This is a genomic window from Devosia subaequoris, from assembly GCF_014197055.1.
Lineage (GTDB): Bacteria > Pseudomonadota > Alphaproteobacteria > Rhizobiales > Devosiaceae > Devosia > Devosia subaequoris.
Window position 1 is genome coordinate 57,672 of sequence record NZ_JACIEW010000004.1, and the last position, 55,219, is coordinate 112,890.

The window sequence follows — 55,219 nt, forward strand, 5'->3', positions numbered from 1 at the left end:
CCTTGCCGTCGTCGATGATCGCGACGGTGATGGTGTTTTGATCCCAGCCACTTTCAATTCGCACAGTTTGAGCGGCAAAATCGGTGGCGTTCTCGATCAAATTGCCCAGCCCGTAGAGCAACCCCACGCTGCGCGGGAACACCGGTGGCGGGCCGGCCGTCTCGGCGGCATCGAACAGAATGACCTTGCCGCGCCCCTCATGGGGCCGGGCGACCTCATCGAGAATATCGGGCAGCGGCGCCTCGGCGAAGAGATCAGCCGGTTCACTGCCAAGATTGCGCAGTTTGGCAAGGATGGCCCGGCAGCGTGCCGCCTGGGCGATGATCAGCTCCACGTCCTCTGCCAATTGCCCGTTCTTGTCGACCTCGGCGCGCATTTCCTTGGCGGCCAGCGCAATGGTAGAGAGCGGTGTGCCCAGTTCGTGCGCGGCAGCGGCCGCCAATCCATCCAGCGCGGACAATTGCTCGCGTCGCGACAAAGCCAGTTCGGTGGCCGCCAGCGCATCGGCGATCTGCCGGGCATCATGAGCGACCCGATTGGTATAGGCGGAAATGAACACCACGCCGCAGATGATCGAAACCCAGATGCCGATCACATAGATGCGGTTGAAAACGATGTGCTGGCCCGGCTCCCAAGGCAGGGGCAGGTGCATGACGGCCAGCACCGACGCGATCACGGCGGCCAGCAGCGCCACCAGAAAGGCCTGGCGTTTTGGCAGAGAGGTGGCCGAAACCGAGACCGGGGCGAGCAGCAACAAGGCGAAGGGATTCTCCAACCCACCGGTCAAGGCCAGCAGCCCGCCGAGTTGGCAGAGGTCGAATGCCAGTTGCAACGCGGCGATGCGCGAGGGGAGACGATAGTGGGGCCCCAGCCTAAAAGTGAGGCCGATATTGAACGCGGCGGACAGCCCGATCAGCGCCAGACACTCAAACAATGGCAGCGGAAATCCGAGGCCCCAATTGACGAAGAGCACACCAATGGTTTGCCCGATTACCGCGAGCCAGCGCAGGATCACCAGGGTCTGCAGGCGCAGCGGGCGCCAGCTCGAGGGCAGTGGCAGTTGGGGCAGGGTCTGATCGGTCATGCTGCTCGCTCCGAAGCTCTCAATTGTGGCGCATAGGGAGCGATTTCGTCGATTTCAAGCGCAAAAATCGACAGGCACATGCTTGATCCCGCCCCGTAATGGGCCATTTGAGACTCATCGTGACTGGGAGACATATGAATATGAACACTGCAATCATCAAACCGCAATGGTCCCCGTTGACCATAGGCCTCATGGTCCTTGGCTTCATCATCTTCTGGCCGCTCGGCCTGGCGATGCTGGCCTATATCATCTGGGGCGAAAAATTCGGCGGCTCTGCCGAAAAGGCCCAGGCTTATTGGAACAAGGGGTGTGGCTACATGCGCAACAATCACAAGCATCAGGGCTTTGGCCGCAACGAGTTCAGCTCGTCGGGCAATGCCGCTTTTGACGAGTACCGTGCCGAGCAATTGAAGCGCCTCGAAGAAGAGCGCGCCCGACTCGATGCCGAGATCGACGCGTTCCATGAATACATGGCCAATCTGCGCAAGGCCAAGGACCGCGAGGAGTTCGACCGCTTCATGGGCGAACATCGCGGTCAGCGCCAGGGTTATGGCGAGAATGACCAGAATAACAACAATTGGAGCAACAATAACGGCCATTAAGCCGTTACCCCTTCCGACTTCCCTGTCCTCCAATGACGTCTGGCGCCCCGCAAGGGGCGCCTTTTTTGCTATCTCTCTCTCATGCCGCCACGAATCCGGGTACATTGGCCGGAACTGATGCCGATCCGGTCGCCATGTTCTCCTTCCTGCGCCAACGCACCCCGCCGCCACGGACCACGCAACTCACGCTCGATGGCGTCGCGGTCGACGTGGCCGTCAAGGTCTCCAGGCGGGCGCGAAGCTTCCGCCTCTCCCTGCCCGCCGCCGGCCCGTTGCTGACCCTGCCCGAAGGGGCACGCTGGGCCGATGCCGAGGCATTCTTACACCGCCATCGCCACTGGCTGGCGGCGCGGCTGCCGCGGACGGCGCTCGCGCAGAGACTGGAGGCGGGGGCGTGGCTGCCACTGCGCGGCGTGCCGCATCTGGTGGTCGCCACGGGGGCGTTGCGTGGCCGGGTGGAGACTGACCAGAGCGACGCCGGCCCGGTGCTGCGCGTGCCAGGTGATGTCGCCCACCAGCCGCGTCGTCTGTATGATTGGCTCAAGGCCGAGGCGTTGGCCGATCTGACAGCACAAAGCGCCTTTCACGCCGCGCGACTGGGTGTTGATGTCAAGCAGGTACGGCTGCGCAGCCAATCGAGCCGCTGGGGGTCCTGCTCCTCGAGCGGCAATATCAACTATAATTGGCGGCTGATCCTGTCTCCGCCGCATGTGCTGGATTATGTCGCCGCCCATGAGGTGGCGCATCTGGTCGAAATGAACCACTCGCCCGCCTTCTGGGCCACCGTGGAGCGCACGCTGCCGGATATGGAGCGGGGCCGGGCGTGGCTAAAAGCACACGGTCGCGAGCTCATGGCCTGGCAGGCACCCGCCGCCGGATGATAATCAGCGCCCCTGCCCCGATGCTGCCGCAATCTGCCGCCTATCACCGTTCCATGCGTCATTTCGTGATTTTCATCGCGGTTCTATTGGGTCTGGCTTCCGTTCTGGGCGCCACGACGGCCAATGCGCATCGCTATGTTGCCACCCCGATCGTGGTACTCAACCATGTCGATGCCGACAACAAACCGATCCCCGTCGTGGTACAGGTCCAGCGCGGGCAGATCGATCTGGGCGCAGGCCTGCTGCTGCCCTGCGGCTCGCATCCCGCCATCGAAGTCTCGGCGCCCGAGTTGACGGCGCCCCCGCCGGCCCGTTCGCCGAGTTTGGCGCCGTGCCGGGTCGCGCCGGACTGGCCGGCCATTTTGCCGTTGCGCCCGCCCAAATCCGCCTGAGCGTTTCTTCCAACCATTCATTCACGCTCAGCGTCCGCTCTTGCGGGCCAAGGATTACTTCATGTCTCATATTTCCGACGCGACCCCGTCGCGCCGCGCCGTCTTGGCTGGCCTGGCCAGCCTCGGCGCCCTGACCCTTGCCGGCTGTTCAACCAGCGGCACCACACGGCTGGCCACGACCGCCGCAACGCCCGTTCGTCCGACGATCCCGCTGGACGTGCTGGCCATGTATGCCGCCCGACCGGACGAAGAACATCCCGTGCCGGCGGCGGACATTTCTCTCATCGACCCGGTCTATTGGCGCCAGGAAGTCGCAAACCCGACTGGCGAACCAGCCGGGCGCGTGGTGGTCGATACCGCCAACTACTTTCTTTATTTCACCATGCCCGAGGGCCGGGCCATGCGCTATGGCGTGGGACTGGGGCGCGCCGGCTTTGAATGGAGCGGAGAGGGTCACATTGCCTACAAGCGCAAGTGGCCGGTCTGGACCCCGCCGGCCGAAATGATCGAGCGGCAACCTGAACTGGAAATCTACCGCAATGGCCAGCCACCGGGCCTGCTCAATGCGCTGGGTGCCCGCGCGCTCTATATCCATCAGGGCAATCGGGACACGCTTTATCGCATTCACGGCACCATGGACGTGACCTCGATAGGCAAGGCGGTATCGTCCGGCTGCGTGCGCCTGTTATTTCACGACGTGATGGACCTATATGAGCGCGTCCCCAATGGCGCGCCGATTGTCGTGATCTAGTCCCGGCCCGTTTGCAGCCTTCTCCCGCCGACACTTACAAAAAAGCCCCGGGTCGCCCCGGGGCTTTTTCCTGTTCTGGCCGGCGATCCTAGTTGCCGAAGATCAGATCCATCAGCGTGCGCTGGGAGCGCTCTTCCTGGTAGACCGGCTGCTGCTGCACCGGGCCCGGCGGGACAATCTGGCCCTGCGGCTGTGCAAAGCCCTGCGGTTGCTGCGAGGTCGGTGCCGAGGGCACCCAGACCTGCTCTCCGGTCGCCGGATCAACCACCAGCGTCATCGGCAGGCCGGTTTCCGGATCAATTGGCGCCTCGCCAAAACCATTGCCCTGCTGCTGCAGCGGGAAGCCGGTGACCGGATCAATCGCCTGGCCATTGGCGTCATATTGCACCAGCTGCCCCTGATCGATAGGCATGCCCGTATTGGGGTCCAATTGCTGCACTGGCTGTCCGGTCGCCGGGTCGATCATCGTGCCGGTCTGGACTGGTGCACTGGCGACCTGACCATCCACTGGCGCCAGACCCTCGATTGGCGCGCCCGTGGCGGGGTCGATTGCAATCACCTGTCCCGTGGCCGGATCGGTCGTGGTCTGCACCGGTTCGCCCGTGCCGCCATCGACATATTGCACCATGGGCTGGCCAGTTGCCGGATCGATGGCGGGCATGCCCGTATTGGGATCGATCAACTGCTGCGCGATGAGTTGGCCGGCATAGGAGCCACCGGGGATCGGGGCAGGCGAGCGATCGGCAAGAGCCTTGGTCATGAAGTTGGACCAGATATTGGCCGGCACATTGCCGCCGGACAGGCTGGTGCCGGTGTCGTTGTCATTGCCCAGCCACACCCCTGTAACCATGGCAGAGGTGTAGCCGACAAACAGGGCGTCACGCGATTCTTGAGAGGTGCCGGTCTTGCCACCGACTTCCCACCCGCCAATATTGGCGCCCCGGCCCGTACCCACCTCGACGGCGGTCTTGAGCATGTCGTTCATAGCTGCCAGCACATTGGGATCAACCACGCGCCCTGGCCCGGCATTAGAGGCCTCGTAGAGCACATTGTCCTCAACGTCTGAAATCTTGGTGATGACATTGGGAATTACCCCCATGCCACCATTGGCAAAGGGCGCATAGGCACTGGTCAACTCGAGCAGGTTCACTTCCTGAGCACCCAGAGCAATGGAGGGCACTGCCGACAGGTTCGAGGAAATGCCCATACGCATCGCCACTTCAATGACTTTTTCAGGGGTGACATCGATGGCCAGGCGGGCGGCGATGGTGTTGAGCGAATAGGCCAGCCCCTGGCGCAACGTCACCGTCCCGGCATATTTGCCGTTCGAATTGCGCGGGCTCCAGCCATTGTAGTCGAACTGGGCGTCTTCGGCCAAAGTATCGGGCGTATAGCCCTTCTCCATTGCCGCCATATAGACAAACGGCTTGAAGGCAGAACCAGGCTGGCGCCGCGCAGTGACGGCACGGTTATACTGGCTGGCCTGGTAATCGACCCCGCCCACCATGGCACGCACGGTGCCGTCGACATCCATGGCCACCAGAGCAGCCTGCGAGAAGCCGCGCTTCTCGCCTTCGTTGGCCACCGCTTCCTTGACGATGAATTCGGCGTCCTTTTGCATCTTGTAGTCGATGGTGGTCTGCACCACCACGTCACCCTCGATCTCGCCGATATAGGCGGTCATCAGGCTTTCAACCCAATCGGCGACATAGGATTCGGAGCCGGCCACCACGGTGCGGATGGTCTGGTCGGGGTTGATGCGAGCCGCATCAGCTTCTTCACGCGTGATATAGCCTTCCTGCGCCATGGCGTTGAGCACCAGGCGCTGACGGTCGCGGGCGGTATCAGGGTTGGCCTTGGGGTTATAGGCCGACGGCGCTGGCAGGATGCCTACCAGCATGGCAGCCTCGCCAAGCGAGAGATTGCGCGCCGAAACGCCGAAATAGGTCTGCGCCGCCGCCTCGATGCCATAGGCGCCCGAGCCGAAATAGACCCGGTTCATGTAAAGCTCGAGGATTTCTTCCTTGGAAAAATTCTGTTCGAGCCAGATGGCCAGGATCGCTTCCTGCACCTTGCGGCCCAGGGTCTGGTCGGGGGTGAGAAACAGGTTCTTGGCGACCTGCTGGGTGATGGTCGAGGCGCCGCGGGTGACGCCGCGCGCTTCCACCATTTCCACGGCCACCGAGAGCAGACCGATCGGGTCGACGCCGAAATGGCTCATGAAGCGCCGGTCTTCCGAGGCAATGAAGGCCGCGGGCACATATTGGGGCAGTTCGCGGAAGGTAATGGCCTCACCGCCGGTCTGGCCGCGATTGGAGATCAAGCTGCCATCGGCCGCCAGGATGCGGATATTGGGCGGACGCTCGGGAATCGCCCAGGTCTCGGACGAGGGAAGTTGCGCGCCGTAATAGACAATGACACCGATGACGGCGAGGCCGCCCCACAGGGAGGCCACAAAGCCCCACCAGAGCAGGCCCATGAGAAAGCCGCCGCCGCGTTTCTTCCTGCGATTGCGGGCTGGCTCCGCCTTGCCCTTGCGTGGTTGTTTTCGGAGCGATTTGGGCGGCTTGCCGCCACCACCATTGCCGCCACCACCATTGCCGCCGGGGCGGGTTTCATCGACGGAAAAAGCCATGGACTGGCCCATGGTCGGCTCGACACGCGCGCCCCTGGCCGCAGAAGAGGGCTGGGTCTTGTTCCGGCGGCCCTTGGGGGCGCCAACGCGGTCATCGGCCGAAATGCGGAAATCCATCAGGCAAACCTAGTGAAGAAAAGGATCACGCTGCTTCTACCCTGTTCGTCCATCAAGGGAAACAAATGGTAAGCGGGAGGTTAAGATCGGTGAGTTATGACCGGCCATGCGCTCTCTGCCGCCCAGCAGCACAGGAATACGCTTGTCCGCGCCAAATGTGGCCGGTTTAAGGGCCAGCCTTCCCCACTTCCCCGAGTGTGGCCGTGGTGTCACAGCTCTTGCCTATGCCGCAATTGCCCGGCACGAGAAGCAGATGCGTAAACTTTTCGCCCTTCTTGCCGGTCTCCTGCTGCCGCTCACCGTCGCTCCGGCGCGGGCAGAGGAAGTGCAATCCGCGTTTAATGATGCCATTACCATGTTCGAGCAGGCGCGGCCGCAACTCGGGACGACGCGCTTCGGGGTGGACATTGCCGCCTATCGCGATGCTCTGACGCTCGGGCAGTTCGCCTCGGCGCATTGGGGGAGCGATATGGTTGTCGCGCTGGAGGCCGGGGGGACTGGTGGCGGATGCGCCCACTACGCGGCCTATGTGCCCCTACCGCCCCGGGACGGCGTGGTGCCACTGGTGATCTGCCCGCAGTTTTCCCGGGAGGGAACACCGGCGCTGCGCCGCCTCACCCTCCTGCACGAAATGGTGCATGTGGTGGCCGGCGCGGATGAATGCCGCGCCATGGCCTTTGCTGCGGAGGTAGAGAAGCTGGCCACCGGACGTTTCACGCCGGTCGAGCAGTATTGGCGGGCGAATGGCTGCGCGGGGTCAGCCTATCGCCTGCCTTAGCGCCAGCCCAGCCCCGGCGCGACATGCTTGAGAATGCTCTCGATGACATGGGCGTTGTAGGCGACGCCGAGCTGGTTGGGCACGGTGAGCAGCAGCGTATCGGCTTCGGCGATGGCCTCGTCCTGCTTGAGATCCTCGATCAGTTGGTCCGGCTCGGCGGTGTAGCCCCGCCCGAAAACGGCGCGCTTTTCCGGCTCGATATAGCCGAACTGGTCTTCTTCCGGGCGTCCTGCGCCGAAATACATGCGGTCCTGATCGTTGACCAGGGCAAATATCGAGCGGCTGACCGACACGCGGGGCTCGCGGGTATGGCCGGCTTCCTTCCACGCCGCGCGGTAGGCGCGTATCTGTTCGGCCTGCTGGATATGGAAGGGCTTGCCGCTCTCATCGAATTTCAGCGTCGAGGACTGCAGGTTCATGCCCATCTTGGCGGCCCAGATCGCCGTCGCATCGCTGGCCGCGCCCCACCAGATGCGCTCAAGCAACCCCTCGGAATAGGGCTCAAGCCGCAGCATGCCGGGCGGGTTGGGAAACATGGGTCGTGGATTGGGTTGGGCAAAACCCTGACCGGTCAGGGTTCTGAGGATAATTTCCGCATTGAGCCGCGCCATGTCGGCGTCAGTCTGGCCCTCGGCGGGCTCATAGCCGAAATAGCGCCAGCCATCGATGACCTGTTCGGGCGAGCCGCGCGAAATGCCCAATTGCAGGCGGCCCTCGGAGATCAGATCCGCGGCTCCGGCATCCTCGGCCATGTAGAGCGGGTTTTCATAGCGCATGTCGATCACGGCGGTGCCGATCTCGATCTTTTGCGTCCTCGCGCCGACAGCGGCCAGCAGCGGGAAGGGCGAGGCGAGTTGGCGGGCAAAGTGATGCACGCGGAAATAAGCGCCATCGGCACCCAACTCCTCGGCTGCCACGGCCAGCTCGATGGATTGCAGCAGCGCATCGCCTGCCGTCCGGGTGCCCGAATTGGGCGACGGGCTCCAATGGCCAAAAGAGAGAAAGCCGATCTTTTTCATGAGAGCCTCACTTTGCTGTGCCGCAAGCTATGTGGTTTGCCGCACATGAAAAAGCCAGTCCGCCGGAACGGACTGGCTGCAACTGTTGAACGATGACCATGGGTCTCTTCGCCCCCCAGCCATTCGAGCGTAGCTCTCATGGCCTGCTCACCTATAATCTCCCCAATGGGGAGATTTTGCCTTCGGCACGGTTCTCAGACGTCGAGATTGCTCACATTGAGCGCGTTGTCCTGGATGAAGTCGCGGCGCGGCTCCACCAGATCGCCCATCAACGCGGTAAAGATCTGGTCGGCTTCGTCGGTCTGGTCGATCTCGACGCGCAGCAGGGTGCGGGCATTGGGGTCGAGCGTGGTTTCCCAGAGCTGCTCGGCATTCATTTCACCCAGGCCTTTATAGCGCTGCATGCTGACGCCCTTGCGGCCGGCATCGGTGACCGCCTTGAACAGGCTGGCCGGACCATAGATGTTGGTCGTGTCGCCCTTGCGGCTCAGCGTTGGCACACCGCCAAACAGTTCGTCCAGCCGGTCGGCAAGCTGACGCAATTTCCGCGCGTCCGCACTTTGCAGCAGGGCGCGGTCGATCTGGTGGGTTTCGGTGACGCCGCGCACGGTACGCGAGAAGGCCAGTGCCTCATCCTCGGTCACCTCACCGGTCCAGCCGCGCTCCAACTCGTCGGAGATACGGTCAAGCCGGTTGGCAACGCGCTTGAGCGTTTCACCGCTCTTTTCGGGATTGGCAATTCCTTCGGGATCGAGCCCGCCAACAATGGCGGCCTGTTCCACCAGGTTGCGGTTATAGCGCGTGTTGAGATTGTTGATCGCGTTCACGATTTCGCGCGACTGGTGCAGAATGGCCAACAGGTCCTGGCCGGCATGGGTGCTGCCGTTCTGGGTGGTGAAGACCGCATCCTCGATGCCGCCATCGAGCAGATAGTCTTCCAGTGCCCGCTCGTCCTTGAGATAGAGCTCCGAGCGCCCGCGCGTGGCCTTGTAGAGCGGCGGCTGGGCAATGTAGATATGTCCGCGCTCGATCAGCTCGCGCGTCTGGCGGTAGAAGAAGGTCAGGAGCAGAGTGCGGATATGGGCGCCGTCCACATCCGCGTCGGTCATGATGATGATCTTGTGGTAGCGCAGCTTGTCCGGGTTGAATTCTTCCCGGCCAATACCGGTGCCGAGCGCCGTGATCAGCGTGCCGACCTGGTCGGATGAGATCATGCGGTCAAAACGGGCACGCTCGACATTGAGAATCTTGCCGCGCAGGGGCAGCACGGCCTGGTTGGAGCGATCGCGCCCCTGTTTGGCCGAGCCACCGGCCGAGTCACCCTCGACGATGAAGATTTCGCTCTTTGCCGGATCGCGTTCCTGGCAATCGGCCAGCTTGCCGGGCAGCGAGGAGATTTCCAGGGCGCCCTTGCGGCGCGTGAGCTCGCGCGCCTTGCGCGCTGCCTCGCGGGCGGCGGCGGCTTCCACCACCTTGCCCACAATGGTGCGGGCCTCGTTGGGATGCTCCTCGAACCACTGGCCGAGCTTTTCGTTGACGATGTTCTCGACCACGGGCCTGACTTCGGAGGAGACCAGCTTGTCCTTGGTCTGGGACGAGAACTTGGGGTCCGGCACCTTGACCGAAAGCACGCAGGTCAGGCCCTCGCGGGTATCATCGCCGCTCAGCTCGACCTTTTCTTTTTTTGCGATGCCGGAACTGTTGGCATAGCCGGTCACCTGGCGCGTCAGCGCTCCGCGCAGGCCGGCGAGATGGGTTCCGCCATCGCGCTGCGGGATGTTGTTGGTGAAGCACAGCACATTTTCGTGGTAGCTGTCGTTCCACTGCAGCGCCACCTCGACAGTGATGCCGTCCTTTTCCGAGCGCATGGTGATCGGGCTTTCGAGCACCGGCGCCTTGGACTTGTCGAGATATTTGACGAAGGCCTCCAGGCCACCCTCATAGAACAGGTCCACTTCGACCGGCTCGGGATGACGATGGTCGGCCAGAAGAATGTGCACACCAGAATTGAGGAAGGCCAGTTCGCGCAGACGATGTTCGAGCGTCTTGTAGTCGAACTCCACCATGGTGAAGGTTTCAGAGCTGGGCATGAAGGTGATCTCGGAGCCCGAGCGACCCTCGTAATCCCCCACCACTTCCAGCGGCCCGTCGGCAACGCCGTGGGTGAAGCTCATCTCGTGAACCTTCCCCTTCTGCCGAATGCGCAGCTTGAGCCAGACCGAAAGGGCATTGACCACCGACACGCCCACGCCGTGCAGGCCACCGGACACCTTGTAGGAATTCTGGTCAAACTTCCCGCCGGCATGAAGCTGGGTCATGATGACCTCGGCGGCCGAGACGCCTTCCTCCTTGTGGATGCCGGTCGGGATGCCACGGCCATTGTCGGTCACGCTGACCGAGCCATCGGCATTGAGGGTGACGGTCACCAGGTCGGCATGGCCGGCCAGTGCCTCGTCGATGGCGTTGTCCACCACCTCGTAGACCATGTGGTGCAGGCCTGATCCGTCATCGGTGTCACCGATATACATGCCCGGGCGCTTGCGCACGGCATCGAGGCCCTTGAGCACCTTGATGCTGTCGGCGCCATATTCGGTCGGGATCGGGTTTTCGCTGTCGCTCATGGGGTCCGAATCAGTCGATTTCATGTAATTTCTGTTCTAGCCGAACGGGGCTCAAACCCCAAGGATATTGGCCGTTTGAGGCTTATTTGCGGGGGATTTTCAGCCCCTATGTGCAAGCCGCCCCTCGCGTACCCCAATCTGCTGCGCCCGTCCCTCCAGCGCCTCAAACAGCACCGGGTCGGTGCCGGTGAGAAAACACTGCGTTTCGAGGCCGTCCAGGGCCGCAAACAGGGCCCGGCGCCGGTCCGGATCGAGATGGGCGGCAATCTCGTCCAGCAGCAGGAACGGTACGATGCCGGTGCGCAGCCGCACCAGCCGGGCATGAGCCAGAATCAGCCCGATCAGCAGGGCCTTTTGTTCGCCGGTTGACCCCAGCGCCGCGGGCATGGATTTTTGCGCATGGATCACGTCGAGATCCACACGGTGTGGTCCTGATGTGGTGCGTCCGGCGGCCCGATCAAGAGGCCGAAGCCCGTGCCAGCGCTGCGCCAGCACCGCTTCGAGTTCGGCGGAAGTCGCCGGCTCGACCAGATCTTCGAAGAGTGGGGTGAGCGAGAGCCGGGCCGCCGGGAAACTGGTGTCATCCAGGCTCTGGGCGATCAACGCCTGCAGATGGGTCAGGCTGTCGGTACGGTTGAGATGGATCGAGGCGCCAAGCTCGGCCATTTGCGCCTCGATGGCGGCGAGCCAGCGCGGGTCGCCATCTTCTTCGAGCAGCTTGTTGCGTTGCCGCATGGCTTTTTCGAAGTCGGACACGGTCGCGGAATGACCCGGGATGAGTGTCGTCACCAACCGGTCGAGAAAGCGGCGTCTATCCCCGGCCGGGCCGGAGAACAGGCCGTCCATGGCGGGGGTCAACCAGAGCACGCGCAGATAATCGCTCATCGCCTCGATTGAGCGGGCATTGGCGCCGTTGATGCGGACCCGGCGCCCGCCATCGGGCAGAGCGCCCGTGCCGATATCGGCAGGCCCGTCATCGGTCTCGATGGTTGCCGCAACAGCCCAGGGAAGGTCGGACCCCTGCGCCTGCAAGGTGTCGAAGCTGGCGCCACGCAGGCCGCGTCCTGGCGAGAGCACGGAAATGGCTTCCAGCAGATTGGTTTTGCCCGAGCCGTTGGGGCCGGTCAGCACGACATGGCGCGCATCGAGATCGAGCGCAGCGGAAGCGTAATTACGGAAGGCCGTCAGGCGCAGGCGGGAGATGTGACGGATCATCACGCGGCCCTCTCCGCCTGCCCCTTACTCAAGAGGATGATTGGACCGAACGGCCAAACTCTGCCCCGGCCCTCGCCTCGCCCCTCCGGGGTGAAGGCAGCATGCCAGCACCGGATGAGAGGATGGGATTTCAAGGTGAGCAATGAACTCGACCAGGGGGCTCGAGCGAGTGGCTCGAAGCCACTCACACCCGCATCGGCATCAGCACATAGAGCGCGCTGGATTCGCCTTGTTCCTTGACCAGGGTCGGGGAATTGGCATCGTTGAACAGGAAGACGGCGCTCTCCGAGCGTATCTGGGTAATGATGTCGAGCAGATAGCGGGCATTGAAGCCAATCTCGAAGCCATCGGTATCGAATTCGACCGCCACTTCCTCGCTGGCTGTGCCGTGATCAGGATTGGTGACGGACAATTCGAGCAGGCCGTCCTTGGCCGAAAGCTTGACCGCCTTGCCGCCGCGATCCGAGGCAATGGTCGAGACGCGATCCACGGCAATGGCAAAGCCGGACTTGTCGACCAGCATCTGTTTGTCATTATTCTTGGGCGTCACCCGGTCATAGTCGGGGAAGGTGCCCTCGATGAGCTTGGACAGCAGCACCACGGGACCCACGGTGAAGCGAATCTTGGTGTCGGACACCTCGACATGCACGTCACCATCGACGCCATCGAGCAGCTTTTGCACTTCGCCCACGGTCTTCTTTGGCACGATGATCCCACTCATGCCACTGGCGCCCTCTGGCGAGGCCATTTCAGCGCGGGCCATGCGGTGACCATCGGTCGCCACGGCGCGGAACAGCGAACCGGCCGCCGAACTCTCCACGGCATGGAAATAGATACCGTTGAGATAGTATCGCGTCTCTTCGTTGGAGATGGCGAACTGGGTGCGCTCGATCAGTTCGCGCAGGGAGGCTGCAGCGATGTCGAATTCATGCGCGAAGGCGCCGGATTTGAGATCGGGGAAGCTGTCGGGTGACAGGCAGGCGAGGTTAAAGCGCGAGCGGCCGGAGGTGAGAACCATGTTCTCGCCACCATCGGTTTCAAGCCGCACCTCGGCACCGTCAGACAGTTTGCGCACGATCTCGTAAAGCGTATGGGCGGGCACGGTGGTGGTACCGGGCGTCGAGACCATGGCCGGCACGCTCTCGGTCACTTCGATATCGAGGTCGGTGGCGCGCAATTCGACCCGGTCGTCCGATGCCTTGAACAGCACATTGGCCAGGATCGGATAGGTGTTGCGGCGCTCGACCACCCGATGCACATGGCTCAGCGACTTGAGCAGATGATTGCGTTCGAGCGTGACTTTCATGGAGTTCTTCTTCCCGGACATACGCGACAGCTAAACCCGGCGCGAGCCGGGGTTGGGACGTTTACAGTTTCACAGGAAATTGGCAAGGCCGAGGGGGTGTTTGGCCGCATGCTAGCTGTGGACTTCAGGAACTGAAATGCACGGTGATGTCGAACCGCTCGCCCGGCCCGGCCCCCAGCTCCGCCAGCCCTTCAAAAGGCAGGCAGTTGGCGATGGCGTCGCCAATCGAGTTGATCAACTCGGGATATTTCCCGGCGGTCCGCAGGCTCTCGGGCACGATATGGGGGTCACCGTCCAGCGTACCATCGCCCAGAAACGCCAGGCGGATCGAGATGGAGCGATCCTCATAGCCCGATGGCAGGACCCAGCAGGACAGAAGCTGGTCCTGAACGGAGGTGGCGATAGCCAGGTTCTGCGCCGCCCGCTCCTCGGGGGTCAGGACGGGTAACTTGTCCTCGGCCAAAACGGGGGAAAGGGCGACAATGGATAGAGCAATGAGGCGGGCAAGGATTTGAAACATTTCCGATCCTTGCCCGGCCAATCCGGCGGGATAAAGGCTATTCCTCGAGCATGCGCTTGAGCAATTCGATTTCCTGGCCCAGCTCCAGATCGTCCTTGATCATCTGCTCGACCTTGCGCACCGAATGGAGCACCGTGGTATGGTCACGACCGCCGAAACGCCGGCCAATTTCGGGCAGGGAGCGGCTGGTCAGGGCCTTGGCCAGATACATGGCGATCTGGCGCGGGCGCACCACGTCGCGGCTGCGGCGGGCCGAGAGCAATTCGTTGCGCGGCACCTTGTAGTGGCGCGAGACGATCTTGAGAATATCTTCGATGCGGACCCGCTTGGCGTCGCGGGCGCGGATCAGATCGGCCAGGGTCTTTTCGGCCAGCGGCACGGTGATCAGCTCACCGGTGAGCTGATTGGCGGCGACAAGGCGGTTAACAGCGCCGTCGAGATCGCGGCCATGGCTCACCACGGCGCGGGCAATATAGTCGATCACCGCGACCGGAAACTGCATGCCGAAGCGGGAATTGACCTGGTCTGCGCGGCGCTGGACGATATCGCGGCGCAATTCATGATCAAAGGTGGAGATAGGCACGACCAGCCCGCCGGAGAGACGCGAACGGACGCGTTCGTCGAGCATTTCGAGATCGCGCGGGGGCGCATCACCAGCCACCACGACCTGCTTGGCGCCGGTCAGCAGGGCCCCCAGTGTGTGACCGAATTCGGTCGCCGACTTGCCCTGCAGAAACTGCATGTCGTCGATCAGCAGCAGATCCACCCGGCGCAGCCATTCCTTGAAGCCGAGCGCGCTCTGGCGCTGCACGGCGGTAATGAAATGGTACATGAAGTGGTCGGCTGTCAGATAGACGATGTTCTTGGACGGATCGGCCTGGCCAACGGCGTGGGCGATGGCATTGAGCAGGTGCGACTTGCCCAGGCCCACGGTGGAATGAATATAGACCGGGTTGAAGGTCACGGCATTATTGATGGCAGCATTGGCGATCTGCTTGGCGACGCCCAGCGCCATCTCATTGGCCGAGCCGGCCACGAAACTGTCAAAGGTCATGCGCGGGTCAATGGCGCTGCCCGAAAGGGCGTCGCCGGACTTGGCATTGTCGCGCACCAGGCGCGGGGTCGCAGGCACCGCAGCGACCGGCGCGGTCTGCTGGGCGGCCGGGGCTTCGGGGACGACTTCGGCGACCGGGGCAAGGCGCGGACGGGCCTGACCATTGACCCGCATGGTCACCTGCAGGCGCGCGGCTTCGGGGACATCATGGCGGAAGGCTTCAACGATGCCGTCGGCGTAGTTGGACTGCACCCAGGAACAGAGGAACCGCGTTGGCGCACTCAAATGCACCAGATCGTCCACCAGTTCCTCAAGTTCGAGGCGTGCAAACCAGGAGGCAAAAACGTCCTCGCCCACGCTCGCTTTCAGCCTAGCCCGCACCCGGGTCCAGAGTTCGCGCTGATCATCGGAGGAAACGTCGGGGGTGGCCATGACAGGAGTGCCGCCTTTGCTGGAAGTGGAAGGAGAAGAGGAGTTGGCCGCAGCCCAATCGTCTCTTCCCGCAGTCGCCTGTCGCATCATCGCTTCTTGCCCCATTCTGTGTTGCTGCCTTTCCGGTCCGCAAAGCCCTGGAAAAGCCCTGATCTGTTCGATGTGTCCGCCCGCCGCTTTATGGCCTGCAACTGGACACAGCTTCGCCCCTGCGCCCGCTCATGCGGGCACAACATTATTGTTCGGCAGCTTGAAGCCACCGTTTGCCACTTGACCTTTCACTTGAACCCGGCCTGCCCGGCCTGTGGTCGAATGAACGCTGCCAACTCAAATTCGACGGACCACAGCAATTGCGGCCGACACAAAAATCACTGGCTGAAATGACCGGCATCGCTGCCGACCCTGCCCCAAACCTGCCCTCCTGGCGGAAGACGACCGATGGGTCAGGAGGGTCGTTCCACCCCTCTTTTTCCCCGTCGGCAGAAGTACATTAGAGGCACGAAATGGGACCCGCAACACGTGAATCATTGAAAAAGGGGCTTGACTCTCAAGCTGTATTTTTGGGCCCCACCGGGGTCCAAAAGTCACCTCCGGCAAGGGCCTGTGACTCAAGGCAGATTCGAACACTTAGCGGGTTTCGACATGGTAAAATAATTTTTCACCTCGCCGATCGGGAGACTGTTGTCGCAATAGCAACAATGCCCCCGCCGGCGACCGAACCCCTTGAGAGCGCGGCATAAAAACAACTCTTCACGCTTCGTTCCGCTGCCAGGGCAAGTGTCACCTAATAGTCATGTGACAGAACAATAACGAAAAAACCTGCCTGGCTACCATACAACAAAAAGGGCTCCTTGCGGAGCCCGGATTGTAGCGCTGGTCGCTTGCCAAGAAGCGCCTTGCCTGACCGCGAATTAGGCGGAGAGGGCCTTTACGCGGCTGTTGAGGCGGGAGACCTTGCGGGCAGCCAGATTGGCATGGACTATGCCCTTGCCGGCGGCGCGGTGGATCTCGGGCTCTGCAGCCTTGAGTGCGGCGAAGGCGGTTGCGTGATCACCAGCTGTGATCGCTTCCTCGACCTTGCGAATGAACGTGCGCACGCGGCTGCGGCGAGACTTGTTCACGGCAGTGCGGGCTTCGATCTTGCGGGTAGCCTTCTTGGCTGAGGGCGTATTGGCCATTTCGGTCCTCTTGGCGTCCAACCGGCCGATTACACGCGATCTGCGCGGCAATAGTCCGGGATGAAATGAAATCGGCGGCTTTCGACTGCCGCCAAGTTGCGCGGTCTATAGGGTATCGGCCGGGGGGCGTCAACTGGATTCAGGGCCCAGGCCGAGTCTTGAGAGAGATGCGTTCACGGTGCCTTCTGGCATTTCGGACAATAGAAGGTCGAGCGGCCCGATTGTACGATGCGCTGGACGATGCCCTTGCACATCGGGGTCGGACATGGATCACCTTCCCGGTCATAGACGGCGAAATTGTGCTGGAAGTAGCCGGCCCCTTCAACACTGCGGAAATCGCGAATGGTGGACCCGCCCACCTCGATGGCTGCCGTGAGGACTTCCCGAACAGCAAAGACCAGGTCTTCCAGCGCTTTTTTGGGCCTGCCAGTGCTGGTTACCAAACTCCCTGCCAGCACCGTAGGCAGGATATGGGCGCGATGCAGGGCCTCGGCCACATAGATATTGCCCAGTCCGGCCACGACCCGCTGGTCGAGCAGGGCCGCCTTGATCGGCGTCCTCTTGCCGGCAAAGGCGGCGGCCAGTTGTGAGGCGGAGAATTCATTGCCCAGCGGCTCAGGCCCCAGCCCTTGCAGATAGGGACTGGTTGAGAGGTCGTCATAGAGATCGACAAAGCCGAAGCGCCGCGGGTCGGCATAGATCAGATGACTGCGCCCGTGGGCGGGATGGGTGAGCGCCCAGATCATATGGTCGTGTTTCGGTTCAGTGCCCGGTTCATAATAACGCGGCGGCTTGTCGATGGGATGTTCGGCAAAGCGCCAGGACCCGGTCATGCCCAGATGACTGAGCAGGGTCGCGCCGCCAGAAAGCCCGATCAGGAGGTACTTGGCCCGCCGCCCGACATGGGTGACGCTTTGTCCCGTGAGCGCGTTCTTCAGTCCGTCCGGGAAAGGAAAGCGCAGATTGGGCCGGTTGAGCGTCACGCTCTCGATGGTCGCGCCTTCGAGCCAGGGGGCCAATCCGCGGCGCACGGTTTCGACCTCGGGCAGTTCAGGCATATGACGACTCCTTCACCCTGTGCGGCTTTGTGGCATGGGCAAGCCATGAAGGCTTATGTATAGGGACGATACACACTCTATCGACCCCAATGCCGGTTGAAAAAGGCCCTTGCCATGACCGAGACCCGCGAGACGACCCATTTCGGCGAACAGACCGTCGCCCTGGAGGACAAGCAGGGGCTGGTGGACAAGGTGTTCCACGACGTCGCCGATCGCTATGACCTGATGAACGATCTGATGAGCATGGGGGCGCACCGGCTCTGGAAGGACGCCATGGTCGCGGACCTTGCGCCACCCAAGGCCGGATCGCGTCCCTATAAGGTGCTCGACATGGCCGGGGGTACTGGCGACATTGGCGAGCGCATCGTCAATGCCTCTCTCGGTCATGCCCAGGTGGTGGTCTCTGATATCAATGCCGACATGCTGCGGGTCGGCAGCGAACGAGCCCGATCCTGGCGCTATCCGGGGCAGGTCGAGTTTGTCGAGGCCAATGCCGAGGAACTGCCGTTCGAAGACAACAGTTTCGACGCCTATACGATTGCCTTTGGCATTCGCAACGTACCGCGCATCCAGAAGGCGCTGGACGAGGCCCACCGCGTGCTGAGGCGCGGCGGTCGTATTCTGGTGCTCGAATTCTCCCAGGTCGACGTGCCGGGGTTCGACGCTGTCTACAGGCTCTATTCCGACCAGATCATCCCGCCCATGGGCCAGGTGGTGACGGGCGACGCGCAGCCATATCAGTATTTCATCGAGTCGATCCGCAAGTTCCCGGCGCCGGCTGAGTTTTCGACCATGCTCGGGCAGGCGGGGTTCAAGCGCGTCAAGCACCAGAGCTTTACCGCCAATATCGCGACGCTGTTTTCGGGTTGGAAGCTCTAGAACATGTCCATCGCTTCCACCTTCCGCCTGTTCCATGCCGGCTGGGTGCTGGCGCGCGAGGGCGCTTTTTCCGTGTTGCCCGCCGAATCGCTGCCGCCGATGATGAAGGCGGGCATTGCCATGGCGCGCCTTGTCGAGCGCCGGTCAGTGCGCAAGACGGGAAGCGTCGAGCGGCTCAACGCCGCGCTGCACAAGCTGGGACCTTCTTACGTTAAGTTCGGCCAGACCCTGGCCACCCGGCCCGATATTGTCGGCATCCAGGCTGCGGCCGATCTGTCCGGCCTGCAAGACAAGATGCCGCCTTTCGATCCCAAACTGGTGCCAGGCATTCTTAAGACCGCCCTGGGCGCCAAAGCGGCACAACTGACCGAAATCAGCGCACCCATTGCTGCCGCCTCGATTGCCCAGGTGCACAAGGCACGGCTGCGGGCGCCGGGCGAAGCACCCAAATTGGTAGCCGTAAAGATGCTGCGCCCAGGCATTGCCGAGCGCTTCCACGCCGATACCGACAGTCTCTATGCCGGCGCCAGGCTGGCGGAAACCTTGTCGCCTGCCAGCCGGCGGCTCAGACCCACCGAGGTGGTGCGCACGCTCGACCATTCCATGCGTCTCGAACTGGATCTGCGCCTCGAGGCCGCCGCCATCTCCGAAATGGCGGAGAACATCCGCAATGACGAGGGCTTCATCATTCCCCAGGTGCACTGGGACCAGGTCGCACAAAATGTGCTGACCACCAGCTGGATGGATGGCATTCCCATTCGCGACCATGCAGCGCTGGACGCAGCGGGGGTGGACCGCAAGGCACTGGCCGCCAAATTGCTGCAGAGTTTTCTGCGCCATGCCATTCGCGACGGCTATTTTCATGCCGACATGCATCCGGGCAATCTGTTTGCCGACCCCAAAACCGGCAATGTAATCGCCGTCGACTTCGGCATTATGGGGCGGATCGGCAAGGACGAGCGCCGCTTCCTGGCCGATATTCTTTTCGGCTTCATCACCCGCAATTATCGTCTGGTGGCGCAGCGCCATTTCGATGTGGGCTATGTGCCCCAAACGCAGTCGGTCGAAGATTTTGCCCTGGCTATCCGCTCGATTGGCGAGCCGTTGCATGGGCGTACGGCGGCGGATATTTCCATGGCAAAGGTGCTGGGCCAGCTTTTCACCATCACCGATCTGTTCGACATGCAGACCCGGCCCGAACTGGTGCTGCTGCAAAAATCGATGGTGCTGGTGGAGGGCGTGGCCCGCACGCTCGACCCCGATCTCGACATCTGGACAGTGGCCGAGCCGGTGGTTGGGGAATGGCTGCGGCGCGAGGAAGGCCCGCTTGGTCGCATTGAGGATCTGTCCGGGCATCTGAGCCGGCTTGGCGAGGCGGCCGGGCGGGTGCCGTCGCTGATCGCCCAGGCCGAACTGGCGCTGTCAGAGCATCGCGCCCTGGTCAACCGTCCGCGCGACAGGCTGCTGCGCAACACGGCACTGGCCGTGTTGCTGGCCACACTGGGGCTAATCCTGGCCCTGATCTGGCGCGTGCTCGTTGGCGGCGGACTTTGAACGGGCCAACAACCTATTCATGGCGCGCATCGGTACATAGATTGCGTTCACCGGCGACGGCCGCCGGCAAGCACGGGAGAAGCTTCATGAGCGTCAAACTTTTCGGCAAGCTGGCTGCGGCCGCTTTGCTGGCGGCGGGATTGGCCGGATGCATCGACGTCAATATCGATGTGGCCATCACCAGCCCCAGCACGGCCAGGGCGACCATGACCCAGGTCATGGGTGCCGATGTCTATTCCATGGTCAAGATGAGCGCCGAGAGCGATCAGCAGCAGGACGACAGCTTCTGTGCCGAGGGTGAACTGACCGAGAATGGCGATGGCAGCGCCACCTGCGTCATCACCGAGGAGGGCAATTTCGCCGAACTCGACCTGGGTCAGGATGAGGGCGGGATGACCTTCACCGAAGCCGGTCCGGGCCTGGTTCGCGTGGCGCTGCCCACCGCAGACATGCAGGCTGAATTGGGCGCCGATGACAATATGGACGAGCAGACCCGCCAGATGGTCGAAGCCTTCTTTGAAGGGCGCACGATGACCATCGGCGTTTCGGGCGCCGAGATCGTGGAGTCCAATATGACCGTCTCGGCCGACAAGACCCGCGCCGAACAGATCATCGACATGCTCGCGCTGATCAATGGCGATGCCGCTCTGCCCGATGAGTTGTTTGCCGTGGTGCGCGCGCCGTGAGCGTTCGGATCAATGTGAAGTGGCTCGCACATGGCGCGGGCCTGCCTCTGCCGCGCCAGCAGACTGCCGGCGCGGCGGGGCTCGACCTCTGCGCCGCCATTGACGCCGGGGAAAGCATGACCATTGCGCCGGGCGATTATGCGCTGGTACCTACCGGGCTCAGCATTGCCCTGCCCGAGGGATATGAGGCGCAGATCCGTCCCCGTTCGGGTCTTGCCGCCAAGCACGGTGTTACGGTGCTCAACTCCCCGGGTACGGTTGACGCCGATTATCGCGGTGAAGTCAAAATTATGTTGATCAACCATGGCAAGCTGCCCTTCGCTTTCAGTCGCGGCGAGCGCGTCGCGCAGATGGTGGTGGCGCCTGTCAGCGCTGTGGAATTAGTGGAAGTGGATGAACTTGATGCAACTGAACGCGGGACTGGTGGCCACGGCTCGACTGGCCGCTAGCGGGCTGGCCCTCTGGGGCCTGAGCCAACCGGGTCTGGCCGGTGATCGTGCCCTGATCGATTATGTCGGGTTCTCGCCGGACTTCCGCTATTTCGCCTTTGAGGAATTTGGCATTCAGGACGGGTCGGGCTTTGCCTATTCCAACCTCTATGTCGTCGACCTCGCATCCGACAGCTGGGTCGTTGGAACGCCGGTGCGGCGGCAGGCCGAGAGCGAAGAAACCAGCCTTGCGCAAGTCCGCGAAGCGGTCGCGGACCGGGCCAGCAGCCATATTGAGAGTTTTTCGATCAGCGTGCCGGTGGAAATCGCCGCCCTGATCGGCGATGGCGTGCCGGACACTGATGCCCGAAGTCTCGGTTTCGGCGCGCCGGGCTATCTGCCAGGCGCGGTATCGGGTGACTATACCCTCGAACTGGACACGTTTGAAACCACGGCGACCAGCCCCTGTGCCGAGTGGTTTGGCGTCGAGCCCCTGGGCTATGAACTTTTGTTGTCCGATAGCGGCACGACCCGACTGATCCATCGCGATGGCGGCCTGCCACGTTCTCGTGGCTGCCCGACCGACTATCGCCTTCATTCGGTGGTGATGCCCTTCCAGGGCACCACATTGTCCAATGCCGTGGCCATCATCTCGGTGTACCCCGGCGGCTTTGAAGGGCCAGACCGGCGCTTCCTGGCGGTTCCCCTTGGCCTCTGAGGGCCCGCTTACGCCCGAGGAAACCCGACGCTATGCGCGTCATCTGGTGCTCAAGGGTTTTGGTGGACCAGCGCAACAGAAGCTTAAAGCTACTCGCGTGCTGGTGGTGGGCGCCGGCGGACTAGGCAGTCCGGCAATTGCCTATCTGGCTGCGGCCGGCGTGGGGCGCCTGACCATCGTTGACCCGGACGTGGTTTCGCTCACCAATTTGCAACGGCAGGTGGTCCACACGACGGCCTCCATCGGCACCGGCAAGGCGGCGAGCGCGGGCACCTTCGCCGGGGCGCTCAATCCGCATGTCGTGCTTGACTTGCACGCCGAGGCTGTGACGGACGCCAATGCCGACCAACTGGCGGGTGCGGCCGACATCGTGCTCGACGGCACCGATAATCTCGTCACCCGCCGGATCGTCGCCACAGCGTGCGAACGGTGTAAGAAGCCGTTGGTCTCTGGGGCTGTCTCGATGTTTTCGGGGCAGGTGACCATCTTTGCGCCGCATCTGGGCGGCCCACCCCATGCCGCTCTCTATCCCAACGCTGCCAGCGACGACGCCCTGCCGTCCTGCGAAGCCAACGGCATATTGGGCCCGGTGACAGGCGTGATCGGGACGCTGATGGCCATGGAGGCCATCAAGCTGGCCACAGGCGTGGGAACCCCGCTGATCGGGCGGCTGCTGATCTATGATGCAAGAGAGGCGAGCTTTTCGGAGCTGGGATACTAAGCCCGATGCGCCTCTCCTTCTCCCGCCAAGGGGAGAAGGAGGACTACCGGCTTTTAAGCGTCGGGGTGCTTGAACACCAGTGCCGCATTCGTCCCGCCAAAGCCGAACGAATTGGACAGCACATAGCCCAGATCGACGTCGTCGCGACGCTTTCGCAGGATCGGCATGTCCTCAAAGGCTGGATCGAGGGTCTCGATATTGGCGCTTTCGGCGATGAAGCGGTGCTTCATCATCAAAATCGAATAGATCGATTCATGCACGCCCGTTGCACCCTGGCTATGTCCGGTCAGCGACTTGGTCGCTGAGATGGGCGGACACTTGTCCTCAGTGCCGAAAACCGCGCGCAGCGCTTCGATTTCCTTGAGGTCCCCCACCGGAGTCGAGGTGGCGTGCGGATTGATATAGTCAATCGGCGCCTTGATGTTCTGCAGGGCCATGCGCATGCAGCGCTCGGCACCTTCACCTGAGGGCGCGACCATGTCGAGCCCGTCAGAGGTGGCGCCATAGCCGACCAGCTCAGCCCAGATTTTCGCACCGCGCGCCTTGGCGTGTTCATATTCCTCCAGCACCAACACCCCGGCGCCGCCGGAAATCACGAAGCCGTCGCGGGCCGCATCATAACAGCGACTGGCCTTGGCCGGATTGTCGTTGAAATCACTGCTCATGGCGCCCATGGCATCGAACAGGTCCGAAAGGGTCCAGTCCAGATCCTCATGGCCGCCGGCAAAGACGATGTCCTGCTTGCCAAGCATGATCTGCTCCATGGCGTTGCCAATGCAATGCTTGGACGTCGCGCAGGCTGCAGTGATGGTGTAGTTGATGCCCTTGATGCCAAAGGGCGTCGCCAGCGTCGCCGAGGCGGTCGAGCCCATGGCCTTGGGCACGGCCAGCGGGCCGATGCGCTTGGGCGAATTGTTCTTGCGGGTAATGTCGGCGGCTTCGACGATGGTGCGGGTGGAGGCACCGCCCGAACCCATGACGATCCCTGTCATGGGGTTGGAAATATCGCTCTCTTCCAGGCCCGCATCGGCAATGGCTTGCTGCATGGCCAGATAGTTCCAAGCCGCGCCCTTGCCCATGAACCGGGTGACGCGGCGATCGAGCTGTTCGAAGGGGTCGAGGCGTGGGTCGCCCTTGACCTGGCTACGGAAGCCGAGTTCGGCATAATCTTCGGCAAAGACGATACCCGGCTTGGCGGCGCGCAGGCTTTCCGTCACCTCGTCGAGCGAGTTGCCGATCGAAGAAATGATACCCATGCCGGTTACGACAACTCGTCTCATTTCGTCCTCGTTTCAGTCGTTTCGTGCGTTCGCATCGGGGTCAGCGTCGCACTTATATAATTCTATTCGGCTGTAATTCTATTCGGCCCAGCATATGGCCCTCAGACCGTCTGCTGCTCGTGGAGCTGAGCTTCGGTAAACAGACCAACGCGCAAGTCCTTGGCCTCGTAGATCACTTTTCCGTCAGCCTTGACCCAGCCATCGGCAATGCCCAGCGTCAGGCGCGAGCGCATGACGCGCTTGAGGTCGATGCCATATTCGACCAGTTTAACGTCGTTCGTCACCTGACCGGTGAACTTGATCTCGCCGCCCAGGGCCCGGCCCTTGCCGGGCTGGCCGATCCAGGACAGGAAGAACCCGGTCATCTGCCAAACCGCGTCCAGGCCCAGGCAGCCGGGCATCACCGGATCGCCGATGAAATGGCACTTGAAGAACCACAGGTCCGGATTGACGTCGAGTTCGGCGCGCACCTGGCCCTTGCCGTGGGTGCCACCATCTTCGGTGATCGAGGTGATCCGGTCGAACATCAGCATGGGCGGGGCCGGCAGGCGGGCATCACCCTGTCCCGGCAATTCGCCGCGTCCATGGGCCAACAATTCCTGGTAATTGAATGCGTGTTGCCGCTCAGCCATCAAAGCTCCTCGCTCTCGCTCAAGCCTCGTCTCGTATAGGGGCACCGGTTAAGGGTCAAGCCAGCCAAAGGGACGGTGTGGCAGTCGGGCCCAGCGCTGCGCTTGTATCAAGGGGCAGTGATCATTATAGATGGGTTCAATTGTGGACCTAAATGACGAGACTTAAAGGCCCTATGCCAGACCGCGATACCGCCGCCCGGCCCGTTCCTTCCCGCAAGCCGTGCCTGACGGCCGTCCTGCGCATGGCGGGGCTGAGGCCCACACGGCAGCGCGTTGCCCTGGCCGAGCTATTGTTCGCCGGCCCGCATCGCCATGTCAGTGCCGAGCAATTGCATGGCGAGGCCAGCGCGGCCGATGTGAATGTGTCGCTGGCCACCATCTATAACACGCTGCACCAGTTCCACGAGGCGGGCCTGTTGCGCGAAGTGGCGATCGACGCCTCGCGCTCCTATTTCGACACCGACACCTCGGACCATCACCATTTCTATGTCGAGGATGAGCAGCGAATGATCGATATTCCGGCCGAAGCCGTCGAGTTCAAGGCGCTGCCCAAGACGCCAGATGGCATGGAAGTGTCCCATGTCGACGTGGTCATCCGCGTTCGCAGGGCGCAGGCCTGAGTGCGGTTCAGGGGCGCGGCCTATTATCGGCCAGCCAGTGACAAAGGCGTTCGGCGTGACCATATTGTGCCTCGGTTTCAATAGCGGCATGGGTGGCTAATGCCTGAAAAAGTCAATCTCAAAGGCTATTTCGAGCGAATCGGATTTGCCGGCTCCATCGCGCCGACCCTCTCCACGCTGGATCTGCTGCACGCGCTGCATCCGGCCGCCATTCCCTTTGAGAACCTCGGGCCCCTGCTGGGAGAGCCCGTGCGGCTCGATCAGCCGAGCCTTGAGAAGAAACTGCTTACCGACAGGCGGGGCGGTTATTGCTTCGAGCATAATCTGCTGTTCATGCGCATGCTGGAAGATCTCGACTACACCGTGCGGCCGCTGCTGGCGCGGGTGGTCTGGACCAATCCGGACGGGGCCAGCCTGCCACCGAGCCACTTGCTTTTGCTGGTTGAAATCAACGGGCAGAACCACATTGCCGATGTGGGTTTTGGCGGACTTACGCTCACCACGCCGCTGCGCTTGCGGGCCGAAAGCGCCCAGGCGACACCGCATGAAACCTTCCGCCTGACCGGCGGCGATCCGGACTGGACGCTGGAGGTCAAGCTCGCCGATGACTGGCGTCCGGTTTATGTATTCAACCTCGACCAGGTCAGCCTCGACGATATCGCCTCGATCAACCAGAAGACAGCAGGCGACCCGGCCTCGCCATTCACCCATGAGCTGCGGGTGGCTCTGGCACCCAGCGGCAAACGGTTCAAGCTGCACAATACCAAATTCACGCGCCTACCCACCGGCGAAGAGGCCGAATATCGCGAACTCTCGACCCTCGATGAAATCAAACAGGTTCTGACCACCGATTTCGGCATCAGTCTGCCCCAGGACGAGCGCCTCGACAGTGCGCTTTCGGGCCTGTTGGCGCCCAATCCGGCACCTGCGACCTAGGGCCATGGCGCCGGTCAGTGTCCCAACGGACAAGCTCCGGGAATTTGTCGATTTCGACGCCTTCTATGTCTGGCTGGCGGAAAACCACGATCAGGCCGACGAGATCTGGATCCGCATCTTCAAGAAGGCGTCTGGCAAGCCCACCATCTCCGCGGTGGAAGCGATCGATGCGGTGCTGTGCTGGGGCTGGATCGACGCGATCAAGAAGAGCTGGGACGCGGAAAGCTTCGTGCAGCGCTATTGCCCGCGGCGCCCCAAATCGGTGTGGAGCCAGGTCAATCGTGACAATGTTGCCCGGCTGATCGAGCAGGACCTGATGACCGAGCATGGTCTCAAACATGTCGAAGCGGCCAAGGCCGATGGCCGTTGGGACGCCGCCTACAGGACCAATCAAGATCCACCCGATGATCTTCTTGCCGCCATCGCCGCCAATCCGGCCGCGCAGGCGACCTATGAGAGGCTGTCCTCGCAAAACCGCTTTGCCCTGACCTTCCGGACCATCTCGCTCAAGACCGAAGCCGGCCGGAAAAAGCGCATTGCGGACTATGTGGCCATGCTCGCGCGGGGTGAAACCATCTATCCGCAAAAGGCGAAATCATGAGCCATGTCTGGGGCGCCTTCCTGCGCGGTATCAATCTGGGCAATCGGCGCATGAAGATGGCCGATCTCAAGCAGTGTCTGGAGGCCGCCGGCTTTGCCGAGGTCAAGACCATAGCCGCCAGTGGCAATGCCCGGATCTCGGCCAGCGGCGCGGAAGACACCATCAAGCCCAAGCTCGAAAAGGCTATCGAGACCCGGTTCGGTTTTCCGGTCGGCGTGGTGCTGCGCGCCCGGGACGAGCTCGAGGCGATGCTGGACGATCACCCCTTCGGCATGCTCGACCGCAAGGCCGATTTCACCCGACATGTGCTGATGTTCGACCAGCCGCTGCCCGAGGGCATCGGGCTCGAAAGCCTGCCGGGCAACACCGAAATCCTGCGCATTGATCCGCGCGAGATCTATATTGCGGCCTACCGCCAACCCAATGGGCGCTATACCGAGCATGTCGAAGAGGTACTCAAGCCACTCTATGACAGGATCGGCACGTCCGATCTCGACACGATGCGCAACTGGAACACGATAGAGAAGATTCTGAAATGATCACCATTTTCGGCTCCACCAACCTCGATCAGATCGGCACTGTCACGCGCCTGCCAAAGCCGGGCGAGACCGTTGCTGGCGGCACTTTCTCGATGGCGCCGGGCGGCAAGGGCGCCAATCAGGCGCTGGCGGCGCGGCGGGCGGGCGCCGAGGTGCTGCATGTCTCGGCGGTGGGGGACGACGCTTTTGCCGATCTGGCGACCGCGCTGCTCAAGGACGGCGGGGTCGATCTTAGCCAATTGCGCAAGACCGAGGCGGCAACCGGCATCGCCATGATCTTTGTCGATGCGGCCGGCGAGAACGTCATCGCCATTCTGCCCGGCGCCAACGGTACCATTAACGCCGAGGACGCCGAGCGCGGTCTCGCCAATCTCTCCAGCTCAGACACACTGCTGGTGCAGCAGGAAGTGCCCCAGGCAGCGACCCGCAAGGCGCTGGAAATGGCCCGCGAGGCGGGCGCGCGCTCGATCCTCAATACCGCGCCCTTCCTGCCCGACACCGAAAAGCTGGCGCCTTTGGCCGATATCGTGGTGGCCAATGAGACCGAGTTTTCGCTGCTCACCGGGCGCCCGATCGAGGAGCTCGGCATGGCCATGCAGGATTGGGTCAACCGCACGGGCCGCACCATTGTGGTCACTCTGGGCGCAGATGGCGCCCGCGCGCGCACGCCGGACGGCCCTATTTCGGTTGCCGCGCACAAGGTCAAGCCGGTCGATACGGTCGGCGCCGGCGACACGTTTTGCGGCTATCTGGCGGCCGGGCTCGATGCCGGCCATTCACTCGAGGCCGCGCTACGCCGCGCCGCCGTCGCGGGCAGCCTGGCCTGTCTCAAGCCCGGCGCACAGCCGGCCATTCCGATGAAATCGGATGTCGATGGGGTCGTTGGCGCCTGAACCGTCACCACGCCGCGCAGTGCAACAAAAAAGGGCGCCGCACGGCGCCCTTCTCAATTCTCAGCTCAACCCGCCTCAGGCGCTCTTGTCGATGCCGTCCACATCGTCACCGGCCTCGGGCGCCGGTGCAGCAGCAGCGCCGCCCTTGGCCACGCCGACCATAGCGGGCCTGAGGACGCGATCGCCAATGGCAAAGCCTTCCTGCACCACCTGGACCACCGTGCCTTCGGGCACTTCGGTATTGGGCACTTCGAACATGGCCTGGTGCTTGTGCGGATCGAATTTCTGACCCGCGGCCTCGATCGGCTTGACCCCATGCTTGGCCAGCAGGCGCTGCATTTCACGGTCGGCGAGTTCGATGCCGTCGATCAGGCTCTTGAGCGCCCCATCGGCGGTTTCGCGCGTTTCGGCCGGGATCACCACCAGGGCGCGGCTGAGCGCATCGGTGGCGGTCAGCATGTCGCGGGCAAAGCCGGCAATGGCGTAGGTGCGGGTATCGGCAACATCGCGCTCGGTGCGCTTGCGCAGATTTTCCATCTCGGCATGGCTGCGCAGCACGCGATCCTTGAGCTCGGCGTTTTCGGCCTTCAACGCTTCAACGGGATCGACTTCCGTGGCTTCGGTTTCCGGGTTTTCGGTTTCCGGCGTTTCGCCCTGGGCGGCGTTTTCGTCGCTCATTCGGTCTTCTTCCGTATTCAATGAAAAACTCTTGCCCGCCATATCGGCCAAGCGGCACGAAGTTTCAAGCGCATGGTGCTCATTTGCCGCGCTTCCGGGCCATCAGCGAGGAAATCACATTGGCGGTGTAGTCGACCACCGGCACGATGCGGGCGTAGTTGAGCCTGGTGGGCCCGATCACCCCGAGCACACCGACGATGCGGTCATTGGCGTCCTTATAGGGGCTGAGGATCACCGAAGAGCCCGAGAGCGAGAACAGCTTGTTTTCCGATCCGATAAAGATGCGCACACCCTGCGCGCGTTCGGCGTCGCCCAGCAGGTCGAGCAGCCCGTCCTTGCTTTCCAGCTCGTCGAACAGCTGGCGCATGCGCATCAATTCGTCGCTCGCCATGGTGTCGTTGATCAGATTGGCGCGGCCCCGCACGATCACCGTGGGCGCGCTGCTGCCGCCCGGCTCCGCAAGTGTGGCAATGCCGGCGTCCACCAGTTTCTGCGTCAGCTCGTCCAGTTCCGCCCGCTGCTCGGCCCGGCGCTCATGGAGCACTTTTCGGGCCTCTGCCAGGGTGCGCCCCACGACATAATTGGCGAGGTAATTACCGGCTTGCTGCAGGGCGCTGGCGGTATAGCCAGGCGGCAGGTCGAGAATGCGGTTTTCGACCTGGCCATCATCGCCCACCAGGATCGCCATGGCACGCGTGGGGTCGAGTCGCACGAATTCGATGTGCTTGAGCACCATATCAGCCTTGGCCGCGATGACGACCCCGGCACCCTGGCTAAGGCCCGAGAGCAGGGATGAGGCCTCGGTCAACACGTCCTCGACCTGGGCATTGCCGGCGGTGCCCTCGATATGGCGGGCAATGTGGCTGCGTTCCGTCTCATCGACGGCGCCGATCTCGAGCATGGAATCGACAAAGAACCGCAAGCCCTGCTGAGTCGGGGCGCGCCCCGCCGAGGTGTGCGGCGCCGCAATCAGCCCCAGATCCTCCAGGTCCGCCATGACGTTGCGGACGGAGGCGGGCGAGAGTTCGACCTGCAGCAGGCGGGAAAGATCGCGCGATCCCACTGGCATGCCGGTATCGAGATAGCGCTCCACCAGCCGCCGGAAAATGTCCTGGCTGCGGGCGTTGAGTACCGAGAGGAAGTCTTCGGCCGGTCTGGTCATAATGGTTTGATTAAACTCGTCGACTTTAACCCTGACCCTTCATTTAGGCCCTTGTTCCCCATCCGCCAAGCGTCGGGCGCTTGTGAGCGGGCCGCTTGAGGGTTAAGAGGCGGTTAATTGCAATAGAAACTGGAATCACGATGCGGCCTTCCGGCAGACAGCCAAGCGACATGCGGGCAGTAACCCTTGAGCGCAATGTGGCCATGAAGGCGGAGGGCTCATGCCTGATCGCGTTCGGCAATACCAAGGTGCTGTGTACGGCATCGGTCGAAACCAGCGTACCGGGCTGGTTGCGCGGCAAGGGCCAGGGTTGGGTCACTGCCGAATATGGCATGTTGCCCCGCGCCACCGGCTCGCGCACCCGCCGCGAGGCTACCGCCGGCAAGCAATCGGGCCGCACTCAGGAAATCCAGCGCCTGATCGGCCGCTCCCTGCGCGCCGTTGTGGATCTCGAGGCCCTGGGCGAAGTGCAGATCACCTGCGATTGCGATGTGCTCGAAGCCGATGGCGGCACCCGTACGGCTTCGATCACCGGCGCCTATGTGGCGCTTTGCGACGCCATCGCCTGGATGGATGAGCGCAAGCTGACCAAGGGCAAGGCGCTGATCGACAGTGTTGCTGCGATTTCCTGCGGCATCTATCGCGGCACTCCGGTACTCGATCTCGACTATCTCGAAGATGTGGAAGCCGAGACCGATGCCAATTTCGTGATGACCGGCGCCGGCAAGTTCGTGGAAATCCAGGGCACGGCCGAAGGCGCGCCTTTTTCCCGCGATGAACTCGACAGCCTGATGTCGCTGGCCGAAAAGGGCATTGGCGAATTGAGCGCCATGCAGAAATCGGTGCTGGGCGCATGAGCGCGGCACCGTCCAGGCGCGAGCAGGCCGAGGCGCGAAAGTCCGAGCCGGGACTGGACGTCGCGCTAAAGTCCCCGCGTCCGGATTGCGCGATCTGGAATGACATTGCCCGCGCCCTTGGCGCCAAACCGGAGCAGAGCAAGTGAACACCATTCCCCGCCTCCATGCCGGCGACCGTCTCTGCATCGCCACGCACAATGCCGGCAAGCTGCGGGAATTTCGCGAGCTGTTCGAGCCCTTCGGCCTCCAACTGGTGTCGGCGGGCGAGCTGGGCCTGCCCGAACCCGAAGAGACCGGCACGACTTTCGCCGAAAATGCCCGCACCAAGGCACATGCTGCCGCCAGGGGCGCAAACATGCTGGCGCTGAGCGATGATTCGGGCCTGTGCGTCGACGCGCTGGGGGGAGATCCCGGTGTTTATACCGCCGACTGGGCCGGGATACCGCGCGATTTCAACCATGCCATGAAACGGGTGGAAGATGCGCTGCAGGCCGCGGGCGCCAATACGCCCGGTCAACGGGGCGCGTCGTTCAATGCCACGCTGTGCCTGGCCCATCCCGATGGGCGCGACATGCTCTATGTCGGCAAATGCGAGGGCACGCTGGTCTGGCCGCCGCGCGGCGATCAGGGGCATGGCTATGACCCGATGTTCATGCCCGACGGATACGACATCACCTTTGGCGAGATGGCGGCCGAGGCCAAGCATAATTGGTCGCCGGGCGAACAGGGCCTGTCGCACCGCGCCCGCGCCTTCGGGCAATTCGTGGAGAACCAGATTGACCATGGCTAGCGCCAACGACCTCTTTGGCGTTTATATCCATTGGCCCTTCTGCGCGGCCAAATGCCCCTATTGCGACTTCAATAGCCACGTTCATCGCGGGCCCTTCGATGAAGACGCCTTTGTCGAAGGCTATCGGCGCGAGATCGCCCATATGGCCTCGCTGTCCTCCGGGCGGCTGGTGCAGTCGATCTTTTTCGGTGGCGGCACCCCGTCACTGATGAGCCCCAAAGCCGTTGGCGCCGTGCTGGATGCCATTGCCGGGGCATGGCAGATCGACAGCAAGGCCGAGATTACGCTTGAGGCCAATCCAACCAGCGTCGAGGTCGAGCGGTTCAAGGGCTTTCGTGCCGCCGGGATCAACCGGGTGTCACTGGGCGTGCAGTCCTTGCGCCCCGGCCCGCTGGCCGAACTGGGCCGCCGGCACACGGTCGAGGAAGCGGTGGCGGCCGTGCGCATCGCCCAATCGGTGTTCGAGCGCTCCAGCTTCGACCTCATCTATGCGCGCCCCAAGCAGACGCTGGAAGATTGGGAGGACGAGCTCAAGGAGGCCATCTGGCTGGCGCGCGGGCATCTCAGCCTCTACCAGCTCACCATCGAGCAGGGCACGCGCTATTTCGACCTGCATCGGGCCGGCAAGCTCAAAATGCCCGATGAGGATCTGGCCGCCGATTTCTACGAAATGACGCAGGAACTGACCGCGGCTGCGGGCATGCCGGCCTATGAAATTTCCAACCATGCCGTGCCTGGTCAGGAAAGCGAGCACAACATGCTCTATTGGCGCTATGGGGAATATGCCGGCATCGGCCCGGGTGCCCATGGACGGCTGATGGTCAATCATCAGCGCCATGCCACGGCCACCGAGAAGCTGCCTTTTGAATGGCTGAAACTGGTCAACGAGTTCGGCCATGGCATGACCACGGATGACGTGCTGACCTGGGAAGAACAAGGCGATGAGTTCCTGGTCATGGGCCTGCGCCTCAAAGAAGGCATTTCCCCCACCCGCTTCATGTCGATTTCCGGCCGCGGCATTTCCGAAGCCCAGATCGCCGCGCTCAAGGGCTATGGCTTTGTTGAAACCCTGCCCAATGGTAATATCCGCGTGACCGACAAGGGTTTTCCGGTGCTCGATGCCGTGGTGGCCGATCTGGCGGCATAGTGCTGACCGGCGTGCCTGAACAGCTGCATGGTCACGCCGGGGCCAGATCGCTCACATCATAGGTCCAGACGCGGAAGGCGGTCAGTTGATGCGGGCCGAACGAGGTTAGTAGCGGTACGTCTGCGGCGTCGCGTCCGCGCGCCACCACGATCCGACCGATACGGGGCTTGTTGTTGCGTGGATCAAAGGTGATCCACCGTCCGCCCAGATAGACTTCCATCCAGGCACAGAAGTCATCCGGGGATCCGATCGGCACCCCGATATCACCCAAATAACCATTGATGTAGCGGGCCGGTATATTCATGCAGCGGCACAGTGCAATGGCCAGATGTGCATAGTCCCGGCACACCCCGATTTCCTCGCGATAGGCGTCGTGCGCGCTGCGGGTGGAACTGGCAGTCTTGTAGTTGAAGGCCAGCCGGTCATGGACGAAATCGCATATCGCCTGCACCCGCGTCCAGCCCGGCGGCGTCTGCCCGAAAAGGTCCCAGGCGACCTGGCTCAATTCGTCCGTCTCGCAATAGCGGCTGCCGGCCAGATAGACCAGGCAATCATCAGGCAGCTCGGGCACCGGGACTTCCTCGGCCGAAAGATCGACCGGGTCGGGCAGGCCATCATCCTCGATGGTGCAGTCGCTCCAAATGGTAAAATCACCCTCGGGCGCCACGAAGCGGCGGCAGACATTGCCGAACAGGTCCACATAACTGGTCGTATCGACGCTCGGGGTGGTGACCAGGCGTTCAGTCACGCGAATGTCGGGCGCCCGCGCCCGCTCGGCGGACATCATCGAGATCATCGGGGTCGGCCGTGGGCATGTTACGGTGATGTCGTAGCCAAGGCGTATCAACATATCGGCGTCCTGTTCCAAAAGCTGTCCGGGCAACCGCGGCTGGCGTCAAAGCGCTGCCGCGGTGTCCTGCAAGTCGTGCGTGTCCTGCATGTCCGTTACATTGACCTGCACGGTCATACCGGCAAAATCGCTGGCTTGGCCGGTGTGTGTGCCCCAAAGCGGAATGGCCTGAACAGGATCGCGCGCAACGCCCACCCGGATCAGGTCCCGGTTACCGATAATGCCGTTGGTCGGATCGAACTCGACCCAGCCGGCGCCGGGCAGGAAGACCTGCGCCCAGGCATGGGTCGCACCGCCCCCCAGATTTTCTGCACCGGCCCGCATGGGCACATAAATATAGCCCGTCACGAAGCGAGCGGCAAAGCCAAGGGCGCGCGCAGCCTCCATCATCAGCAGGGCAAAGTCGCGGCATGAGCCCGATTGACTGGCCAATGTCTCTGCCGGCGTCTGCGTGCCGCGATCGATCCGCCGCCGATAGGCGAAGTTGGCATGGACGGCGTGGGTCATGCGTTCCAGGATATCGGCCGTATCGCGCGAACTGGCGCCATCAACAAACCGGCGCGCCCACGCCATCGTCACGCCCCCGTCATCGGCATACTGCCGGACCCGGAGGGCGGCCAGGTCGGGGAGGATTTCGTCTTCATAGTCGAAAGGCCACGTGGCCGCGTCAGCTTCCCCGCGAAATTCGAGGGGCATAAGCCGGGTATGATCGAGCACGATGCTGGTTTCGAACCGCAATTGGGTCGACATCGTCTCGAACTGGGCCACGGCGACGCAATTGCCGAAAACATCGTGGATCCAGTGCAGATCGCTTGGCTCAGGCGAGACAGACAGGCTCGACTGCAGCAGGCGCTGGTCGTAGCTGTCCCGCGGCCGGAACAGGATGCGATGCGCACCGAACCCCACCGGCTGATGATAGGTGTAGTGGGTGATATGGCGCACCTTGAGGATGGTCATGCCCGCGCCCGCCCCCCTATGGGACGGCACATTTCGGGCCAATACCCGCGGGCGTCCAAGGCAAAGGGGCTGCCCCGGCGCCAATGTGCGCCAGGTTGCGGCCATTCTCTAGATTGCATGATGCGTGTCCAATCGGTGTCGTCGCGCCACCCATGCGGGCGCAACGCGTCAAGGCACCATATCACGGCAAGCTGGCCGCACCGAACGGATTGTCAGCGCGGTGGCGAGAGCAGCAGCGGGCTGCCGAAAGACATAAGTCGGGGCACAGCCCGCTCAGTCTTGCTGTTTCACTCCAGGGACCGTTTCACGATTCCCATCATGCCGCGCTGTCGCACCGCCGCGCGCCACAACTTTTTTCGCGCATCGGCCACTTCGAGATGCCGGTACTTGCCACCAGAAAATTTCGGCCAGTCGAGCGCCATCCCGGCCCGGACCATTTCGGCACCCAGATCGCGCCCGTCGGGCAGGAAGCATTCAGCCACCAGGCGGTCATAGGAAATCTCGGGCTTGATCCGTGCCGTTACCAACTGCCCCTTGCACAGTTTCACCAGCGCCCATTTGGATTGCTTGCCGAAAGGGTGGTCGATCTCGGGGGCATCTATTCCGGCGATCCGGATACGGATCTTGTCAATGATGATGGTGTCGCCATCGATGACCCAGCACGGTCCGCGCAATTCGGTCCGAGGGGGCTGCGCAGGCTGGGCGGGCCGGACCGCAATTGTCCGCATTTCCCGCGGCAGTTGCGGCGCGAGCGAAGGCGCGGTCCGCCGAGGTGATTGCCTGGGCGCAAAGAACAGGCGCAGCACTATTCGAAACAGTCTCATGCGCCCCCCCCACGCAGGATTGCCGCAAATGCTCGAACATTTCTTGTCTAAGGAGCATTGCGCAAATCAAGCGCAAAGAAAAGCCGGCGCATGGCGACGGGTTAATGCCGCACAACAAAAAAGCGGACCAATTGGCCCGCTTTTTTCATTCCAGATGTTCTGTCGCCTTACTTAGGCGCCAGCACCATGACCATCTGCCGGCCTTCCGAACGGGGCTGGCTTTCAACCTTGGCCACCTCCTCGGTCTCTTCGCGCACTTTCAGAAGCAGCTGCATGCCAAGGTCCTGGTGCGCCATTTCGCGGCCACGAAACCGCATGGTCACCTTGACGCGGTCGCCATCGCCCAGGAAGCGCTGCACCTTCTTCATCTTGGTTTCGTAGTCATGGGTGTCGATGTTCGGACGCATCTGCACTTCCTTGACCTCGATCACCTTCTGCTTCTTGCGCGCCTCGGCCGCCTTCTTCTGGGCGGCGTATTTGTAGCGCCCGAGATCGAGCATCTTGGCCACTGGCGGGTTCGAATTGGCGGCGATCAGGACAAGGTCAAGCCCCTGCTCCTGCGCTTCGAGCATAGCGTCGCGCGTGCGGACGATGCCGCGGTTTTCACCTTCTGCATCGATGAGCTGAACGTCGGGGCTGGTGATATCCTCGTTGGCAAGCGGCCCATCTTTCTGGGGCGCAACGGGTCTCATGGGACGGCGAATGGCAAGCGTTCCTTGTGCTATTGGGGCAAGGGGGTGAATTCGGCCCTAAAATCGTGGTAGCGGCTGCTAAAGTCAACTGGCGCATCCAAGCAAATTTTCAGAGCCATGCGCCGGAACTCCCTCCGACACGTGGCAAGAACGCAATCAGAGCCCCCATGAGTTCCATTCGCAGCTCCCGCATCACCGTTGGCACCGGCGCCCAGGCCCGGCAAATCGCTGTCGAGCAGCGGCCCGGCGGCACACCGGGCCTGCTCTGGCTCAACGGCTTTCGCTCGGTGATGAGTGGACGCAAGGCGATGAGCCTGGACGCCCTGGGCGCCGAAAAGGGTTTTGGAGTCACCCGGTTCGATTACTCCGGCCATGGCCTGTCCGGCGGCGACTTCGATATCGGCACGATCAGCCGCTGGCTGGAAGAAGCCGAGGCCGTGCTGGCGACGACCAATGGTCCGCAGATCGTCTGCGGATCGTCCATGGGCGGCTGGATCGCCCTGTTGCTGGCCCGTCGGCGATTGGCCAGGGCCGCGCCGCTGAAAGGGCTGGTGCTGCTCGCCCCAGCCACCGACGCCACCGTGCGCATCGCGGCGCGCATGAGCACGGCGCAGCAGCGGGACCTCGACACCCTTGGCTATTACGAGCGGGAAAGCGCCTATGGCGATGGGTTCTATCGCTATACGCGGGCGCTGATCGAGGATGGTGCCCACCATCTGCTGCTCGATGGCGTGATCGAAACCGGGTGCCCCGTGCACATCCTGCAAGGCGGGCAGGACCCGGACGTACCGCCCGAGCATGCCCAGAAGCTGCTGATGCACATCCTGCATGACCCGGTGACCTTCACCCTGATCCCCGACGGCGACCACCGGCTGAGCCGGGACGAGGATCTGGCGCGGCTGCGGGCGGCGGTGCTGGGGATGATCTAGCGGCGCGTTGCCAGCCGGGACTTTTGCTGACCCTCGGCATCGAAATTGTCCGGCGCCAGCCAGCGCTTGAATTCGGCGCGCAGGGCCGGCCATTCGTTATCGAGCATGGAGAACCAGGCGGTATCCCGGCTCAGTCCCTTGACGATCATGTCCTGGCGGAACACGCCTTCAAAGGTGAAGCCGAAGCGCGTTGCGGCCGCCTTGGAGCCCTCATTGGAATTGTTGCATTTCCATTCGAAGCGCCGGTAGCCCAGATCATCAAAGGCGTGACGGGCAAACAGGAACAACGCCTCGGTGGCGAGGCGGCTACGCGCCATGGGCAGCCCCCAATAGACCCCGCCGATCTCGATCGCGCCGTGCTCGGGGCGGATGCGCATCCAGGCCTGCTGCCCCAATGCCTTGCCGCTCTTCTTGTCGAGAATGGCGACATAGCTATCCTGCCCGGCGTTCACCTGCTCTATCCAGGCCTCGGTCGCGGCCACGCTCTGCGGCGCGTCGGTAAACAACCAGCGAAACCGCTCCGGGCCACCTGGCATATTTGCCACCTCGAACAGATCTGCGGCATGCGACAGCTCTAGCGGTTCGAGCCTTGCATAATGGCCCTCCAAGGCAATTCGGGTGGGAGCGGATTTGGCCGGCCGTGGGGTCATTGTTCGCTTTCCAGAATCTGGGACAGGCCCGCACGATAGGTCGGATAGAGCAGTTCGATGCCCAGAGCCTGCTTGATGGCCTGGTTCGAGACGCGCTTGTTGTCGCGATAGAAGCTGCGCTGCATGGGCGTCATCTCGGCTGTTCCGATGGGCAGGTCGGGCGGCACATCCATGCCGATCATCTGCGCGGCATGGGCGATGACATCCTGTGGCGGCGCCGGTTCGTCGTCAGCCAGGTTGAAGGTGCCATCCAGCCGCCGGTTGGCCGCCAGCGCTGTGACGCGGGCAATATCGGCGACATGAATGCGGTTGAAGACCTGACCCGGTTTGATGACCCGACGCGCCGTTCCGGCCCGCAGCTTGTCAAAGGTCGAACGGCCCGGGCCGTAAATGCCGGCAAGCCGCAGGATGCACAGTGGCATACCCCGTTCGGCGGCAAAGTCGCGCCAGGCCTGCTCGGCCAGGACCCGCCGGTCCGAGCGCATATTGCGTGGCACCAGCGGGGCGGTCTCGTCGATCCACTCCCCGCCGAAATCGCCATAGACCCCGACAGTGGAGTAGTAGCACAGCCACTGTAATCCGCGCGCTGCCGCGAGATCGGCACGATGGTGAGCCAGCACAGGATCGCCCCCCTCGTCGGGGGCAATGGACAAGACAACATGGCTGGCCTCGGCCAGCGCGCGCTTTACTTCGGGGCCAGGCGCCGTGCCGTCGAACAGCACGGCCTCAATATCGTCAGCGCGCAATTGCGCGGCCTTTTCCGGTGAGCGGACCGTGCCGCCGATGCGGGCAAAGCCGTTCTCGCGCATGGCTTGGGCCGCGTTGATCGAGGAAAAGCCCAACCCGAAGAAAATTGCCTGGTTCATACCACCCCGTCCCATTCCGCGCGTACCGAGCTATCGTCTTCCTGCGCCAGGCTGTCCAGCCGCAGGGCCTCGGCCCGCTCCGGATCGAGTCGCCGCAAGGCCCAGATGGCCGCGCCACGGACCAGGGGCGAGGCATCGCCAAGCCTGGTTTCCACCAGCGGCAGCAGGGTTTGGTCATCGGCGTTACCGATGCCGATCAAAACGTTGCGGAGAAAACGCGCATGCCCGATGCGCTTGACCGGCGAGCCGGCAAACAGCGCCCGAAAAGCTGCATCATCGAGTTGCACCAGGTCGGTCAGCGCGGGTCGCTCGAATTCGGGCCGACTGCGCAGCTTGGCTTCTCGGCTGATGCTGGCAAACTTGTTCCACGGGCAAACCGCCAGGCAGTCATCGCAGCCATAGATGCGATTGCCCATAGGCGCCCGAAACTCGCGCGGAATGGGGCCTTTGTGCTCCACCGAATAATAGGCCAGGCATTTTCGCGCATCGAGCCGGAAGGGGCCAGGAAAGGCATTGGTGGGGCAGATATCGAGGCATTTTGTGCACGAACCGCAGCTTTCCGCATGCGGCTGGTCCGGCGGCAGGTCGAGGTCGGTGAGGATCGCGCCCAGAAACAGCCAGGAGCCGAACTTCCGGCTGACCAGCACCGAATGCTTGCCCTGCCAGCCCAGGCCCGCCGCTTCAGCCAGCGGCTTTTCCATCAGCGGCGCGGTATCGACAAACACCTTCACATCAACACCGGCACGTCGGGCCAACAGACCCGCCAGTTCCTTGAGCCGCCCCTTGATGATGTCGTGATAATCGCGATTGCGCGCATAGGCCGAGATATTGCCCACGCGCTTTTCGGCCAGCAGATCCATGGGGTCGGTCTCGGGGCCGTAGTTGACGCCAAGCAGGATCACCGAGCGGGCCGCGTGCCACAGCCGCCGCGGATCGCCGCGTCTTTCTTCGGTCTCTGCCATCCACTCCATATCGGCATGCCAGCCCTCGGTCAGGGCCGTGTGCAGTTTTTCAGGCAGGTCGGGCCGTGCATCGGCCCGCGCGATGCCGAAGGTGTCAAAACCCAGCGCTTCGGCGCGGGTCTTAAGTTCGTCGACAAGCTTTCCGGTATCGCTTTGGGGCATGCCGCCAGATAGGACTAAAAGTCCAGATCCGCATAGCCCCTGGCGGGCTGCATGGCGACAACACGGTCGTTGAGCAGGGTGCGGAAGGCCGGGCGCGACTTGATGCGCGAATACCAGTCGCGCGTTTCGGCCGGCACTTTGGACCAGTCGATATCGCCCAGATAGTCGAGCGTGGAAAAATGTGCGGCCAGGGCGAAGTCGGCCAGGCTCATTTCCTCGCCGGCCACCCAATTGCGGCTGGCCAGCAACCAGTTGAAATAGAGCAGATGCTCGGCAAGATTGGCCTTGGCGGCGCGCAGCACAGAGGGCTCGGGCGTGGCGCCACGTTGGTCGCGCTTGGCGATCTTTTCCTCGATCAGATAGCGCGTCACCTCGTCATTGAGCTTGACCAGCGCCCACTCGACCAGGCGCCACATCTCGGCGCGGTCCCTCGGATCGGCCGGGAACAGCCCGCCAACCGCTGCGGGTGTATAAAAATCTTCAACCGCATGAATGGTGGCCATGATGCCGACGATGGGCAGGTCGTTGTCAGTAAACAGAATGGGCAGCGTCGCCGCCGGATTGATGGCCAGCAGCGCCTCTTCTCGCAGCCAGGGCTTGGTCTCCTCCAGGTCCAGCGGCACCCCGTATTCGGCGCACATCAGCCGGATGAGGCGGGAGGCTGGATCGAGGGGATAGTGCACAAGGCTGGGCATGAACGGGGCTCTACAATTGTTGCGGCCTGGGGTCACATGTCACGGCCTTGGCGCACCAGGCGAACACGGCTATGAGACGGGACAAGTCTGGCCTTGGAACGAGTTAGGGGATCAAATGAACGCCGATCAAGGTCTTTTTGTGCCCCTGATCCTTGGAATCCTCGAAGGGCTCACAGAATTCCTGCCGGTCAGTTCCACCGGCCACCTGCTGCTGACCGGTCATTTCTTCGGCCTCAGCCAGCCCGCCGCCTTTATCGTGCTGATTCAGCTCGGTGCAATTCTGGCGGTGATCACTGTCTACTTTGCCAAACTGGGCGTGCTGATCCGCGATGCCCTTGCGGGCAAGGCCTATGCTTGGCGGTTTGCGCTGGCCGTGGTGCTGGCCTGTCTGCCTGCCGTGGTGGTGGGCGTGCTGGCGCGCGATTTCATCCAGCAGATTCTCTACGAAACCCCGATTGTCATCTGCATTACCCTGCTGATCGGAGGCATCATCCTGCTGGTCGTCGATCGCATGCCCAAGCAGGTGCGTCATGACGACATCTATAGCTATCCCTGGCACCTGGCGCTGATCATCGGCTTGTTCCAGATGTTGAGCCTGGTGCCGGGCGTCTCGCGGTCCGGTTCGACCGTGGTGGGGGCCATGTTGTTCGGGGCCTCGAAGCGCTCGGCGGCCGAATTCACCTTCTTCATTGCCCTGCCGATCATGGCCGGAGCCTTTGGCTATGACCTCTACAAGAGTCGCGACCTGATCGATCTGAGCCTGGGGCTCAATATCGCCATTGGTTTTGCCGCCTCCTTCGTGGTCGGCGCGCTGGTGGTCAAATACCTGCTCGACTTTGTCTCCCGGCACGGCTTTGCGCCCTTTGCCTGGTGGCGCATCATCGTGGGCGGCGCCGGCCTGATCGCCATTCTCGCGTTCGGCCTCTAGCGCTTAGCCAGCCTGGCCTCAGGTCCCCGGCTCCTTGCCTGAATAGGTCGCGGGGAAGGTGAAGAAATGGTTGGGGATATCGACGCCCTTCTGCACATCATAGAGCGAGAAGGTGAGCTCGGAACCATTGGGTTCGACCAGGGTCCACTGCGCCAGATCCTTGGTTTCGGTATCAAAGATCAGCGAGACCTGCACCGTGCCGGCAACCGTCTCGTCGATCACGGTGATCGAGAGATAGCCATCGGTATTGGTGACGTCGATGACATTGGCGTTGAGCAGGTTGATCTGATCGCCCAGAAACTGCCGCAACGGGATCGAATCCTGGGGATAGGCGTAATAGGTCTCCGCGCGCCGATCGACCACGTAAAAGCCCCGGCCGGTCGAGACGATCTCCTCGCGGCTGGGCGGGGCATAGCGGAACGCTACCTTGTTGGGCCGTTCAATAAAGAAGGTCCCCTCCTGGCGTCCGCCATTGGTATCGATCTGCAGGAACCGGCCGACCATGGTGCGGATGGCCGAGTTATGCGCATTGATCTCATTGATCAATTGCTGCTCTTGGGCACTGAGCGCACGGCTCTGGGCCAGCGCCGGCAATGCGGGCGAGAGGGCGGCGGCAAGGCCGAGCATGAGAGCGGTGCGGCGAATCATCGGCGGGACTTCCTCGCTGGGGTCGTTTGGTTGAGCCTAACCTAGCCAGCAATTGCGGCAACAGGTGGAAAGTTCCGCTGTGGTTGATTCACAGGGTATCGGCCCCCCAAGTCTCCCTTCCATTTTGCCGCGTGGGTCGCACGATCACATTGTTGAGGCGGCAATCACTTTTGCGGAACGGAGCAGGTGCCAGTCCATTGCTTTGGTTACCGAGCAATTAAGCCCGGCCAATCGCAGGAGACCTGCCATGCAGGACCAAGACAAGAACCGCAACAATCAGGATTTCAACAACGAACAGAACCGCCAGGGCCAGCGCGGTGGCCAGCAGAGTGGCCAGAATCAGCAGGGCCAACAGGGCGGCCAACAGAATAGTCCGGACGACATGAATCGCGACGACGACCTGAACCGGCAGGGCGGCCGCGGCGGCCAGCAATCGGGTCAGAACCAGCAAGGCCAGCAGGGCGGGGAATTCCGCAAGGACCAGTCTGATTCAAGCACCAATAAACAGAACCGCTAACAACGGTCAGCATCTTTGTCAGGCGGCGGGTTCTCCGACGCCTGCATACGGAGGACGGAACTTTGGATGAGTCGAAGCTAGATCTGAACGATCTGATGCCCCTTTGGCAGCGCGAATTCGCGAATGGCATCGACCATACCGTAGTCGCAGGCCTCAGACGGCGCGATATGAATCTCGCTGTGCCTGCGGGAGGCAAGTACCGCGGCGGGGATACGGCTCCGCTCACGCAGGATATTATCCGTTCGATCATCGTCTGCCAGTGCCGCGTCAAGCGTTGACTGCAGGCGTCGCGCGCTCATCCCGTCGGAATGCCCCATGGTGGTCGGATGGATCATGAACATGGAATGGACGGAACAATACCGTTCTTCTGCAGCAAGAAATACCGACACCGCAATCGAGCCCACAGAGCCTGTGTTGTATATTGCCAGCCGCAATGGCAACGCCCGGATATGATTGTAGAGATAGACGCCATCGGCGACATAGCCGCCATTTGAACTGAACGCCAAATGGACGGTCTCCACGCCTTCGTTGACCGCTGAGTTCAGGGCCGCCGCCAGGCGTCCTACCCCGCCCGGTTCAATCGGGCCGGTAAAGCCAAAATAGGCGATGATGTCGGTCTGTCCCATGGGTGCCTCCCTGTCCGGCACTAAACGGACAACGACCAATATCGATCCTGCCTGCCGCGTCGTCAGTATCCGTCGGCGTTGTCGCCTACCAGGATCTCGCGCTTGCCGGCGTGATTGGCCGGGGAGATGACACCTTCGCTTTCCATCCGTTCGATCAGCGTGGCGGCCTTGTTGTAGCCGATGGCCAGGCGCCGCTGGATATAGGAGGTGGAGGCCTTCTTGTCGGTCATCACGATATGAACGGCCTTGTCGTAAAGCTCGTCGCCCGAGCCGGCATAGCTTTCGTCGCCCGAGCCGCCGCCCTCGCCATAGCCGCCCTCGTCTTCCTCGGTGATGTTGTCGAGATAGTCCGGCGTACCCTGGCTCTTGAGATGGGCAACTACCGTTTCCACCTCATTGTCCGAGACGAAGGCACCATGCAGGCGCTTGGTCCGGCCGCCCGAGGCCATGTAGAGCATGTCGCCATTGCCCAGTAGTTGCTCGGCGCCCTGCTCGCCCAGAATGGTGCGCGAGTCGATCTTGGACGTCACCATGAAGGAGATACGGGTGGGGAAGTTGGCCTTGATGGTGCCGGTGATGACGTCCACCGACGGGCGCTGGGTGGCCGTGACCATGTGAATGCCGGCGGCGCGCGCCATCTGCGCCAGACGCTGAATGGCGCCTTCGATGTCCTTGCCGGCGACCATCATCAGGTCGGCCATTTCGTCGACGATGATGACGATATAGGGCAATGGCTCGAGATCGAACTCTTCGCTTTCGAAGATGGCTTCGCCGGTCTCGCGATCAAAACCGGTCTGCACCGTTCGGGTGATGGTCTTGCCTTCCCTGGCCGCCTCGGTCACGCGCTGGTTGAAGCCATCGATGTTGCGCACACCGATCTTGCTCATCTTGCGGTAGCGATCTTCCATTTCGCGCACCGCCCATTTGAGCGCCACGACCGCCTTGCTGGGATCGGTGACCACCGGAGTCAGCAGATGCGGGATGCCGTCATAGATCGAAAGCTCGAGCATTTTCGGGTCGATCATGATCATGCGGCACTGCTCGGGTGTCATCTGGTAGAGCAGCGAAAGAATGAAGGTGTTGATACCCACCGACTTGCCCGAGCCGGTGGTGCCGGCGATGAGCAGATGCGGCATGCGCGCCAGATCGGCAATGACGGGTTCCCCGCCAATGGTCTTGCCGAGACAGATGGGCAGCTTGCCCTTCATTTTCTCAAAGTCGGATGAGGCCAGCATTTCGCGGAAATAAACCGTTTCCCGGGTCTGGTTCGGCAATTCGATGCCGATGGCGTTGCGGCCCGGCACCACGGCAACACGGGCCGAGATGGCGCTCATGGAACGGGCGATGTCGTCGGCCAGCGAGATGACGCGGCTCGACTTGATGCCGGGAGCCGGCTCAAGCTCGAACAGGGTGACCACCGGGCCGGGGCGCACATTGATGATGTCGCCCTTGACCCCAAAATCGGATAGCACGGCTTCGAGCTGGCGGGCCATTTCCTCAAGCCGTTCCGGGGCATGCTCGGGCATGGGGCCGCCGCGCTTGGGTTCGGCCAGCAGGCTGAGCTCGGGCAATTCGAACCCGGAGGGCTCATCAAGCAGCGAGCCCTGAGCCTCGCGGAAGACGCGCTGACCCGGTGCAGGACGCGGCGCGGGTGCGGTGACACGCGGCGCGGCCGGATCGGCCGGGTGGAAGCGCGAATCACCGCGCTGGGTACGCGCCGGCATGGGTGCGTCGGGGACAAAGGGAATGTCGTCGTCCTCCGGCTCATCGGGATAATCGATGGCCGTGTCATCATATTCGGGCTGGGTCAGGATGCGGCCGGACGGCTCGAAGCTGGGCTCGACATGCTGAACCGGGGTGTGAATGCGACGCTGCGGAGCGGCAGCGACAGGTTCGCGATCGGCATAGACCTGAGGCTCGGGCGCGTGCATTGGCGGCTCCGCGCCATGTACGAAGTCGGTGGTGTCTTCGGCGGCGCGACGGGCGGCGTGCTCGGCCTTGGCGCGGCGGAAGGCGGTGCGCAGGGAGTAGCCCATATGCACAACAGCACCCATGGCCACTTCGACAAGCGGGTTGGGCTCGCGCTCATCGGCCTCGGCGGCCTGTTTGGCCGAGGGCTTTGCGGGCCTGGCCGGGATTGAGGAGCCCAGTCCCATGGCGATCCAGAACAGGGCCAGGGCCGGGGCGCTCAGGATGATGGCAAACAGGGTCGAGGTGAGCGGCTGCGGATCGCCGCCGGCAATCATGCCGGCCAGATTGGTAAACAGCATGCCGGCCAGGCCACCCAGCCCGGTGGGCAGAGGCCATGTTTCGGGCATGGCCACGAAAGCAAAGACACCGGCGAACAGCAACACTGCGCCCACCCAGGCACCGAGACGCAGCCCGGCGCGCGTGACCACATGGCGGCGCGCCATGGCCCAGCCCCAAAGAGCCAGGGGGACCACCATCACCAGTCCGGCAAGCCCGAGGAACTGGAATACCAGATCGGCGATGACGGCACCGGGATATCCGAGCCAATTGGCGGGGGCCTTTGCGGTCGCCAGCGACAGGGACGGGTCGTCAACCGACCAGGAGGCGAGCGCTGCCAGCACAATCGCGCACAGCCCGAGCACCATCAGGCCGGCGATCCGCAAAGGAATGCGAATGGCAATGGCCGGCGGCGGCATCGGTGCCTTGGCCGAACGGCCCGGATTGCGGGCAGCGCGAGCAGGCAGGCTGCGGACTTCGTCAAGGGTCGGAATGGGATGGCTGGGCATGAAACGCATTACTCACTGTCGGCCCGCAAACCATCGAAGTGGGCCGTAATGGCGTCATGCTATCCGGGTGTGGTTAATCGCGTGCTAACCATCGCACATTGGACAAAAAGGCGCGGGCGGCACCGGAATGCCGCCCGCTGAAATTGACCTAATTGTAGGCGCGTTCGCCATGGGTCGAGAGATCGAGACCATCGCGTTCGGCCTGTTCGGACACCTTGGCGCCACCGAACAGCGCCTTGACGACCAACATGGCAATCAGCGCCACCACACCGGACCAGACCACCGCCACAATGACGCTGGTGAGCTGCACCATGAACTGGCCGCCCATGTCGTAGCCGTCGAGCGGATAGCCGCCGAAGGAGGGATTGGCGACAATGGCCGTACCCAGGGCCCCGACAATGCCGCCGACGCCGTGAATGCCGAAGACATCGAGGCTGTCGTCATATTTGAGCATAGGCTTCAAATTCACCACGGCCCACAGGCAGATAATGCCGGCAACGGCGCCGAGGACAATGGCGCCACCAACGCCGGAGAAGCCAGCAGCCGGAGTGATGGCGACAAGGCCTGCCACAGCACCCGAGACCGCACCCAAGGCAGACGCATGGCCACGGGTGATCCGCTCGCCCAGCGCCCAGGCCAGAGCACCGGCAGCCGGCGCCAGCACGGTGTTGATCAGGGCCACTGCGGTCAGCGCATTGGCTTCCAGGTTCGAGCCGGCGTTGAAACCGAACCAGCCGAACCAGAGCAGACCCGTGCCGATATAGGTCATGACCAGATTATGCGGCGGAATGGGTTCCTTGAGGTAGCCCTTGCGCGCGCCCAGCATCAGGGCGGCGACCAGAGCCGCCACACCCGAATTGATATGCACCACGGTGCCGCCGGCAAAGTCATAAGCGCCCATGTTGAACAACAGGCCCGGGCCGGACCAGACCATATGGGCCATAGGCACATAGGAGAAAGTGAACCAGATCGCCAGGAACGCCATCAGCGCGCCGAATTTCATGCGCTCGGCAATGCCGCCGACAATCAGGGTCGAAGTGATACAGGCAAAGGTGAGCTGGAACGCCACAAAGACCATTTCGGGCAGTTCATAGCCGGCGGTAAATGTCTCGGCGGTGGATTCGAGCGTCACGCCGGAAAGGAAGAACTTGGAGAAGTCGCCGAAGAAGGCCGACAACCCGCCTTCGGTGGGGCCGGCAAAAGCCAGCGAATAGCCATAGGCCACCCAAAGGATGGCGATCATGGAAAAGCCCATGAACACCTGGGTCAAGACGCTCAGGATGTTCTTGGCGCGCACCAGCCCACCATAAAACAGGGCCAAACCCGGCACGGTCATGACGATGACGACCATGGTTGAGACCAGCATCCAGGCCACGTCACCCTTGTCGACCACCGCAGCGGCGGTTTCTGCAGCGGCGTCCTGCGCAACGGCCGGCAGCGCCATGAGGAGAGAGGCCAGACCTGCGCCTCCCAGAACTTTGGACAGATTCATTAGTTTTTGTCTCCGGGTTGGGAAGCGGCGTAAAGCGCTGAGGCGCCAGTTTCGCCGATGCGGAATGTCACAGCAGACTCAAACCCCGTGCCAAGCGAGCCGGCAGTATTTTTTGTAAGATGTTACAAATACTTATGAGGACCGAACGCAAAGCGGCTCGGAAATGGGCAGGTCAATGCCTAATTTCCGAGCAGAATTTTCTGGCGATGCATATGTATTGGGCAGCTTATCAGGGGTGTGCAGTCCGCGCGTTTTGCGAGTGGGAAGCCTCTGTGGCGGGCCAAGAGGGACGCGGGCTGCACGCCGCTGACAAGCGGCGGGTGGTCGGACCCAATGGCCCGGCCACCCAAAGCACGAGCTACTTGAACTCAGGATAGGCTTCGACACCGACCTCGGCCTTGTCGAGGCCCAGGTCTTCGTCCTCGGCCGTCGGGCGCAGGCCCATGATCGACTTGAGGATGAACCAGACCACGAAGCTCACCACGAAGACGAAGATGCCTACGATGATAATCGAGATCAGCTGACCACCCAGGGTCGCATCAGGGTTGGTGAAGACCACGGCGATCGTGCCCCAGATGCCGGCCAGCAGGTGAACCGGAATGGCGCCGACCACATCGTCGAGCTTGAGACGGTCCAGCAGCGGAACCGAGAACACCACGATCAAACCACCAACGGCACCAATCAGCGTTGCCGTGCCCAGACCCGGGGTCAGCGGCTCGGCAGTGACGGCCACAAGACCAGCCAGAGCACCGTTGAGCACGAAGGTCAGGTCAACTTTCTTGTAGATGATGGCGGTCAGGATGAGAGCCGCAAGGGCACCACCGACTGCACCGGCATTGGTGTTGGCCATGATGCGGCCGACATCGGCCACGTCGCCCACCGAACCCATGGCGAGCTGCGATGCACCGTTAAAGCCGTACCAACCCATCCACAGGATGAACACGCCAAGCGTAGCCAGCGGCATGGAGGAGCCGGGCATCGCATTGACCGAGCCATCGGCATTGTACTTGCCACGGCGGGCGCCGAGCAGGATGACGCCGGCGAGAGCGGCCCAGCCACCCACCGAGTGCACAACGGTGGATCCGGCGAAGTCGAGGAAGCCGAACTGGCTGTCGAGGAAGCCGCCACCCCACTTCCAGGAGGCCTGGATCGGGTAGATCAGCGCGGTCAGAACGACGGTGAAGATCAGGAAGGGCAGCAGCTTGATGCGCTCGGCCAGTGTGCCCGAAACGATCGAGGCGGTGGTGGCGCAGAACATCACCTGGAAGAAGAAGTCCGAGCTGGTCGCTGCATAGGCGAAATCGTCGGCGCCATCGGCCGTGATCCCCACAGCTTCGAGAATGGCGATACCGAAGGCACCGAGATAGCCACCGGTCTCATCCGAGCCCATGGCCCAGTTGCCCAGCGGGTACATCAGGTTGTAGCCGACCAGGTAGTACATCAGGCACGCCACGGCGAACAGCGAGACGTTCTTGAGAAGCTGCATAGAGACGTTCTTGGTGCGGACCATGCCCGCCTCGACCATGGCAAAGCCGGCGGCCATCCAGAACACCAGGATGCCACCCAGGATCATCAGGAACGAGTTGAGGATGAACACCACGTCGGCGGAAACGCCTTCGCTCAGTGTTGCGGCGGCTTCTTCGGCGGGAGCCGCGTCCTGGCCAAGGGCCGGAAGCGACAGCAGCAGCGAGGCCAGCGCCACACCACCTGCGATTTTTAGGGGAGTCTTGAACCCTGTCATTGTCTTTTTTCTCCTGAAATCGGTGGCGTCAAAGCGCGGAAGCGCCGGTTTCACCGGTGCGGATGCGGGTGACGGCGAGCAAATCGAGGATGAAGATCTTGCCGTCGCCGATGCGGCCCGTCTGAGCGGCATCGCGGATCGCCGCGCTCACCGCGTCGGCAATGCCGTCATCGACGGCAATCTCGACCTTGAGCTTGGGCAGGAAGTGCACGGCATATTCGGTGCCGCGATAGATTTCGGAATGCCCCTTCTGGCGGCCATAGCCCTTCACCTCGGTCACGGTCATGCCGTGGACATCGAGCGAGTTGAGTGCCTGCCGCACCTCCTCGAGCCTTGATGGTTTGATGATTGCAACCACCAGTTTCATGCTTGCCCCCTTTCTGCCTTGGGTGTTCGATGCCCAATAGGACTCAAGACCCGTGCCAGATTGCGCCCTCTGAATTTTAGCTGTGCATTTTCAATAACTTGAAGGAACACACGCCGCACGTCGGGTTTTGTGGCGCCAGCACGGCTCGCTTGTTACGATTAAACATTGTGCACTAATTTCCAGCAGGCCTTTGACTGCGCACTTTTTAGGCATTCATGCCGCGGCAATGATGCGCTTGCCTCCCGGGCGGTCAGGACGGACAATGCCGGGCAAGGAGATAAGCATGTCCAATTCCGGCCCTGAGCGGCATGATGTCATCATTGTAGGCGGTGGCCCGGTGGGTCTGACCATGGCGCTGGCACTTGTGCGCTCGGCGCCGGGCATCAAGGTCGCGCTGGTCGACCGCAGGCCGCTCGCGGTGCCTCGGGACAACCGCGCTTCGGCCATTGCCGCGGGTGTGCGCCGGGTGTTCGAGGCACTGGGCGTGTGGAACGAGATGGAGCATCAGTCCCAGCCCATCGAGAGCATGCATATTACCGATTCGGGCACTGGCGATCTGGCGCGACCGGTGTTCTTGCGGTTTGATGGCGATGTGGCGCCGGGTGAGGCCTTTGCCCATATGGTGCCCAACCAGGCCAGCGGCGCAGCGCTGCTCGGCGCGGTGGAAAGCGATATCACGGTGATCGCGCCGGCCGAGATCAGCGACTGGAACGCCGGGGGCGCGCTGACGCGGCTGACGCTGGCCGATGGCCGGACGCTTGCGGCGCCGTTGGTCATTGCGGCGGACGGGGCGCATTCCAATCTGCGGCAGCGCGCCGGAATCGACACCATCGCACATGATTATGGGCAGACGGGGCTGGTCGCCACCATCGCCCATGAATTGCCACATGACGGCGTCGCCTATGAGCATTTCCGACCGGCAGGACCGTTTGCCAGCCTACCCTTGCCGGGCAATCGCTCCTCGCTGGTCTGGACCGAGGCAGCCCAGACCGCACCGCGCTTTCTGGGGATGACACCAGACGAACTGGCGGTGGAGATCGAGGCGGTGATGGGCTCGACGCTGGGCCGGGTTACGCTTGAGGATAAGCTGATGGGTTTTCCGTTGCGCCTGCAACTGGCGAAAAGTTTCGTCGGGCCGCGCCTGGCGCTGATCGGTGATGCCGCCCATGTGGTGCATCCGATTGCCGGCCAGGGGCTCAATCTGGGCCTGAAAGATGTTGCTGCTTTGGCCGAAGTGGTGGTGGACGCGCTACGACTGGGCCTTGACCATGGGGCGCCGGACGTTCTGGAGCGCTATCAGGCCTGGCGCCGACTGGACACCGCCTCGATGGCGGTGGTGACCGACGGGATGAACCGGCTTTTTTCCAATGACATTGCCCCGGTACGTGCCTTGCGTGATTTCGGCCTCGGGCTGGTCGATCGCGCCGGTCCGGTCAAATCAGCCCTTATCCGGGCCGCATCCGGAGTTGGCGGTAGTGCACCGAAACTGCTCAGTGGATTGCCGATCTGACGCCAAGCATACCCCGGCCAGCTTGATCGGGGATAAACTGGTCATCTGGAATGGCGCTGGATTTCCTCAGGCTCGATTGTGCGGGCTTCCTCAAGGCTGAGAAGCGGCACGCCCTTGCGAATGGGAAAGGCCAGCCGCGCCGCAACGGAGATCAATTCGGACTTGTCGGCCGACAAGGTCAGCCGGGTCTTGGTGAGCGGGCAGACCAGCATTTCGAGCATGTGCACATCAAGCACATGGCGCGGGTCGACCGGCTCACTGCCCATCAGTTGAGCGGCGTGGCGCCGTCCGAGCCGCCCCGCGCCATTTCATATTCGGTCATGGCGATCAGCGTCTCGGCGCGCTCTTCCAGGGTCTTGGCTTCGAGCAGGACCTGCTTTTCCGCCGCACCATAGGGCGAGACCATGCAGCAGAAATTGACCAGATCGGCGGTGCCGGTGGATTCGATTTCTTCCCAGTTGAGCTCGAAATTGGCGAACTCAGCATAGTCGCGCATCATCTTGACGAAGCGGGTCCGATCAACCCCCTCTTCGCCGTGATTGCGCGCGAAATCGGCCTCGTAGCCCTCAGCCGAGATCACGCCTTGCCGATAGGGGGTAAGCACGGTCAGCTCATGCATCAGGCGGAAACGGGTGACGCCTTCAAGGATGATGAAATAGCGACCGTCGCCGCTTTCCTCGAAATGCGTGAGGCGGCCCAGACACCCCACCGATTGCAATGGAGCGTGCCCCTCGGGGCTTTCCTCGCTGGTATCCTCGGGCTGGATCAGCCCGATCAGCCGGTCGCCACGCAGGGCGGCATCGACCATTTCGACATAGCGCGGCTCAAAGATATTGAGCGGGCGATGCGAAAAGGGCAGCAGCAGCGCCCCGCTGAGCGGAAACACCGGTACGGATTTGGGCAGATCGGCCGGGCTGGTCGGTCGTTTGGGCATCAAGAATCCTGTTACGAGAAGAGGACGGTCGAGAGCATCCGCCGGCCCTTGAGCGTGGCCGGATCCTTGGGCCCCCACGCTTCGAACAATTCCAGCAGCTTCTTGCGCGCCGCATCCTCGTTCCAGCTGCGATCGCGCTTGAAGCTGGCCACCAGTGCTTCGGCCGCCTCAAGCCGCTTGCCTTCGGCGTTGAGCACCACGGCCAGATCGAGACGGGCCTGGTGATTATCCGGATCGGCCGCGATGGCGGCCTCAAGCGTGGCCGCTTCGGAGAGGCCCGAGGCCTCTTCCTTGAGGCGGATGGCATTGGTCAGCGCGGCATAGTCGTCGCCGGTGCGCTTGTCCTCGGGCACCATGTCGAGCGTCGACTTGGCCTGCTCGATTTCACCAGCGTTGAGATAGACGCCTGCGAGCCCGACCACTGCCTCAACATTGTCGGGTGCGTGCTGCAGGACCATTCCAAAGATCTGCGCGGCTTGACCCAAATCCCCGGCCGCTCGTGCAGCCTGTGCGGCTTCGATGGCCTGGGCGATCTGGGCTTCGAGCGAATCGCCACCCGCCGCAACCTGGCCCGCCCCGGCGGGGGCGGCGGCAATCAGCTTTTCGGCGAAGCGGCGCACTTCGCCTTCGGGCATGGCGCCCATGAACCCATCGACCGGGCGACCGCCGGCAAAGCCGAAAACGGCCGGGATCGACTGCACACCAAGCTGCCCGGCGATCTGGGGGTGCTCATCGATATTGATCTTGACCAGCTTGATCTGGCCGGCCTTTTCGGTGACGACCTTTTCAATGGCCGGACCGAGCTGACGGCACGGGCCACACCATGGGGCCCAGAAATCAACCAGCACCGGCACCTCAAGCGAAGCATCGATGACATCTGTCTTGAAGCCGGCATCCGAACCGTCCCGTATGAGATCGGCGGGATTGGGAGCGGCGGCCGGAGTACCATCAAACGACAAGGTCATAATTTCTTCCACTCTTGAGCTGATCAGGAAATGCAGCGTTTGCGGTCTTTTTGCGCCCGCAGGCACCGCGCTGGCAACCCCCGATTCCCACAGCATTTCGCGAAGATGACATAAAGGCAAAAAACCGGGTTGCAATCGGATCGGCGATTGGGCATATAGCGCCCGTCGCCGCACTTACAAGTGCAGCGAGACGGAGCGCGGGTGTAGCTCAGGGGTAGAGCATAACCTTGCCAAGGTTAGGGTCGTGGGTTCGAATCCCATCGCCCGCTCCAATTTCCCGATTACCGGGACACGACAAAAGGCCGGACGCAAGTCCGGCCTTTGTTGTTTTGGTGCTGACTGGATTGGCCCTGCACATTTGATCCGTCAGAGGCGACAGGCGCGACACCCGGCATTTGCGCCTTGTGCGGCTCCACCGGCGCCACCCATCCGCGTCGCGGATAAAATCTCTCCAGCGGGGAAATCTGCCATTCGGGCATGGCTCGAAGCCGCCCGGCCCTGCGGCTTGCGGTTACACGGTAACGAACGGCCAATGGCCCAGAAAGATGAACGTTCGAGTGCAAGAGCCACTGGCCGTTCGTCACGGAAACACGGATTTTCCACGGGTCCGGATTCAGGCGGTACCGTTATTGCAGGTCCGGCTGCCGAGCTTCTACCCGCGTAAAGAGGCGCCCCTCTTCCCGGCCTCCCCGCCCGGCCCTGCGTCGGGGCCGCGTGTGTGACGGGGATGGGTGAAGGATAGGGGAGGTTTTTGGGGCGGGGATATCTTTCGCTCGGGGGCAGATACTGACCCCTGTCATTCACCCTAGTCTGACCTAGCCTTGAAAGCCGACATTCTCCGTCGATGCGTTTTGGATCGTTGCCACTCGGTTCATATCCCACCTACTAATCATCGCCGCGACCTCAATAGCGGAAACCGAGAAGGCTGCCACTCGGGTCGGTGTCGGTCAGCCTCAGGCGGACCAAGGATTCGAAGTCGAAATCGGCAGAGAAATCCTTAGTGGGCACCATGTCAGTGTTAAGCGTGCAGATATATTGGAAGCCATATTTCGTGGCCATAGTGGTAGCCAGCTCGATGGCATGGGCACGCTGGCGCGGATCGACGCCATCAAAGATGGAGCTGTCATGGATGAGGAAGTCGATGCCTAGGCCGCGCTCGCGGGCAAAAGAGATCAGGGTTAGGTCGTAGCAAAAAATCTTCATTTTGCTGATGCCCTCGCTAGGGCTGCCGGCGATCTCGACATCGAACTTATAGCCGGTATCGCCAATATCGATGACGAGTCGCCCAGGCGATTTGTAGAGGTTCTCGGAGAACTCCGAGAACAAGCTCAGTGCCTTTGACCAGACCTCGCGCCGCTCCTCATAGTCAAGCGTTGTTGATCGTTTGAGCTCTACAGTCTCGACCTTGATCGAATCGGCCCTGCTCGTCATCTGACGCAATTGGGTTATGCGGTTGGTCAATTCATCGACTTTGGCGCGTGTGGCCGCGTGAAAATCCTGTAGCTGAGTCAGCTCTTCGAGCGCACCTTGACCGGCAATAGTGTTGAGATAGTCGGCGCGCCGGTTTGTCAACGTTGTGACCTTAGCGTGTCGATCGGCAATAGCGCCTTCTAAGGCGGCGATTTCGCCTGCGATAAAGTTGCGCCGGTTGGAAATTATCTTGGCGTTGAAGCTTCGCGCGTCAGCGAGGGTTTTAACGACGGCCCCCGGCAGGGCAATACCTGCCTCAGCATAGAGTGCTTCTAAGCGGTTGCCGGTCGGCGCATCTTCACCTTTGAGCGAGTTGCGGTATCTCTCGAGCCGCCGCTTATCGATGATATTCGCATTGACCATCTCATGGATTTCCGCAGTCAGTCGGTTGGCCTCCGCCTCGATCTCGCGATATTGCGGTAGGACACGGAAGTTGGACAGTGCCTCCCGCTCGCGCTCCAGCCGGGTTGATAGGCGGACGCGCTCCGCCTCCAGCTCACCGAGCGAAGCCAGCTCGCCGTCGACTGCGCCGGTCTTGATCGCCTGCTTGAGTGCGGCGAGGGCATTCTTCTGGTCCTTGAGCTGCTGCCAGATTGCCGCCTTTTCCCAGTTGAGGCCGAGCAGGTACGCATTGTGTACCTGAATGTCCCAAGTCTTTTGATTGTCAAAATACTTGAATGGTGAGTTGTAGGCCGCCGCCTGGTTGCGCACGAAATAGGAGAGGAGGGAGCGCGCCGATGGCTTGTAGCCCGCGTCGGATGCCAGTTCACCAATACTGAATAGCGCCCAGCCGAGGACAGTGCGCCATTTCTTAGCATCGAGTCCGGATAAACCTTCCTTGTTAGGCGTTGGCTTGATGGGCCAATGATTGGTCTCCCCCTCGATCGCGAAGAACCCGGGCGCGTCGGTCGCGC

Annotated in this window: 56 protein-coding genes and 1 tRNA gene (2 of these 57 only partly in view); 25 read left to right on the forward strand and 32 right to left on the reverse strand. The window is 62.3% G+C overall.

The annotated features are described in order from the left end of the window. Positions 1 to 1,084 carry the 5' portion of an ActS/PrrB/RegB family redox-sensitive histidine kinase gene (locus GGR20_RS08945; protein ID WP_183310919.1) on the reverse strand. The gene continues 224 nt to the left of window position 1, outside the view, so the window shows 1,084 of its 1,308 coding nt (coding positions 1-1,084); its start codon is at positions 1,082 to 1,084; the stop codon falls past the left edge of the window. A gap of 140 nt (positions 1,085 to 1,224) precedes the next feature. On the opposite strand from GGR20_RS08945, the gene GGR20_RS08950 reads away from it, so the two are divergent. The 4 genes from GGR20_RS08950 to GGR20_RS08965 all read left to right on the forward strand — a co-directional run bounded on the left by GGR20_RS08950 (position 1,225) and on the right by GGR20_RS08965 (position 3,710). After that, entirely contained in the window at positions 1,225 to 1,686 is a 462-nt protein-coding gene (locus GGR20_RS08950; protein WP_183310920.1) for a DUF2852 domain-containing protein, read from the forward strand. A 104-nt stretch (positions 1,687 to 1,790) separates the two neighbouring features. Beyond that, complete coding sequence (locus GGR20_RS08955) at positions 1,791 to 2,567, forward strand: M48 family metallopeptidase (RefSeq protein ID WP_210283137.1); 777 nt, start codon at positions 1,791 to 1,793, stop codon at positions 2,565 to 2,567. Beyond that, complete coding sequence (locus tag GGR20_RS08960; RefSeq protein ID WP_183310921.1) at positions 2,564 to 2,959, forward strand: hypothetical protein; 396 nt, start codon at positions 2,564 to 2,566, stop codon at positions 2,957 to 2,959. The genes GGR20_RS08955 and GGR20_RS08960 overlap by 4 nt, the downstream gene beginning before the upstream one ends. 61 nt (positions 2,960 to 3,020) lie before the next feature. Further along, on the forward strand, positions 3,021 to 3,710 hold the full coding sequence (locus GGR20_RS08965) for a L,D-transpeptidase (protein ID WP_183310922.1): 690 nt from the start codon (positions 3,021 to 3,023) through the stop codon (positions 3,708 to 3,710). A gap of 88 nt (positions 3,711 to 3,798) precedes the next feature. Here the strand turns inward: GGR20_RS08965 and GGR20_RS08970 are convergent, their stop codons facing one another. Further along, positions 3,799 to 6,462, reverse strand: coding sequence for a transglycosylase domain-containing protein (locus GGR20_RS08970; protein ID WP_183310923.1), 2,664 nt, complete (start codon positions 6,460 to 6,462; stop codon positions 3,799 to 3,801). A gap of 253 nt (positions 6,463 to 6,715) precedes the next feature. On the opposite strand from GGR20_RS08970, the gene GGR20_RS08975 reads away from it, so the two are divergent. Further along, complete coding sequence (locus GGR20_RS08975) at positions 6,716 to 7,240, forward strand: hypothetical protein (protein WP_183310924.1); 525 nt, start codon at positions 6,716 to 6,718, stop codon at positions 7,238 to 7,240. Here the strand turns inward: GGR20_RS08975 and GGR20_RS08980 are convergent. The 8 genes from GGR20_RS08980 to mutM all read right to left on the reverse strand — a co-directional run bounded on the left by GGR20_RS08980 (position 7,237) and on the right by mutM (position 17,643). Next, positions 7,237 to 8,259: an LLM class flavin-dependent oxidoreductase gene (locus tag GGR20_RS08980; protein WP_183310925.1), complete on the reverse strand. Its 1,023-nt coding sequence runs from the start codon at positions 8,257 to 8,259 to the stop codon at positions 7,237 to 7,239. The two genes, GGR20_RS08975 and GGR20_RS08980, sit on opposite strands and share 4 nt — an antisense overlap. Positions 8,260 to 8,453: 194 nt before the next feature. Continuing rightward, positions 8,454 to 10,880 (reverse strand): DNA topoisomerase (ATP-hydrolyzing) subunit B, encoded by a 2,427-nt coding sequence (gene gyrB, locus GGR20_RS08985; protein ID WP_183311221.1) that lies wholly within the window; start codon positions 10,878 to 10,880, stop codon positions 8,454 to 8,456. Between the two features lie 99 nt (positions 10,881 to 10,979). Continuing rightward, positions 10,980 to 12,095, reverse strand: coding sequence for a DNA replication/repair protein RecF (recF, locus tag GGR20_RS08990; protein ID WP_183310926.1), 1,116 nt, complete (start codon positions 12,093 to 12,095; stop codon positions 10,980 to 10,982). 184 nt (positions 12,096 to 12,279) lie between these two features. After that, positions 12,280 to 13,401, reverse strand: coding sequence for a DNA polymerase III subunit beta (gene dnaN / locus GGR20_RS08995; RefSeq protein ID WP_183310927.1), 1,122 nt, complete (start codon positions 13,399 to 13,401; stop codon positions 12,280 to 12,282). Positions 13,402 to 13,525: 124 nt separating this feature from the next. After that, positions 13,526 to 13,921: a UCP034077 family protein gene (locus GGR20_RS09000; RefSeq protein ID WP_183310928.1), complete on the reverse strand. Its 396-nt coding sequence runs from the start codon at positions 13,919 to 13,921 to the stop codon at positions 13,526 to 13,528. A 37-nt stretch (positions 13,922 to 13,958) separates the two neighbouring features. Then, positions 13,959 to 15,407, reverse strand: coding sequence for a chromosomal replication initiator protein DnaA (dnaA, locus tag GGR20_RS09005; RefSeq protein WP_183310929.1), 1,449 nt, complete (start codon positions 15,405 to 15,407; stop codon positions 13,959 to 13,961). A gap of 911 nt (positions 15,408 to 16,318) precedes the next feature. Then, on the reverse strand, positions 16,319 to 16,585 hold the full coding sequence (gene rpsT / locus GGR20_RS09010) for a 30S ribosomal protein S20 (RefSeq protein ID WP_183310930.1): 267 nt from the start codon (positions 16,583 to 16,585) through the stop codon (positions 16,319 to 16,321). A 173-nt stretch (positions 16,586 to 16,758) separates the two neighbouring features. Beyond that, positions 16,759 to 17,643, reverse strand: coding sequence for a bifunctional DNA-formamidopyrimidine glycosylase/DNA-(apurinic or apyrimidinic site) lyase (gene mutM / locus GGR20_RS09015; protein ID WP_183310931.1), 885 nt, complete (start codon positions 17,641 to 17,643; stop codon positions 16,759 to 16,761). A gap of 114 nt (positions 17,644 to 17,757) precedes the next feature. Here mutM and ubiE point away from each other — a divergent pair, with 114 nt between their 5' ends. From ubiE to GGR20_RS09045, 6 genes are all read left to right on the forward strand, one after another. Further along, on the forward strand, positions 17,758 to 18,522 hold the full coding sequence (gene ubiE / locus GGR20_RS09020; protein ID WP_183310932.1) for a bifunctional demethylmenaquinone methyltransferase/2-methoxy-6-polyprenyl-1,4-benzoquinol methylase UbiE: 765 nt from the start codon (positions 17,758 to 17,760) through the stop codon (positions 18,520 to 18,522). Between the two features lie 3 nt (positions 18,523 to 18,525). Next, on the forward strand, positions 18,526 to 20,076 hold the full coding sequence (gene ubiB, locus GGR20_RS09025; protein ID WP_183310933.1) for a 2-polyprenylphenol 6-hydroxylase: 1,551 nt from the start codon (positions 18,526 to 18,528) through the stop codon (positions 20,074 to 20,076). 86 nt (positions 20,077 to 20,162) lie between these two features. After that, on the forward strand, positions 20,163 to 20,762 hold the full coding sequence (locus tag GGR20_RS09030) for a hypothetical protein (protein WP_183310934.1): 600 nt from the start codon (positions 20,163 to 20,165) through the stop codon (positions 20,760 to 20,762). Beyond that, positions 20,759 to 21,211, forward strand: coding sequence for a dUTP diphosphatase (dut, locus tag GGR20_RS09035; protein ID WP_183310935.1), 453 nt, complete (start codon positions 20,759 to 20,761; stop codon positions 21,209 to 21,211). Before GGR20_RS09030 ends, dut begins: the two co-directional genes overlap by 4 nt. Further along, a complete protein-coding gene (locus GGR20_RS09040; protein ID WP_183310936.1) occupies positions 21,165 to 21,908 on the forward strand; it encodes a DUF2259 domain-containing protein in 744 nt (247 codons plus the stop codon). The genes dut and GGR20_RS09040 overlap by 47 nt, the downstream gene beginning before the upstream one ends. Beyond that, on the forward strand, positions 21,898 to 22,629 hold the full coding sequence (locus tag GGR20_RS09045; RefSeq protein ID WP_246349514.1) for a HesA/MoeB/ThiF family protein: 732 nt from the start codon (positions 21,898 to 21,900) through the stop codon (positions 22,627 to 22,629). Before GGR20_RS09040 ends, GGR20_RS09045 begins: the two co-directional genes overlap by 11 nt. 53 nt (positions 22,630 to 22,682) lie before the next feature. Here GGR20_RS09045 and fabB read toward each other — a convergent pair whose 3' ends face one another. Together fabB and fabA are read right to left on the reverse strand one after the other, a co-directional pair. Continuing rightward, on the reverse strand, positions 22,683 to 23,909 hold the full coding sequence (gene fabB, locus GGR20_RS09050) for a beta-ketoacyl-ACP synthase I (protein ID WP_183310938.1): 1,227 nt from the start codon (positions 23,907 to 23,909) through the stop codon (positions 22,683 to 22,685). Positions 23,910 to 24,010: 101 nt separating this feature from the next. Continuing rightward, positions 24,011 to 24,541 carry a 3-hydroxyacyl-[acyl-carrier-protein] dehydratase FabA gene (gene fabA, locus GGR20_RS09055; protein ID WP_183310939.1) on the reverse strand — a complete coding sequence of 177 codons (531 nt, stop codon included), beginning with the start codon at positions 24,539 to 24,541 and terminating at the stop codon, positions 24,011 to 24,013. Between the two features lie 173 nt (positions 24,542 to 24,714). On the opposite strand from fabA, the gene irrA reads away from it, so the two are divergent. The 5 genes from irrA to GGR20_RS09080 all read left to right on the forward strand — a co-directional run bounded on the left by irrA (position 24,715) and on the right by GGR20_RS09080 (position 28,130). Beyond that, a complete protein-coding gene (gene irrA / locus GGR20_RS09060; protein ID WP_183310940.1) occupies positions 24,715 to 25,161 on the forward strand; it encodes an iron response transcriptional regulator IrrA in 447 nt (148 codons plus the stop codon). A gap of 99 nt (positions 25,162 to 25,260) precedes the next feature. Further along, the gene (locus tag GGR20_RS09065; protein ID WP_183310941.1) at positions 25,261 to 26,097 is read left to right on the forward strand and encodes an arylamine N-acetyltransferase family protein; all 837 of its coding nucleotides are present in this window, start codon (positions 25,261 to 25,263) and stop codon (positions 26,095 to 26,097) included. Positions 26,098 to 26,101: 4 nt separating this feature from the next. Continuing rightward, positions 26,102 to 26,698: a YdeI/OmpD-associated family protein gene (locus GGR20_RS09070; RefSeq protein WP_183310942.1), complete on the forward strand. Its 597-nt coding sequence runs from the start codon at positions 26,102 to 26,104 to the stop codon at positions 26,696 to 26,698. After that, on the forward strand, positions 26,695 to 27,237 hold the full coding sequence (locus GGR20_RS09075; protein WP_183310943.1) for a DUF1697 domain-containing protein: 543 nt from the start codon (positions 26,695 to 26,697) through the stop codon (positions 27,235 to 27,237). The genes GGR20_RS09070 and GGR20_RS09075 overlap by 4 nt, the downstream gene beginning before the upstream one ends. Then, positions 27,234 to 28,130 (forward strand): ribokinase, encoded by an 897-nt coding sequence (locus GGR20_RS09080; RefSeq protein WP_183310944.1) that lies wholly within the window; start codon positions 27,234 to 27,236, stop codon positions 28,128 to 28,130. Before GGR20_RS09075 ends, GGR20_RS09080 begins: the two co-directional genes overlap by 4 nt. A gap of 75 nt (positions 28,131 to 28,205) precedes the next feature. Here GGR20_RS09080 and grpE read toward each other — a convergent pair whose 3' ends face one another. Together grpE and hrcA are read right to left on the reverse strand one after the other, a co-directional pair. Then, the gene (gene grpE / locus GGR20_RS09085; protein WP_210283149.1) at positions 28,206 to 28,850 is read right to left on the reverse strand and encodes a nucleotide exchange factor GrpE; all 645 of its coding nucleotides are present in this window, start codon (positions 28,848 to 28,850) and stop codon (positions 28,206 to 28,208) included. A 37-nt stretch (positions 28,851 to 28,887) separates the two neighbouring features. Continuing rightward, positions 28,888 to 29,970 carry a heat-inducible transcriptional repressor HrcA gene (gene hrcA / locus GGR20_RS09090; protein ID WP_183310946.1) on the reverse strand — a complete coding sequence of 361 codons (1,083 nt, stop codon included), beginning with the start codon at positions 29,968 to 29,970 and terminating at the stop codon, positions 28,888 to 28,890. Positions 29,971 to 30,110: 140 nt separating this feature from the next. Here hrcA and rph point away from each other — a divergent pair, with 140 nt between their 5' ends. Genes rph through hemW form a run of 4 tightly spaced genes read left to right on the forward strand, consistent with a single transcriptional unit; the run spans position 30,111 to position 32,764 of the window. Further along, complete coding sequence (gene rph / locus GGR20_RS09095) at positions 30,111 to 30,827, forward strand: ribonuclease PH (RefSeq protein ID WP_183310947.1); 717 nt, start codon at positions 30,111 to 30,113, stop codon at positions 30,825 to 30,827. Next, positions 30,824 to 30,973 (forward strand): hypothetical protein, encoded by a 150-nt coding sequence (locus GGR20_RS09100; RefSeq protein ID WP_183310948.1) that lies wholly within the window; start codon positions 30,824 to 30,826, stop codon positions 30,971 to 30,973. The genes rph and GGR20_RS09100 overlap by 4 nt, the downstream gene beginning before the upstream one ends. Then, a complete protein-coding gene (locus tag GGR20_RS09105; protein ID WP_183310949.1) occupies positions 30,970 to 31,617 on the forward strand; it encodes a non-canonical purine NTP pyrophosphatase in 648 nt (215 codons plus the stop codon). Before GGR20_RS09100 ends, GGR20_RS09105 begins: the two co-directional genes overlap by 4 nt. Further along, positions 31,610 to 32,764, forward strand: a complete 1,155-nt coding sequence (gene hemW / locus GGR20_RS09110; RefSeq protein WP_183311222.1) for a radical SAM family heme chaperone HemW — start codon at positions 31,610 to 31,612, stop codon at positions 32,762 to 32,764. The genes GGR20_RS09105 and hemW overlap by 8 nt, the downstream gene beginning before the upstream one ends. Before the next feature lie 31 nt (positions 32,765 to 32,795). Here hemW and GGR20_RS09115 read toward each other — a convergent pair whose 3' ends face one another. The 4 genes from GGR20_RS09115 to infC all read right to left on the reverse strand — a co-directional run bounded on the left by GGR20_RS09115 (position 32,796) and on the right by infC (position 36,099). Further along, entirely contained in the window at positions 32,796 to 33,614 is an 819-nt protein-coding gene (locus GGR20_RS09115; protein ID WP_183310950.1) for a transglutaminase-like domain-containing protein, read from the reverse strand. 45 nt (positions 33,615 to 33,659) lie between these two features. Next, positions 33,660 to 34,571 (reverse strand): transglutaminase family protein, encoded by a 912-nt coding sequence (locus tag GGR20_RS09120; RefSeq protein WP_183310951.1) that lies wholly within the window; start codon positions 34,569 to 34,571, stop codon positions 33,660 to 33,662. 287 nt (positions 34,572 to 34,858) lie between these two features. Then, complete coding sequence (locus GGR20_RS09125) at positions 34,859 to 35,395, reverse strand: thermonuclease family protein (protein ID WP_210283138.1); 537 nt, start codon at positions 35,393 to 35,395, stop codon at positions 34,859 to 34,861. Positions 35,396 to 35,562: 167 nt separating this feature from the next. Next, positions 35,563 to 36,099, reverse strand: a complete 537-nt coding sequence (gene infC / locus GGR20_RS09130; protein WP_183311224.1) for a translation initiation factor IF-3 — start codon at positions 36,097 to 36,099, stop codon at positions 35,563 to 35,565. A gap of 155 nt (positions 36,100 to 36,254) precedes the next feature. Here infC and GGR20_RS09135 point away from each other — a divergent pair, with 155 nt between their 5' ends. Further along, on the forward strand, positions 36,255 to 37,016 hold the full coding sequence (locus tag GGR20_RS09135; RefSeq protein ID WP_183310952.1) for an alpha/beta hydrolase: 762 nt from the start codon (positions 36,255 to 36,257) through the stop codon (positions 37,014 to 37,016). On the opposite strand, the gene GGR20_RS09140 is transcribed toward GGR20_RS09135, so the two are convergent. From GGR20_RS09140 to GGR20_RS09155, 4 genes are read right to left on the reverse strand one after another with little or no spacing between them, the layout of a single operon-like run. Then, a complete protein-coding gene (locus GGR20_RS09140; protein ID WP_183310953.1) occupies positions 37,013 to 37,666 on the reverse strand; it encodes a GNAT family N-acetyltransferase in 654 nt (217 codons plus the stop codon). The two genes, GGR20_RS09135 and GGR20_RS09140, sit on opposite strands and share 4 nt — an antisense overlap. Next, on the reverse strand, positions 37,663 to 38,532 hold the full coding sequence (locus tag GGR20_RS09145) for an SDR family oxidoreductase (RefSeq protein ID WP_183310954.1): 870 nt from the start codon (positions 38,530 to 38,532) through the stop codon (positions 37,663 to 37,665). Before GGR20_RS09145 ends, GGR20_RS09140 begins: the two co-directional genes overlap by 4 nt. Continuing rightward, complete coding sequence (queG, locus tag GGR20_RS09150; RefSeq protein WP_183310955.1) at positions 38,529 to 39,656, reverse strand: tRNA epoxyqueuosine(34) reductase QueG; 1,128 nt, start codon at positions 39,654 to 39,656, stop codon at positions 38,529 to 38,531. The genes GGR20_RS09145 and queG overlap by 4 nt, the downstream gene beginning before the upstream one ends. Positions 39,657 to 39,670: 14 nt before the next feature. Beyond that, entirely contained in the window at positions 39,671 to 40,351 is a 681-nt protein-coding gene (locus GGR20_RS09155) for a glutathione S-transferase family protein (RefSeq protein ID WP_183310956.1), read from the reverse strand. A gap of 115 nt (positions 40,352 to 40,466) precedes the next feature. Between GGR20_RS09155 and GGR20_RS09160 the strand changes: the two genes are divergently transcribed. Next, on the forward strand, positions 40,467 to 41,279 hold the full coding sequence (locus GGR20_RS09160) for an undecaprenyl-diphosphate phosphatase (protein WP_183310957.1): 813 nt from the start codon (positions 40,467 to 40,469) through the stop codon (positions 41,277 to 41,279). An 18-nt stretch (positions 41,280 to 41,297) separates the two neighbouring features. On the opposite strand, the gene GGR20_RS09165 is transcribed toward GGR20_RS09160, so the two are convergent. After that, entirely contained in the window at positions 41,298 to 41,927 is a 630-nt protein-coding gene (locus GGR20_RS09165; protein ID WP_183310958.1) for a LolA family protein, read from the reverse strand. Positions 41,928 to 42,174: 247 nt separating this feature from the next. On the opposite strand from GGR20_RS09165, the gene GGR20_RS09170 reads away from it, so the two are divergent. Next, entirely contained in the window at positions 42,175 to 42,444 is a 270-nt protein-coding gene (locus tag GGR20_RS09170; RefSeq protein WP_183310959.1) for a hypothetical protein, read from the forward strand. Positions 42,445 to 42,521: 77 nt separating this feature from the next. On the opposite strand, the gene GGR20_RS09175 is transcribed toward GGR20_RS09170, so the two are convergent. The 5 genes from GGR20_RS09175 to GGR20_RS09195 form a co-directional block, all read right to left on the reverse strand. Next, positions 42,522 to 43,070, reverse strand: a complete 549-nt coding sequence (locus GGR20_RS09175; protein ID WP_183310960.1) for an ATP-dependent Clp protease proteolytic subunit — start codon at positions 43,068 to 43,070, stop codon at positions 42,522 to 42,524. A 62-nt stretch (positions 43,071 to 43,132) separates the two neighbouring features. Continuing rightward, positions 43,133 to 45,736, reverse strand: coding sequence for a DNA translocase FtsK (locus GGR20_RS09180; protein ID WP_183311225.1), 2,604 nt, complete (start codon positions 45,734 to 45,736; stop codon positions 43,133 to 43,135). Positions 45,737 to 45,974: 238 nt separating this feature from the next. Continuing rightward, the gene (locus GGR20_RS09185; protein ID WP_183310961.1) at positions 45,975 to 47,318 is read right to left on the reverse strand and encodes an ammonium transporter; all 1,344 of its coding nucleotides are present in this window, start codon (positions 47,316 to 47,318) and stop codon (positions 45,975 to 45,977) included. A gap of 358 nt (positions 47,319 to 47,676) precedes the next feature. Continuing rightward, positions 47,677 to 49,059 (reverse strand): ammonium transporter AmtB, encoded by a 1,383-nt coding sequence (locus GGR20_RS09190; protein WP_183310962.1) that lies wholly within the window; start codon positions 49,057 to 49,059, stop codon positions 47,677 to 47,679. 28 nt (positions 49,060 to 49,087) lie between these two features. Continuing rightward, on the reverse strand, positions 49,088 to 49,426 hold the full coding sequence (locus GGR20_RS09195) for a P-II family nitrogen regulator (RefSeq protein ID WP_104892533.1): 339 nt from the start codon (positions 49,424 to 49,426) through the stop codon (positions 49,088 to 49,090). A gap of 283 nt (positions 49,427 to 49,709) precedes the next feature. Here GGR20_RS09195 and GGR20_RS09200 point away from each other — a divergent pair, with 283 nt between their 5' ends. Then, positions 49,710 to 50,936 (forward strand): FAD-dependent monooxygenase, encoded by a 1,227-nt coding sequence (locus GGR20_RS09200; protein WP_183310963.1) that lies wholly within the window; start codon positions 49,710 to 49,712, stop codon positions 50,934 to 50,936. 41 nt (positions 50,937 to 50,977) lie between these two features. Here the strand turns inward: GGR20_RS09200 and GGR20_RS09205 are convergent, their stop codons facing one another. The 3 genes from GGR20_RS09205 to GGR20_RS09215 are packed head-to-tail and all read right to left on the reverse strand — an operon-like array spanning position 50,978 to position 52,835. After that, a complete protein-coding gene (locus GGR20_RS09205) occupies positions 50,978 to 51,202 on the reverse strand; it encodes a Trm112 family protein (RefSeq protein WP_183310964.1) in 225 nt (74 codons plus the stop codon). Then, on the reverse strand, positions 51,202 to 51,870 hold the full coding sequence (locus GGR20_RS09210; RefSeq protein WP_183310965.1) for an LON peptidase substrate-binding domain-containing protein: 669 nt from the start codon (positions 51,868 to 51,870) through the stop codon (positions 51,202 to 51,204). The genes GGR20_RS09205 and GGR20_RS09210 overlap by 1 nt, the downstream gene beginning before the upstream one ends. A gap of 11 nt (positions 51,871 to 51,881) precedes the next feature. Beyond that, complete coding sequence (locus GGR20_RS09215; RefSeq protein WP_183310966.1) at positions 51,882 to 52,835, reverse strand: thioredoxin family protein; 954 nt, start codon at positions 52,833 to 52,835, stop codon at positions 51,882 to 51,884. Between the two features lie 197 nt (positions 52,836 to 53,032). On the opposite strand from GGR20_RS09215, the gene GGR20_RS09220 reads away from it, so the two are divergent. Beyond that, positions 53,033 to 53,107 (forward strand) — tRNA-Gly (locus tag GGR20_RS09220). A 631-nt stretch (positions 53,108 to 53,738) separates the two neighbouring features. On the opposite strand, the gene GGR20_RS09225 is transcribed toward GGR20_RS09220, so the two are convergent. Continuing rightward, positions 53,739 to 55,219 carry the 3' portion of a DUF2326 domain-containing protein gene (locus GGR20_RS09225; protein WP_246349515.1) on the reverse strand. Its footprint extends 61 nt past the window's final position, so 1,481 of the gene's 1,542 nt are visible here — the last part of the coding sequence; its start codon lies beyond the right edge, outside the window; the stop codon is at positions 53,739 to 53,741.

Excerpts from the sequence above, each read along its gene's own strand:
- GGR20_RS08965 (WP_183310922.1), top strand. The coding sequence starts at position 3,021 with ATGTCTCATATTTCCGACGCGACCCCGTCGCGCCGCGCCGTCTTGGCT.
- GGR20_RS09180 (WP_183311225.1), bottom strand. The coding sequence starts at position 45,736 with ATGCCGCCGCCGGCCATTGCCATTCGCATTCCTTTGCGGATCGCCGGC.
- ubiE (WP_183310932.1), top strand. The coding sequence starts at position 17,758 with ATGACCGAGACCCGCGAGACGACCCATTTCGGCGAACAGACCGTCGCC.
- mutM (WP_183310931.1), bottom strand. The coding sequence starts at position 17,643 with ATGCCTGAACTGCCCGAGGTCGAAACCGTGCGCCGCGGATTGGCCCCC.
- GGR20_RS09145 (WP_183310954.1), bottom strand. The coding sequence starts at position 38,532 with ATGAACCAGGCAATTTTCTTCGGGTTGGGCTTTTCCTCGATCAACGCG.
- GGR20_RS09190 (WP_183310962.1), bottom strand. The coding sequence starts at position 49,059 with ATGACAGGGTTCAAGACTCCCCTAAAAATCGCAGGTGGTGTGGCGCTG.
- GGR20_RS08980 (WP_183310925.1), bottom strand. The coding sequence starts at position 8,259 with ATGAAAAAGATCGGCTTTCTCTCTTTTGGCCATTGGAGCCCGTCGCCC.
- dnaN (WP_183310927.1), bottom strand. The coding sequence starts at position 13,401 with ATGAAAGTCACGCTCGAACGCAATCATCTGCTCAAGTCGCTGAGCCAT.
- GGR20_RS08970 (WP_183310923.1), bottom strand. The coding sequence starts at position 6,462 with ATGGATTTCCGCATTTCGGCCGATGACCGCGTTGGCGCCCCCAAGGGC.
- GGR20_RS09170 (WP_183310959.1), top strand. The coding sequence starts at position 42,175 with ATGCAGGACCAAGACAAGAACCGCAACAATCAGGATTTCAACAACGAA.
- GGR20_RS09125 (WP_210283138.1), bottom strand. The coding sequence starts at position 35,395 with ATGAGACTGTTTCGAATAGTGCTGCGCCTGTTCTTTGCGCCCAGGCAA.
- rph (WP_183310947.1), top strand. The coding sequence starts at position 30,111 with ATGCGGCCTTCCGGCAGACAGCCAAGCGACATGCGGGCAGTAACCCTT.
- GGR20_RS08950 (WP_183310920.1), top strand. The coding sequence starts at position 1,225 with ATGAACACTGCAATCATCAAACCGCAATGGTCCCCGTTGACCATAGGC.
- GGR20_RS09210 (WP_183310965.1), bottom strand. The coding sequence starts at position 51,870 with ATGCCCAAACGACCGACCAGCCCGGCCGATCTGCCCAAATCCGTACCG.
- GGR20_RS09200 (WP_183310963.1), top strand. The coding sequence starts at position 49,710 with ATGTCCAATTCCGGCCCTGAGCGGCATGATGTCATCATTGTAGGCGGT.
- GGR20_RS09070 (WP_183310942.1), top strand. The coding sequence starts at position 26,102 with ATGGCGCCGGTCAGTGTCCCAACGGACAAGCTCCGGGAATTTGTCGAT.
- grpE (WP_210283149.1), bottom strand. The coding sequence starts at position 28,850 with ATGGCGGGCAAGAGTTTTTCATTGAATACGGAAGAAGACCGAATGAGC.
- GGR20_RS09040 (WP_183310936.1), top strand. The coding sequence starts at position 21,165 with ATGCAACTGAACGCGGGACTGGTGGCCACGGCTCGACTGGCCGCTAGC.
- dnaA (WP_183310929.1), bottom strand. The coding sequence starts at position 15,407 with ATGGCCACCCCCGACGTTTCCTCCGATGATCAGCGCGAACTCTGGACC.
- GGR20_RS09065 (WP_183310941.1), top strand. The coding sequence starts at position 25,261 with ATGCCTGAAAAAGTCAATCTCAAAGGCTATTTCGAGCGAATCGGATTT.
- rpsT (WP_183310930.1), bottom strand. The coding sequence starts at position 16,585 with ATGGCCAATACGCCCTCAGCCAAGAAGGCTACCCGCAAGATCGAAGCC.
- GGR20_RS09140 (WP_183310953.1), bottom strand. The coding sequence starts at position 37,666 with ATGACCCCACGGCCGGCCAAATCCGCTCCCACCCGAATTGCCTTGGAG.
- GGR20_RS09215 (WP_183310966.1), bottom strand. The coding sequence starts at position 52,835 with ATGACCTTGTCGTTTGATGGTACTCCGGCCGCCGCTCCCAATCCCGCC.
- GGR20_RS09165 (WP_183310958.1), bottom strand. The coding sequence starts at position 41,927 with ATGATTCGCCGCACCGCTCTCATGCTCGGCCTTGCCGCCGCCCTCTCG.
- fabA (WP_183310939.1), bottom strand. The coding sequence starts at position 24,541 with ATGGCTGAGCGGCAACACGCATTCAATTACCAGGAATTGTTGGCCCAT.
- GGR20_RS09120 (WP_183310951.1), bottom strand. The coding sequence starts at position 34,571 with ATGACCATCCTCAAGGTGCGCCATATCACCCACTACACCTATCATCAG.
- ubiB (WP_183310933.1), top strand. The coding sequence starts at position 18,526 with ATGTCCATCGCTTCCACCTTCCGCCTGTTCCATGCCGGCTGGGTGCTG.
- GGR20_RS09185 (WP_183310961.1), bottom strand. The coding sequence starts at position 47,318 with ATGAATCTGTCCAAAGTTCTGGGAGGCGCAGGTCTGGCCTCTCTCCTC.
- GGR20_RS09030 (WP_183310934.1), top strand. The coding sequence starts at position 20,163 with ATGAGCGTCAAACTTTTCGGCAAGCTGGCTGCGGCCGCTTTGCTGGCG.
- GGR20_RS09155 (WP_183310956.1), bottom strand. The coding sequence starts at position 40,351 with ATGCCCAGCCTTGTGCACTATCCCCTCGATCCAGCCTCCCGCCTCATC.
- GGR20_RS09000 (WP_183310928.1), bottom strand. The coding sequence starts at position 13,921 with ATGTTTCAAATCCTTGCCCGCCTCATTGCTCTATCCATTGTCGCCCTT.
- GGR20_RS09080 (WP_183310944.1), top strand. The coding sequence starts at position 27,234 with ATGATCACCATTTTCGGCTCCACCAACCTCGATCAGATCGGCACTGTC.
- GGR20_RS09205 (WP_183310964.1), bottom strand. The coding sequence starts at position 51,202 with ATGGGCAGTGAGCCGGTCGACCCGCGCCATGTGCTTGATGTGCACATG.
- GGR20_RS08975 (WP_183310924.1), top strand. The coding sequence starts at position 6,716 with ATGCGTAAACTTTTCGCCCTTCTTGCCGGTCTCCTGCTGCCGCTCACC.
- queG (WP_183310955.1), bottom strand. The coding sequence starts at position 39,656 with ATGCCCCAAAGCGATACCGGAAAGCTTGTCGACGAACTTAAGACCCGC.
- GGR20_RS09115 (WP_183310950.1), bottom strand. The coding sequence starts at position 33,614 with ATGTTGATACGCCTTGGCTACGACATCACCGTAACATGCCCACGGCCG.
- fabB (WP_183310938.1), bottom strand. The coding sequence starts at position 23,909 with ATGAGACGAGTTGTCGTAACCGGCATGGGTATCATTTCTTCGATCGGC.
- gyrB (WP_183311221.1), bottom strand. The coding sequence starts at position 10,880 with ATGAGCGACAGCGAAAACCCGATCCCGACCGAATATGGCGCCGACAGC.
- irrA (WP_183310940.1), top strand. The coding sequence starts at position 24,715 with ATGCCAGACCGCGATACCGCCGCCCGGCCCGTTCCTTCCCGCAAGCCG.
- GGR20_RS09075 (WP_183310943.1), top strand. The coding sequence starts at position 26,695 with ATGAGCCATGTCTGGGGCGCCTTCCTGCGCGGTATCAATCTGGGCAAT.
- recF (WP_183310926.1), bottom strand. The coding sequence starts at position 12,095 with ATGATCCGTCACATCTCCCGCCTGCGCCTGACGGCCTTCCGTAATTAC.
- GGR20_RS09195 (WP_104892533.1), bottom strand. The coding sequence starts at position 49,426 with ATGAAACTGGTGGTTGCAATCATCAAACCATCAAGGCTCGAGGAGGTG.
- GGR20_RS09175 (WP_183310960.1), bottom strand. The coding sequence starts at position 43,070 with ATGGGACAGACCGACATCATCGCCTATTTTGGCTTTACCGGCCCGATT.
- GGR20_RS09160 (WP_183310957.1), top strand. The coding sequence starts at position 40,467 with ATGAACGCCGATCAAGGTCTTTTTGTGCCCCTGATCCTTGGAATCCTC.
- GGR20_RS09100 (WP_183310948.1), top strand. The coding sequence starts at position 30,824 with ATGAGCGCGGCACCGTCCAGGCGCGAGCAGGCCGAGGCGCGAAAGTCC.
- hrcA (WP_183310946.1), bottom strand. The coding sequence starts at position 29,970 with ATGACCAGACCGGCCGAAGACTTCCTCTCGGTACTCAACGCCCGCAGC.
- GGR20_RS09135 (WP_183310952.1), top strand. The coding sequence starts at position 36,255 with ATGAGTTCCATTCGCAGCTCCCGCATCACCGTTGGCACCGGCGCCCAG.
- GGR20_RS08960 (WP_183310921.1), top strand. The coding sequence starts at position 2,564 with ATGATAATCAGCGCCCCTGCCCCGATGCTGCCGCAATCTGCCGCCTAT.
- hemW (WP_183311222.1), top strand. The coding sequence starts at position 31,610 with ATGGCTAGCGCCAACGACCTCTTTGGCGTTTATATCCATTGGCCCTTC.